We start from the raw sequence: 55,564 nt of genomic DNA, 5'->3' as shown, positions 1-55,564 counted from the left end.
AGCGTCGCGGTGGCCGCCTCGACGCCGTAACCCTTGCCCTGGGCGTCCGGATGCAGCCCCCAGCCGACCTCATTGCCCGGCCAGCCGTGCGGGCGCCACGGCCCGATCCGGCCCAGCCACAGGCCGGTGTCCTTCTCGACCACCGAGAACATCGAGATCCCCGTCAGGCTCCAGGCGCCGGCCATGGTCATGAAGCCGCGCCACGCCGTCGCCGCCGGCGTCACCCCGCCGAGGAAGCGCGACGCCTCCGGGTCGGCCATCATCTCGGCCCAGCGCGGGAAGTCCTCGAGGGCGATGGGACGCAGGATCAGACGTTCGGTGTGGAGCACAGGTCCGGTCACAGCAGATACTCCCGTTCAAGCTGGTATTGGCTGCCGTCCGAGGTCAGGACGCTGGAATACAGGCCGAACCGGTCGAACCGGATCGGCGGCGAGTGCAGCAGATTGTGGCCGGTGATCCAGGCGCCGACGCGGGCGGGGTCTGTCCGGGGCTTGAGATAGGCCAGGGTCAGGTGAGGCCGGTACTCCCGGCGCTCGATCTCGATCCGGGCCCGTTCAGCCGCCGACCGGCACCGGCCCGCCAGGACGCCCAGCCGTTCGCTGGGCGCCACCCCGGCCCAGATCGTGTGACTGCGATGGGCGTCGCCGAAGGCCCCGACGCCCTGAAGCTCGATCTCGAACGCCCCACCGGTGGCCGCCCGCTCCAGCTCGGCGGCCAGATCGTCAGCGCGGCGTTCGTCGATCTCGCCGTAGAAGGCCAGGGTGATGTGCAGATGCTCCTCCCCGCGCCATTTCGCGCCGGGCAGGCCGGTCTGGCGACGCTTCAGCGTCTCGGCCACATCGTCGGGGACGGAAAGGGCGGTGAAGAGCCGGATCATGCGACCGTTGGTAGCGGGTCCGAACCGGCTTCCCAAGCCCGCTTTTCCTTGCGGAAGGGGCAGGTGCGACCGATATTTGCTGCAAAGGCCGGGACATCGCCCGGACCAACGGAGGATCGAAACCGCGATGAGCGATTTCAGAAACGGCTATTCCATCCCGCAAACCGCCGACATGTCGGTGGATGCGGGCCTGCGCAAATTCATGCTCGGGGTCTACAACAAGCTGGCGATCGGCCTGGTTCTGGCCGGGGCCCTCGCCTGGGTGGTCGGCAACGTCCCGGCGGTCCAGCAACTGTTTTACGTCCAGACGGCGACCGGCTTCAGCATGACCCTGTTGGGCATGGGCATCCAGTTCCTGCCGCTGGTCCTGATCTTCGGCTCGATGTTCTTCATGAAGAACCCGACAGCGGCAGGCACCAACCTGCTCTACTGGGCGGTCGTCGTTTCGATGGGCGCATCGCTGGGCTGGATTTTCCTGCGCTACACCGGCGAAAGCGTCGCCTCGACCTTCTTTATCACCGCAGCGGCTTTCGGCGGCCTGAGCCTGTTCGGCTACACGACCAAGAAGGACCTGTCGGGCATCGGCAGCTTCCTCATCATGGCGATGATCGGCCTGATCATCGCGTCGGTCGTGAACCTCTTCCTCGGCTCCAGCATGCTCTACTGGATCATCACCTACGCCGGCGTCCTGATCTTTTCGGGCCTGATCGCCTATGACACCCAGCGCCTGAAGATGACCTACTACGCCCTGGGCGGCGACCAGAACGCCCTCGGCGTCGCCACCAGCTACGGCGCCCTGAGCCTGTTCATCGATTTCGTGAACCTGTTCCTGTTCCTGCTGCGCATTTTCGGCGGCAACCGGAACTAGGGCCTCAAGCAGCGAGCGACCGCGTCGCGAGCGATAGGCCAAAAAAGAAGGGCCCCGGAGCGATCCGGGGCCTTTTTCTATTCGATGACGGTGAACTTGCGGCTGTCGAAAACCCGCAGGACCTGCGGCAGCTCCCGCCCCCGCTTCAGGACCATGCCGCCCTCGCCGATGACGGCCCATTCGCCCTGCTTCAGGCGCAGGGCCGGGCGTTTCTCGATCCGGTAGACCGGTGCGTCGCCCGAGCGGCGGAAGACGGCGAACTCGGCGACGTCCTTGTGACCGATCATGGCGTAGTCGCGCCACTCGCCCGAGGCGACCATCCGGCCGTAGACTCTCAGAATCTGGTCCAGTTCACGCCGGTCGAAAAAGACCGGTCCGGACTGGGGCTGCGCGTCTGCGACGTCGTTCATGCCATCAATCTAGGCGGCCCCACGCCGGGCGCCAGTCCCCGGCCCCTCAAGGCGACCGAACATCGTGTCCGGAACATCGCAATGCGAATAAAACGTACGGAACACGAAAACGCCTCCGTTCCGCCCATCGCCCGCCCCCTTGGGGAGCGACACCGGAGACATCGGCTCGTCGGAGTTCGGAATGGTTCCGGATCCTGAACAGCCCCCCCAGCCCCCTGGAACTGTTCCATTCAAGGGCTTCGGCGGGCCGATGCTTCCTCCAAAGCGAGACGCCCGCTCCGCCACCTCCCCCCAACCGGCCGAGCGGGCGTTTTGCTGTCCGGCGTCCGGATGCGGCGTCAGGGCAGGGTGACCCGCTCCGTGTCGCCCCCGCGTTGCACCGAAAGCCGGTGTTCGCCCCGACCGTCGAGCGCGCGCGCCAGAGCCGTCAGGGTCGAGACCGAGCGGCCATTGACCGAACGCACCAGATCGCCGGCCTGCAGGCCCGCCGCCGCCGCCGGCGACCCGCCCTCGACCGCGAACACCTGGAGGCCGTCCGCGCCTTCGCGGATCGAGGCGCCGCGGCTCATGACCACCTCGGCGCCGATGGTCACCTGCCGATCAACACCGGCTTCGACCGTAACGGTCGCTCGACCCTCGTGGCCGTCACGCAGGTAGACAACCTCGACCTCGGTCCCGGGCGCGGCGATGCCGATGGTGGCCTGGACCGTGCCGGCGTTCGACACCGGGCGAGCCCCGATGCGGGTGATGACGTCGCCACGGCGCAGGCCGGCGCGGGCCGCCGACGACCCGGGAGCGACATCCTCGACCACGGCGCCACGAACGATGCCGAGGCCGAATTCACGCGAACGCTCGGCGTTCAGCGAGCCCAGGATCGCGCCGGTCACGCCCCGGCGCACCTCGCCCGTCGTGCGCAGCTGATCCACCACATACAACATGATCCGGCTGGGCACGGCGAAGGCGATGCCGTCGTTGCCGCCGCCGCCGCCCGACAGGATCGAGGTATTGATGCCGATCAGCCGCCCCCGGCTGTCCAGCAGGGGACCGCCCGAGTTGCCCGAGTTCACGGCCGCGTCCGTCTGGATATAGTCCTCGATCCGGTCGCCCATGCCCGAGCGGCCGAGCCCCGAGATGACGCCCATGGTCAGCGTCTGGTCGAGCCCCAGCGGATAGCCGACCGCGAAGGCCAGATCACCCGTGCGCAGGCGGTCCGAGCTGGCCACCTCGATCTGCGCCAGTCCCGGCGCCGTGATCTGCAGCACGGCGATGTCCGTCGCCTTGTCCGCGCCGATCAGAACGGCGTCGAAGATCCGGCCGTCGGTCAGATCAACCGTGAATTTCTGACCGCCGTCGACGACATGGTTATTGGTCACCACGATGCCCTGGGCGGCGTCGAGGATGGCGCCGGAGCCGCTGGCCATCGGGCGCGGTTCGGCTTCATCGGAGCTGGGACCGCTGGACGATCCCAGCGTCGTCACCTGGACCACCGCCGGCAGGGCGCTCTCGAGGTCGGCGGCGAAGGTGAAAACCCCACGCTCGGCGTCATAGGGGATGGGCGAGACCGGGGCCGATTGCGCCAGCGCCGGCGAGGCCGCCAGCAGCGGAGCAGCGAACGCGAGGGCCAGAACGGAAACTCCGCCCGCCCGGAAAGTGATGCGCCGCATGCTCGTGTCCTCTTCAGTCCTGACCCGACCCTAGCGCGAGAATTGCGCCGTGACGACAGCCCCCGGTCGGGCGTCATCAATCGTCATGGCCGCGCCGTGGCGTTTCAGGATCGCCCGGACAAAGGCCAGCCCCATGCCATGACTTTCCCGCCCCTCCGCGGCGGAAGCAGCGACCGTCGCCGCGAGGTCTGCGAGCGGTTCTCCCCGGAAGCCCGGCCCCTGGTCCGCGACCGACAGTCGGATGCATCCCTCCACCTGCGAGACCGTCAGGGTCACCACCCCGTTGTCCGGCGAGTATTTGACGGCATTGTCCACCAGATTGGCCAGCGCCCTCTGCAGCAGGCTGCGCACGCCGAGGACCTCCACCGGCTCGGCGACGACCCGGATGGAGACGCCCCGTTCCCCGGCCAGAGGCTCGTAGAGCTCGGCGCACTGGTGGGCCAGGACGTCCAGCCGGACCCTGTCGAAGGACCAGGCCTCGCCGTCCCTCAGGGCCATGGCTTCGTTCATGGCGCGGGTCAGGTCGCGCAGATCGGCCCTCGCCTCCTCAACGAGCCGGCGCATCGCCGGGGTCGCGGCGCTCTCGCCCAGCTGCTCCAGCCGCGCGGTCGCCCGGGCGATGGGGGTGCGGAAATCGTGGGCCAGCTGGTCGGCGGAGTCCCGCAGCCAGGCCAGCAGCTCCTCGAGCCGGTCCAAGGTCCGGTTCACGTGGCCGGACAGCTCGGTCAGCTCGGGCGCAGCGCCGGTCTCGGGCGCACGCTCGGAAAAGTCGCCGACGGCCGCCCGATCCAGGGTTCGACTGACCCGGGCCACGGCGTTGGTCAGGCGACGCCGGGCGAAGGTGGCGGCTGTCAGACCGAAAACGAGCAGGAGCACGCCCGCCCCGATGACCGCGGCCACCGCCCACCCCCAGGCGTCACCCGATCCATCGACCACGCGCCCGACGGCGATATCGAGCGCGCCGACCGACCGGCGCACCACCACCACCTCGACCGCCCGGGCGGGGCACAGCACGCCCTCGGCCAGTCGCACCACATAGACATCGTCGCCAAGGTGCGGCGACCGCTCGCCACGAGTGGTCTCCAGGTCCGGAAGGCCGGCCGGCTTGCCGACCGGAGCCCGGATGAAGCGCACGCCGACGCCGCCCCGTCCGGTTTCACAGGTCTCCTCCAGCGACCGGGCCTCCGTCTCGCGGGCCGGACCATTCTGGAAGGCGGTCAGCCAGTTCGACAGATAGACGGCATCAGCCGGCGACAGGGCGTCGCCGGTCATGCCCTCCACGCCCAGCTTGGACGCCATGGCGCCGTAATCATCGAGGGCCGCCAAAGCGGCGATCTCACGCTGGTCCATACGGACGGCTGCACCCGTGAGGGCCAGGGATCCCGTCAGGGCCATGGCCGACAGGACGGCGATCCCTGCCGCCAGCTGGGTCGTGGTGCGCCGCCCCAGCCAGACCCGGATGCGCCGGAACCGCTCACCCATGCCGGCTTCAGCCCGCCCAGGTGGAAAGGTCGCGGAACACCAGGCTCTGGCTGCGCGCCGATACGATCAGGGGATGCAGCGCCTCGCCGAGCTCCGGCGCCTGCTCCTTCAGCCGACGGCGCAGGGCGCTGATGCGGGCGTCGATGATGTTGACGAAATTGTCCGGCAGGAAGGTCCACTCGACCCAGCAGCGATCCCACAACATGGTCTTGGTCACCGGCTGTCCCCGCGCGCCCATCAACTCACTGACGATGGCGAACTCCAGCGGCGACAGATCGATCGCGCGCGCACCGGCCGGCAGTTCGAACTTCACGGTCCGGGCCCCGAAAGACAGACGGAACGGACCGTTGACCAGGTCCGCATTGACCGGCTTCGCCTGCCGGGCGGCCCGCCTGAGCTGGGCGGCGATCCGGGCCAGCAGTTCCTCGTCCCCCACCGGCTTGGCCAGATAATCGTCGGCGCCTTCCAGCAGCCCCTCGACCTTCTGCCGCTCACCACCGAGCGCGGTCAGCATGAGGGCCGGCGCGTCGGCGGAGGGGCCATCGGAGGCCCGAAGGCGCTTCAAGGTCTCCAGTCCGTCCAGGCCGGCGGTCATGCGGTCAAGGATCAGGACGTCATAGGCCCTGCCCGCCACGGCCGCGAGCGCAGCCTCACCCCGGTCGACCCGATCCACTGTCCCGAACCCGGCGCGCAGCAGACGCTCGGCGACGTGCGCCGACAGATCGGGATCGTCTTCCAGCAACAGGGCTGTCCGGCCCGCGAAGACCTCGCGCAGTTGTGCGAAGGGGTCCTCGCCCGCGACTGCCGTCTCTCCGTCCATCGACCACCCTCCCCGTCATCGGAACGATAGGCCGTTGAAGCACAATGGCAATGCTCGATGAGCCTGCGCGCATGATGCCCGCACGCGCGAAGCGGCGCCGCTGACTCTTCCTGACCGAACACCGGTTGCGGAGAGACGGGCGAATGCTACCGTTCCGGCCGGACAGGAGACGCCCCATGATCACCGCTGCCGTACTCGCCCTCGCCCTGCAGACGACGCCGCCCGGCCCGCTCGATCCCGCCTCGCCGGAGCATCAGGCGGTGCTGGCGCCGGTGAATGCGGTGTTCGACGCCCTCGCCGCCCGCAGCGCAGACGGTCTGGACGCCCATTTCGACCCGGCGGCCCAGTTGACGGTCGTGCATGAACGCGCGGGCGCCGACAGTCGGGTGTCGCACCTGACCTGGCAAGAGTTCGCCGGCGGGCTGCAGCCCGGCCCCGAACGGCTGGAGGAGGTGATGATCGAGCCCACGGTCGCCATCGACGGCGACGTCGCCATGGTCTGGGGCCCGTACGTCTTCCGCATCGACGGCCGCCTCAGCCACTGCGGCGTCGATCACTTCAGTCTGGTCCGTCAGGTCGGGGTCTGGAAGATCTCCGGCCTGACGTGGAACCAGCGCACCCAGGGCTGCGAGGCGCTGGACGCGGCGACGCGCGCGAACTGAACCCGCACCTGAGACAGCGCTCAAGCAGCGAGGCTCCGCGAGCCGAGCGTTAGCGCGGCGCGAAGCGCCTCTCTCCTAGAAAGCGCTCTCACCCGTGATCGCCCGGCCCAGGATCAGGGCGTGGACGTCGTGGGCGCCCTCGTAGGTGTTGACCGTCTCGAGGTTCATGGCGTGGCGCATGACGTGCAGTTCGCCGGTGATGCCGGCGCCGCCGTGCATGTCGCGGGCCTCGCGGGCGATGGCCAGCGCCTTGCCGCAGTTGTTGCGCTTCATCATCGAGATGGCTTCCGGGCACCAGTCGCCATTGTCCAGACGACGGCCCAGGGCCAGGGCGCCCTCGAAGCCGAGGAAGATTTCGGTCTGCATATCGGCCAGCTTCTTCTGCACCAGCTGGCGCGAGGACAGCGGGCGGCCGAACAGCATGCGCTCGGCGACATAGTCGCGGGTGGCGTGGAAGCAGAACTCGGCGGCGCCCATCGCGCCCCACGAAATGCCGTAGCGCGCCTTGTTCAGGCAGGAGAACGGCCCGCGCAGGCCCTTCACGTTCGGCAGCAGGTTCTCTTCCGGCACGAAGACGTCGTTCAGGCCGATGTCGCCGGTGATCGAGGCGCGCAGCGACAGCTTGTCGCCGATCTTGTCGGTGGTGAAGCCCTCCATGCCGCGCTCGACGATGAAGCCGCGGATGACGTCATCCAGCTTGGCCCAGACCACGGCGAGGTCCGAGATCGGCGAGTTGGTGATCCAGTATTTGGCGCCGTTCAGGCGATAGCCGCCGTCGACCTTGACCGCTCTGGTCTTCATCGAGGCCGGGTCCGAGCCGCCGTCGGCCTCGGTCAGGCCGAAGCAGCCGATCAGCTCGCCGGCCGCCATCTTCGGCAGGAAGCGCATCTTCTGTTCTTCCGAGCCGAAGGCGTAGATCGGGTACATGGCCAGCGACGACTGCACCGACATGGCCGAGCGGTAGCCCGAATCGACCGCCTCGATCTCGCGCGCGATCAGGCCGTAGGCCACGTGGCTGGCGCCCGCGCCGCCGTACTGCTCCGGCAGGGTGGCGCCGAGGAAGCCCATCTCGCCCATCTCGGTCATGATCGAGCGGTCGAAGGTCTCGTCCCGGAAGGCGGCCACCACGCGCGGCAGCAGCTTTTCGCGGGCATAGGCTCGGGCCGCGTCCTGGATCATCCGCTCGTCGTCGGTCAGGCGGCCGTCCAGATCCAGCGGGTCTTCCCAGCGGAAGGTCTTTTGGGTGGTCGAGCCGTCGGCCATGGTGGTGTTTCCTGTCTGCGCGGGGTTCAGGCGATCGTGAGCCTGCGTGACGATCAGCCCCCTGTTCTGACGCGCGGTTTAGGCCAGAATGACGCTCGCGGGTAGAGGGACGGCCCGCGACATGTCAGGGTGGGGACCATGATGCAGACCATGAAACGCCTGTTCGCCGATCACCCCCGCGAAGTGGGTGAAGGTTATTTCGAGCACATGGGGCAGGCTCTGGGCTTCTGCCTGAAGCTGGCCCGCCTGTCCGGCTGCGCCCTGGCCCACGCCGTGGTGCCCGGCGTGCACAAGACGACCGTGTCCGACGAGATCAAGCGCATGGCCCGCGACATGGGCGGTCGCGCCGAAGAAGCCCGCAACACCCGCATGCGCGACGCCGGCGTCTGGGACGTCGGCCTGTAGCGTGATTGGTGATTGGTGACTGGTGGCTAGTGCGTTGATCGGGCGGTAGAGCTAGCACTCCAGCCCGTCGCGGACGTTGATCGTGCCAATCACCAACCACCAATCACCAATCACCTCTTCCGGCCCCCTCTCCGGCGTCCGCGTCCTCGATCTCAGCCGCGTGCTGGCCGGTCCGTGGGCGACCCAGACGCTCGCCGACCTCGGGGCTGAGGTGATCAAGATCGAGCGGCCCGGCGTCGGCGACGACACCCGCCAGTGGGGTCCGCCCTTCACGACGAAAGCCGACGGATCGAAGGGGGACGCCGCCTACTTCCTGTGCGCCAACCGGGGCAAGAAGTCGGTCGAACTGGACATCGCCAGCCCCGAGGGCGCCGCCGCCGTGCGTGAGCTGGCCAGGACCTGCGACGTGGTGGTCGAGAACTTCAAGACCGGCGGGCTGCGAAAGTACGGCCTCGACTACGCCGGGCTGTCGGCGGTCAATCCGAAGCTGGTCTATTGCTCCATCACCGGCTTTGGCCAGGACGGGCCAGACGCCCATCGCGCCGGCTATGACTACATGATCCAGGCCATGGGCGGCCTCATGTCCATCACCGGCCAACCGGACGGCGCGCCGGGCGCCGAGCCGATGAAGGTCGGGGTGGCGGTCGTGGACCTGTTCACCGGCCTGTACGCCTCCAACGCCATCATGGCGGCCCTGTTGCATGCCCGGGCCGGCGGCGAGGGCCAGCACATCGACATCGCCCTGTTCGACGTTCAGGCGGCCATGCTGGCCAATCAGGCGGCCAACTGGTTCGTCTCCGGCAAGGCGCCGACGCGGATGGGCAACGCCCACCCCAATCTGGCTCCTTATCAGCCTTTCCCGTGCAGCGACGGGATGGTGGTGATCGCGGTCGGCAATGACGGCCAGTATCGGGCCCTGTGTCTGGCGCTGGGGGTGGAAAGCCTCGGCACGGACGCCCGCTTCGCCACCAACGCTCAGCGGGTGGCCCACCGCGATGAGCTGACGCCAGCCCTCTCGGCCCTGACCGGCAAGCACAGCATGAAGGCCCTGATGGCGATGCTGGAGGCCGCGGGCGTGCCCTGCGGACCGGTCAACACGATCGATCAGGTGTTCGAGGAGCCGCAGGCCGTGCACCGCGGGCTGGAGGTGCAGCAGACCCGCGCGGACCTCGACGGCCCGATCCGCACCGTCGCCTCGCCGATCCGGATGTCGAAGACGCCCGTCGCCTACGACCGGGCGCCGCCTGCGTTGGGGGCGGACACGGATGAGGTTCTGGGCGGGCTGAAGGGCTAGCCGCCGGGCTACAGGATGCAGACCCATTCCTCGTAGGGCATCGGCGCAGCCTCCCAACCCGTCAGGGTCAGGAGAATGCCCAGCCCCACGGCGACCGCGAAGAGAACCGGCCCCAGCCCACGCGGCGCGCCTGAGCGCCCGGCCGCAGCCTCCTCCGGCTCCTCCTCGATCTGCTCGTCACCGGCGCGCAGACGGTTCAGCAGGACGCGGGCGGCGGCCGCCTGATTGTCCGGCACCGAGAGCCCCACTCCGCCCAGAGCCAGCAGCGCCAGTGTGTTGGTCTTGGCGTGTTCCGCCCCGCCCAGCACGGGATCAAAGCCTTCTGCCCGAAGACGCGCGGCGGCGATCTCGGCTTCGTACACATCGGCGAAACGGGCGATCTCGGTCATGTCCATGACCTTCAGATAGTGACGGTCGCCGTTCCGGCCACCCCGATCTGCGAACAGCGCACTGCTCTGACGGCGCCGCACGCGCTGTGCGCCGACTAGGGCGGGTTCAGCAGCATCTCCGTGCCGATCGTCACCGCGGCGACGATCGCTCCGGTCAGGACCGCAGCGACCAGAATGCCTTGCCAGGACGGCGCCCGGAACCGGCGCGGCAGGGCGTTGCCCCAGAAGCCGCCGGTCGGGAAGGCCGCGACCGCCAGCAGGGTCCCCGCCACCCGGCCGCCCGTCGCCAGCGGCGGAATGTCGTCGCCCTCGTCGGTGGCGAACTCGCCCGCCCGCACCCGGGCCAACAGGCTGCGCGCCTCGGCGATGTCCGACGCGGCGGCCATCAGCCGGATCCCCAGTGCCCGCTGCATCAGGGGATCGACCGTCGTCTGGTAGCGCTCGGTCACCGACACCGTGATGCCGTGCGATTCCAGAAAGGCCGCCGCGAGGTCGGCCTCATAGACATCGTGAAAACGCGCCACTTCGAGCAGGCTCATAAGGCCAAGCTAGCACGCCCGCCGGAATTGAAAACGGCGGTCGCCCTTCGACGACCGCCGCTTCAGTTCAGTCCGGAGACCGGTCTTACAGGTCCAGCAGGGCGCGCGCCGGGTCTTCCAGCAGTTCCTTGACGCGGACCAGGAAGGTCACGGCTTCCTTGCCGTCGACGATGCGGTGGTCGTAGCTGAGGGCGATGTACATCATCGGGCGGATCTTCACCTCGCCGTTGATGGCCATCGGGCGCTGCACGATGTTGTGCATGCCCAGGATGCCCGACTGCGGCGCGTTCAGGATCGGCGTCGACATCAGCGAGCCGTAGGTCCCGCCGTTGGTGATGGTGAAGGTGCCGCCCTGCAGCTGGTCCAGGGTCAGGCTGCCGTCACGCGCGGCCTTGCCCAGCGCGCCGATGCCCTTCTCGATACCGGCCAGCGACAGGGTGTCCGCGTCGCGCAGGACCGGAACCACCAGCCCCTTGTCGGTGCCGACGGCGACGCCGATGTCGTAGTGGTTCTTGTAGATGATGTCCGTGCCGTCGATCTCGGCGTTGACCGCCGGGATCTCGTGCAGGGCCGCGACCACCGCCTTGGTGAAGAAGGACATGAAGCCCAGCTTCACGCCGTGGCGCTTCTCGAACACGTCCTTGTACTGGGCGCGCAGGGCCATGACGTTGGTCATGTCCACCTCGTTGAAGGTGGTCAGCTGGGCGGCCGTGTTCTGCGATTCCTTCAGGCGACGGGCGATGGTCTGACGCAGGCGCGTCATCTTCACCCGCTCCTCGCGCGGCTGGTCAGCGCGCGGGGCGGCCACGACCTGGCTTTGGGCGGCGGCGGGGGCCGGAGCAGCGGCGGGCGCCGGGGCGACCGAGCCGATGGCGGCCAGGGCGTCACCCTTGGTGATGTTGCCCTTCGGACCGGTGGCCGGGATGGCCTTCGGGTCGAGGTTGTTCTCGGTGACCACGCGCTGGACGGCCGGCGACAGGTGCGGCGCGTCAGTCGTGATCTGGGCCGAACCGGCGTTGGCCGAGGCGGCCGGGGCCGGAGCGGCGGCGGCGCCCGAGGCGGCGCCAGAAGCCGCAATGCTGCCGATCTGCTGGCCCGGGGTCACGGTCGCGCCGGCGTCGGCGAGGATGGTGAGCACGCCCGCGGCCGGAGCCGAGACTTCCACGGCGACCTTGTCGGTTTCGATTTCGACCAGCAGCTCGTCCTTGGCGACGGTGTCGCCCGACTTCTTCAGCCAGGTTCCCATCGAGCCTTCAGCGACGCTTTCGCCCATGGTCGGGACGTTGATGGCGACCGCGTCACCGCCCGAAGCGGCGGCAGCCGGAGCGTCAGCAGCGACCGGGGCCGGAGCGGCTTCGGCCTTCGGCGCGGCGGGAGCGGCGGCCGCTCCACCTTCCGACACCGAGCCCAGCACGGCGTTCGGGGTCACGGTCTCGCCCTCGGCGAACTTGATCTCGGCCAGCACGCCGTCAGACGGCGACACGACTTCCAGCGAGACCTTGTCGGTCTCCAGCTCCACCAGGACCTCGTCCTTCTTCACCGGATCGCCGGCCTTCTTCGTCCACTTGCCGATGGTGGCTTCGGTGACGGATTCGCCGAGGGCGGGGGTGAGGATGTCGGCCATGGTCGGGTCCGGGTCTCTTTGGGTTCAATCAGTTATCTAGGCATCATCCCGTCGGCGGGGGAACCGTCGACGGGACTTTATTCTCAGGCGAAGGCGTCAGTCAGGAAGGCGTCGAGTTCCTTCAGGTGGCGGCTCATCAGACCCGCCGCCGTCGAGGCCGAAGCCGGGCGGCCGACGTAGCGGGCGCGCTTGGACTTCACGTCCAGCTTCTCGAGCGTCAGCTCGATCCACGGATCGACGAAGGTCCATCCGCCCATGTTCTTCGGCTCTTCCTGGCACCAGACCAGTTCAGCGTTCGGGAAGCGCGACAGCTCCGTGGACAGCGACTTGATCGGCCACGGATAGAACTGCTCCAGACGCAGGATGTAGACGTCGTCCACCGGCTTGCCGTCCTGGGCGTCCTTCTCGCGGCGCTCCAGCAGGTCATAGTAGACCTTGCCCGAGCACAGGATCACGCGGCGGATGTCCTTGTCCGCCTTGATCTTGATGCCCGCGACGTCCGGACGGGTCTGGGCGTCATCGTGCAGGACGCGGTGGAAGGAGCTGCCCTCGGCCAGATCGGCCAGCGGCGACACCGCCTTCTTGTGACGCAGCAGCGACTTCGGCGTCATGATGATGAGCGGCTTGCGGAACGGCCGGTGCATCTGGCGACGCAGGATGTGGAAATAGTTGGCCGGGGTCGTGCAGTTGGCGACCTGGATGTTGTCCTCGGCGCAGGCCTGCAGGAACCGCTCAAGGCGGGCCGAGGAGTGCTCGGGACCCTGACCTTCATAGCCGTGCGGCAGCAGCATGGTCAGGCCGCTCATGCGCAGCCACTTGCGTTCGCCGGAGGTGATGAACTGGTCGATCACCACCTGGGCGCCGTTCACGAAGTCGCCGAACTGGCCTTCCCACATGACCAGGGTGTTCGGGTCGGCCAGCGAGTAGCCGTACTCGAAGCCCAGCACCGCCTCTTCCGACAGGGCCGAGTCGATGACCTCGTAATGGGCCTGCTTGTCCGACAGGTTGTTCAGCGGGGTGTAGCGCTTCTCGGTCGTCTGATCGACGATGCCCGAATGGCGTTGCGAGAAGGTGCCGCGCACCGAATCCTGACCCGACAGGCGAACCGGGAAGCCCTCTTCCAGAAGCGAGCCGAAGGCCAGGCTCTCGGCCGTGGCCCAGTCCAGGTTCTGGCCGGTCGTGATCATCTCGCGACGGCCCTCGTAGACGCGCTTCAGCGTCTTGTGCACGTCGACGGCGTTCGGGATGGTCGTCAGGCGGTGGCCCAGATCGGTCAGCTTGGCCACCGGCACCGCGGTCTCGCCGCGACGCTCGTCACCCTCCGCCAGGCCGATGCCGGTCCACTGACCGTCCAGCCAGTCGGCCTTCTTGGCCTCGAAAGCCTTGCCGGCGTCGAATTCGGCGTCGAGGAAGGCCTCGAAGCGGGCGACCTCGGCGTCAACCTCGGCCTGGGTGATCACACCATCCCGGATCAGACGCTCGGCGTAGATCTCGCGCGTCGACGGGAGGGCGCGGATCTTCGAATACATGATCGGCTGGGTGAAGGTCGGATCATCGCCTTCATTGTGCCCGAAGCGGCGGTAGCAGAACATGTCCACCACCACGTCCTTGTGGAACTTCTGGCGGAACTCGGTCGCCACCTTGGCGGCGAAGACGACCGCTTCCGGGTCATCGCCGTTCACGTGGAAGATCGGCGCCTGGACCATCAGGGCCACGTCCGACGGATACGGCGACGAGCGCGAGTTCCGCGGGCTGGTGGTGAAGCCGATCTGGTTGTTGATGACGAAATGCAGGGTGCCGCCGGTGCGGTAGCCCTTCAGGCCCATCAGGGCGAAACATTCCGCCACAACGCCCTGACCGGCGAAGGCGGCATCGCCGTGGATCAGCAGGGGCACGACCTTGGACCGGTCCAGCGCCCACTCTTCCTCGGGCTTGCCGGCGTTGGCTTCCCGGATGTCGAAGGCCTGTTTGGCGCGCGACTTGCCGAGCACCACCGGATTGACGATCTCGAGGTGGGAGGGGTTGGCGGTCAGCGACAGGTGGACGGTGTTGCCGTCGAACTGACGGTCCGACGACGCGCCCATGTGATATTTGACGTCGCCCGAACCCTCGATGTCCGACGGGACGGTCGAGCCGCCCTGGAACTCGTGGAAGATGGCGCGATAAGGCTTGCCCATGACCGCGGCCAGGGTGTTCAGGCGGCCCCGGTGGGCCATGCCGAAGACGATCTCGTCGACGCCGAGGTTGCCGCCGCGCTTGATCACCTGCTCCAGCGCCGGGACCATGGCCTCGCCGCCGTCCAGACCGAAGCGCTTGGTGCCCGGGAATCGCTTGTGCAGGAAGCGTTCGAAGCCCTCGGCCTCGATCAGCTTGTTGAGGATCGCCAGCTTGCCTTCCCTGGTGAAGGCGTTCTGTTCGAACTTGTCAGGCCCCTCGAACCGTTCCTGGAGCCAGGACTTCTCCTCCGGCTCGGCGATGTGCATGTACTGGATGCCGATATGGCCACAGTAGGTGCGCTTGAGGATTTCGAGAACCTCGCGGATCGAGCCGGTCTGCAAGCCCAGAACGCCGTCGAGGAAGATGGGACGATCCATGTCCGCTTCGGAGAAGCCGTAGAACTCCGGCGTCAGTTCCGGATTGTGGGTCGGCTGCTCGATGCCCAGCGGGTCCAGCGTCGCCTGCAGGTGCCCCCGCACGCGGTAGCTGCGGATCAGCATCAGGGCGCGGATCGAATCATGGGCGGCGGTCCGGATCTCGTCAGCCGAGGCGGCCGGCGCGGCGGCGACCGGCGCGGCGCCCGGCTTTGCGGCCGCCTTGGGATCCGGCTTCGGCGCCGGCCAGCGACCGTCGAAGACCCCGGTGGCCTCGGTCGGCTCCGTCGTGACCGAGCGACCCCAGCCACCCGCCGCACCCGCGGCCTTCACCTGGGCGGCGTTGTCACGCAACTGGTCGAAGAAGGCCCGCCATTCGGCGGAAACATTTGCAGGATTGTCGGCCCACTTTTCGTGGAGATCCTCGATAAACGAGGCATTTGAGCCATACAGGAAGCTGGTCTCGGCAAAGACCTGGTTCAGCCGACCGGCATCGTCCGCCATCGTTCTCGTCACAGTCCCTTTGGGTCGCGCGCGCACGTCTGCGCGGAGGCGACGGCGCTCATATAGGCGCTGTTTCCTTATGGGTCATGACCGAATAGCGGCGCTGGGGTCGAAATTCGCCGGAATTCCGAATTTTTCGCCCAGCCATTGTCTCGCAAACGGGACTTAACGGACCTCCGGGGTCGGATCAGCCCGGCGCCAGATCGCCCCTCCCGCACGCAAAAGGGGCTCCCCGGGAGGGAAGCCCCTTGAGCACATCAAACCTCGGACAGATCAGCCCTTGAGGACCTCGACGAGGGTCTTGCCCAGGCGCGCCGGCGACGGCGACATGCGGATACCCGCAGCCTCCATGGCCGCGATTTTCGACTCGGCGTCGCCCTTGCCGCCCGACACGACCGCGCCGGCGTGGCCCATGGTGCGGCCCTTCGGCGCAGTCCGGCCCGCGATGAAACCGGCCATCGGCTTCTTGCGGCCCTTCTTCGCCTCGTCGATCAGGAACTGGGCGGCGTCCTCTTCGGCGCCGCCGCCGATTTCGCCGATCATGATGATCGAGGTGGTTTCCTCGTCGGCCAGGAACATCTCCAGCACGTCGATGAACTCGGTGCCCTTGACCGGATCGCCGCCGATGCCGACGGCCGTGGTCTGACCCAGGCCCTCGTTGGAGGTCTGGAACACGGCTTCATAGGTCAGGGTGCCCGAACGCGACACGATGCCGACGTTGCCCTTCTTGAAGATCGAGCCCGGCATGATGCCGATCTTGCATTCTTCCGGCGTCAGGATGCCCGGGCAGTTCGGCCCCAGCAGGCGCGAGTTCGAACGGTCCAGACGGGCTTTCACACGCACCATGTCCAGCACCGGAATGCCTTCGGTGATGCAGGTGATGAAGGGGATCTCGGCCTCGATGGCCTCGATGATGGCGTCAGCCGCGCCTGCCGGCGGGACGTAGATGACGGTGGCGTCGGCGCCGGTGCGCTCCTTGCCCTCGGCGACCGAGGCGAAGATCGGCAGGCTTTCGCCGTGCGAACCGGTCCAGGTCTCGCCGCCCTTCTTCGGGTGGATGCCGCCGACCATCTGCGTGCCGTAGTAGGCCAGCGCCTGTTCGGTGTGGAAGCTGCCGGTCTTGCCGGTCAGGCCCTGGACCAGGATCTTGGTGTTCTTGTTGACCAGAATGGACATGTCTGAGCTCTGAATTCTGTGTGTCTGCTGGGCGGTGCGGCGCTTACGCGACCGCCGCGACGATCTTCTGGGCGGCGTCGTCCAGGTCGTCGGCGGCCTGGATGGTCAGGCCCGACTCGTTCAGGATTTTCTTGCCCAGCTCGGCGTTGGTGCCTTCCAGACGCACGACCAGCGGAACCTGCAGGCCGACTTCCTTCACCGCGGCGACAACGCCCTCGGCGATGACGTCACAGCGCATGATGCCGCCGAAGATGTTCACCAGAATGCCTTCGACCTTCGGGTCGGCGGTGATGATCTTGAAGGCCGCGGCGACCTTGTCCTTGCCGGCGCCGCCGCCGACGTCACAGAAGTTCGCCGGCTCCTTGCCGTACAGCTTGATGATGTCCATCGTGGCCATGGCCAGACCGGCGCCGTTGACCATGCAGCCGATGTTGCCGTCCAGGGCGACGTAGGCGAGGTCCCATTTCGAGGCCTCAATTTCCTTGGCGTCTTCCTCGGTCTCGTCGCGCAGGGCCTTGATGTCCTCGTGGCGGAACAGGGCGTTGCCGTCGAACGAGACCTTGGCGTCCAGAACGCGCAGGTGACCGTTCTCCATGACGATCAGCGGATTCACTTCCAGCATGTCCATGTCCTTCTCGACGAAGGCCTTGTACAGCGCCGGGAACAGCGACTTGCCGTCTTCAGCCGCGGCGCCGTCCAGCCCGTAGGCGGCGTTGATCGCGGCGATGTCGGCGTCGGTCACGCCCGCTTCCGGGTCGATGACGATGGTCTGGATCTTTTCCGGGGTGTCGTGGGCGACAGCCTCGATATCCATGCCGCCCTCGGTCGAGACGACGAAGGAGATGCGGCCGTAGGCGCGGTCGACCAGCAGCGAGCAGTACAGCTCACGGGCGATGTCGGCGCCGTCCTCGATGTACAGGCGGTTGACCTGCTTGCCGGCCTCGCCCGTCTGGGCGGTGACCAGGGTGTTGCCCAGCATTTCGCCGGCGTGCTTCACCACGTCCTCGATCGAGAAGGCCAGGCGCACGCCGCCCTTGGCGTCAGCCGGCAGTTCCTTGAACTTGCCCTTGCCGCGGCCGCCCGCGTGGATCTGCGACTTCACGACATAGAGCGGACCAGGCAGTTGTTTGGCGGCGGCTTCAGCCTGATCGACCGAAGTGATCGGAACGCCGGCCGCGACGGGCGCGCCGTAGCCCTTCAGAACCTGCTTGGCCTGATATTCGTGAATATTCATGGGGAGACCGCCGCCACCTGCTGGGGAAAGTTGCGGGGCTTATAGGCCCCCCGCCTTCGCAGGTGCAACCATCACGCCGCGTGAAGCGCCGAGAGGCCGGGCCGGCCGAGGGCCGCCCCGGCCGCACCCGGTCAGTCCACCCAGTCCTTCTTCAGCGTGCGCGAGGCGCCGATGAGCAGGATGGAGGCCATCACATAGAAGCCCATGCCGGTGTAGATCGCCCAACGCAGACTTTCGTCGCCGAAGCGCGGCGCCAGCAGATCGCTCATCCAGCCGAAGTAGAAGAAGCCGACGGCGATGCCGAGCAGGTTGTTCAACAGCAGGAACAGGGCCGAGGCCGTCGAGCGCATCGGAGCCGGAGCCAGATGCTGGACCGCCGCCGTCACCGGACCAAGCCAGGCGAGGTTCAGACCCGTCGGGATCAGGAAGATGACGAAGGCCACCGCCAGTTGCTGGGCCTGGCTGCCGCCGCCCGGGAAGATCAGGCCGATCAGCCAGGGCGAGTTCATCGCCAGGATGAAACAGGGCGCCGAAATCAGGAAGGCGATCGCCGGCGTCAGGGGGTAGGCCCCCTTGCCCCGCTTCGCCAGCTTATCGGCGATGGCGCCGCCGCCCCAGATGCCGAGGATGCCGCCGATCAGGGCGATGCCGGAATAGTACCAGCTGACCTGGGCCAGGCTGAGGTCGAAGCTGCGCATGAAGAAGAGCGGCAGCCAGCCCGCCACGCCATAACCGCAGACGGAGGAGGACGCCGCGCCGAGCGCCAGCAGCCAGAAGCTGGGCTTGGGCGCCAGGGCGGTGGCGGTGACCCGCGCGATCATGATGGAACCGCCGATCACGCCGGCCAGCAGGCCCGCGAAGATGAGCACCAGGGGGCTCGCGGCGATCACGCCGATCCAGGCGAGGGCGGCCAAGGCGAGCAGCCCGGCGGCCACCCCCAGCAGGCCGAGGGCGATCCGCTTGCCGATGCGGCCGTCATTGAGCGGCGCGACAGCGGCCACGGGATCCAAAACCACGGCCTTGGGCGCATCCGCGCCGCCGCGCGCGGGATCCCTGACCGTCAGACGCAGGACCGGCGCCACGACCAGCCCCAGCAGGCCGACCGCGATGAAGGCGATCTGCCAGCCCCAGGTCGCCGCCAGCAGACCGCCGACCAGCGTGCCCGCCGCGGTGCCCAGGGGAATGCCGAAGGCGAAGGCCGCCAGGGCGCGCGCCCGCTGGTGCGGCGGGAAATAGTCCGCCACCAGGGAATAGGCCGGCGCCACGCCGCCCGCCTCGCCCACGCCGACGCCCATCCGGAACAGGAAGAGCTGGGTGAACGAGCCCGCCACGCCGCACAGGGCCGTGAACCCCGACCAGATCGCCAGGGCGCCGGTCATGATCCAGACCCGGCTGAACCGGTCCGCCAGCCAGGCCAGCGGAATGGCGAGGGTGGAGTAGACTGACGCGAAGGCGATGCCGCCCAGCAGGCCGAACTGGGTGTCCGACATGCCGAAATGTTCTTTCAGCGGCGCGGCGAGGATGCCGATGATCTGCCGGTCGAGGAAGTTCAACATGTAGATGAGGATCAGGATCGCCAGGACGTAGAAGCGATACCCGGGGCGATCCGTCGGCTGTCCGGGGACCGGAGCGTCCGTTGCGGTCATGGCGTTTCCCTCGACTGTACTTTTTCTTTGATCGAACCGTAGCGGCGTCCGGGCCGGATGCCAGAAGAAAAGGGCGGCGGCTCGATGGAACCGCCGCCCTTGATCAGAACCGATCAGGCTTCAGGAGATCAGAACTTGAACTGGACCGTCGCGGTCACGGTCTGCGGCGGACCGTAGTAGGCGATCAGCGAGTCGTTGAAGGCCGCGCCGGCGAAGTTGTAGCCGCCGACCTTGTACTCCTCGTCGGTCAGGTTCTTGCCGTACAGACCCAGGGTCCAGCGATCGCTCGGATCGGTCCAGACGATCGACAGATCGACCAGGGTGTAGGCCTGCTGGTCGAGGACCGGGTTCGGGAACTCGAACTGGCTGTAGTCGCCACGGTACGAAACCGACGGCGTCACCGCCAGTTCGCCGCCCGCGACATTGCCGATCCAGGTCAGACCCAGATAGCCCGTCCATTCCGGCGCATTCTGCAGGACCACCTGATCCGAGATGTCCTCGTAGGACATGGTGGTCAGATTGTAGCGCAGGAACTCCTCAAAGTCGGAATGCAGGTAGCCGACGGCGAAGTTCGCCGACAGGCTGTCGAGGATCTGCAGACGTCCCTCGAACTCGGCGCCGTAGAAGGTCGAGGAGCCGACGTTATCGACGAACGAGGCGATGCCGGCCACGGCCGGAACCTGGGTCGTGACCTGCTGGTCGCTGTATTCGTTGTAGAAGATCGACGAGGCGAACGAGAACCGGCTCAGGGCGCCCTTCAGGCCGATCTCGTAGGAGTCGACCGTCTCCGGATCATAGCCGTTGACCGTCGAAGGGGTCAGCACCGCGTCGCCCCGCATGTCGAAACCGCCCGACTTGAAGCCGCGCGAATACGAGGCGTAGGTCGTCAGGTCATCGGTCAGGTCGTAGGACAGCGAAATCTTCGGCGTGAACTGATCGAAGTCCTTGCTGCGGACGTAGTCCGTACGGACCAGGGTCGGCGTGCGCGGCGTACCGCCCAGCAGCGGGCTGCGCGTGGCGCCGGCGTAGTTGGCGCGGAACACGCGGCCGGTCTTTTCGTCCAGCGTGTAGCGCATGCCCAGGCCGAGGTGCAGGCGGTCGGTCAGATCGAGGTTCACGTCACCGAACAGCGCATAGCTGGTGGTGTCGACCGACCCGGCGGTGCCGATCACCAGCCCCAGGTTCCCGGCGATCGTGTCGAACGCGCCCTCCGCGTGGCCGTCCAGGTAGAACAGGCCGACGACGCCCTGGATCCGGTCGTAGTCGAACAGGAACTGGAATTCCTGCGTGATCTGGTCGTCGGAGTAGTAGGCGGGAATGTCGAGCGTCGGCGCCGGCGTGTTGTCGAAGTCGATCAGGGTGTCGGTGTCGCCCTCGCGCCAGGCGGTGATCGACTTGAAGGTCCAGTTGTCGTTCAGGTCGATCTGGACGGTGGCCGACAGGCCCTGGTTCATGACCGAGTTGTCGTCACCCAGCCCCGCATAGGTGTCATAGACGCTGTCCGGAACACCCGCGCCCGGCCCGACGCCGGCGACTTCACGGTGACCGTGGCGGGGGTTCGAGTTGTCCTCGGTACGGTCGTAGGCCAGGCGGACCTGCACACCGTCCTGCGGCTCCCATTCCGCGCTGACCCGGCCGGCCAGGATGTCCTTGTTGTAGTGCTCGGCGCCGGTGTTCAGGTTGGTCCCGTAGCCGTCACGGGTATAGCTGGCGATCGCACCGCCGATGCGGAAATTGTCGGCCAGGGGCATGCTGCCGGAGGCCAGCAGATCGACCTGGTTGTAGCTGCCGTAGGACCCGCGCAGGGTCAGTTCCGGATCGACCGACAGACGCGAGGTCACGTATTTCACCGCGCCACCCACGGTGTTGCGGCCGTACAGCGAGCCCTGCGGACCGCGCAGAACCTCGATCCGCGAGACGTCATAAACGTCCAGGACCGCGCCCTGCGGACGGGCGATGTAGACGTCGTCGACATACAGGCCGACGCCGGGCTCGAAGCCCCACAGCGGGTCCTGCTGGCCGATGCCGCGAATGAAGGAGATGAGGGTCGAGTTCGACCCGCGGGCGACCTGGACCGTGGCGTTCGGCGTCTGTTGCTGCAGGGCGGTGATGTCGGCGACGCCGGTCTGCTCCAGCCGCTCCTCGCCGAGCGCCGAAACCGAGATCGGCACGTCCTTCAGCGCTTCATCGCGGCGGCGGGCGGTGACGACGACGTCACCGAGGTCCGAGGCGCCGTCCTGCGGTCCGGCGTCCTGCGCCAAGGCGAAGGTCGACATGGCGCTCCAGGCGGCGCCCGCGAGCAAGGCGGATTTCACGAGTCTGTTCATGGTAGCCCTATTCCCTGATGTTTCCGGTCTTGACGCTTTTATTCAGCGTTCAATGATTTTCGCGGACCGTACCTGTTTTCCGGTCCCTGTCAAACCGTGGCGCTTCCGTGGCGTAAACACGACCTGAGGGCTGTGGCGCCGTTGCACAGTCGGGCCGCGGGGGCCTAGCTTGCCGCCATGAGCGAAACCGACGCACCCGCCCCCCAGGACGACGCCCGCCCGGCGCGCCGCGGCCGACCCCCGAAAGCCCGGAGCAGCGGGACTGCGGACACGCGCGAATCAATTCTCGACGCCGCCGAGGATCTGTTCTCCAAACACGGCTTCTACGGCGTCACCATCCGCGAGGTTTCGCGGGAGGCCGGCGTCGATACGGCGCTGGTGCACTACTATTTCGGCGCCAAGCGCGGGCTGTTTGACGCGGTCTTCCTGCGTCGCGCCGAGGTCTGGAACAACGAGCGGGTCGACGCCATCAACCGCTATGCCCGGGACAACGGGGACGCGATGACTCTGGAAGGGGTGCTGGAAGCCTTTCTCAGGCCGCCGTTCCAGTGGTCGCTCAAGGGCGGGCCGGGCTGGAAGCACTATTCCGCCCTGGTGGCCCAGACCAACGCCAACCCGGCCTTCGGCGGGGAGACCATGGCCCGCTATTTCGATCCCGCCATCCGCCGCCTGATCGAGCTGATCAAGGCGGTCCTGCCGGACGCCCGGGAGGTCGACCTCTACTGGGCCTACCACAACCTCTCCGGCGCCCTGACCCTGACGCTGGGCGAGACCGGACGTCTGGATCGCCTGTCCGGCGGTCTGTGTCGTTCGGGGGATCTGGAGACAGCGGGGGACTACATGGTCCGCTTCGCGGCCGCCGGGTTCCGCGCAGTCTGCACCGGTCCTGGCGGGAAGGCCGGATGAGCAGGGCCGAGCGTCCCGCCCAGACCCTGAGCCTGACGATCGATCGCAGCCTGGTCAGGGGCCTGCTGATCGCCGAGGGCGCCGCGGTCGTCCTGGCCCTGACCGGCGCGTTCGGGATGGATGGCGCGCCCCTTTGGCTGCGGCTGGTCTACTGGTGTCCGATGATGCTGGTCGGCGCGCTCTGGGGCGTTCTCGCTTCCCGGCTGGTCGAGACACATATCGATCTGGACCGGCAACCCTGGCTGATGTCAGCCGCACTGACCGCCCTGATCTCCGGTCCCACCGCCGTCTCGGTCTGGGCCGTGACCAGCCTGGTCTTCAACGGCGATCGCACCCTGCACCTTGCAAATCTTCCGAACTATCTGGCGCCGGTGGTGATCGTGACCGGGACCCTGTCGCTGCTCAACGTCTTCCTCGCCCGCACGCCGGTCCAGACCCATGCGGCGTCCCCGGATGCGCCGCCCGCCCGTTTCCCGGACCGGCTTCCCCCGCGGCTGCGCGGGGCGACGATCCACGCGGTTGAGTCGGAAGATCATTATCTTCGCGTCCATACGGACCGGGGCTCCGACCTGATCCTGATGCGGCTGTCCGACGCCCTGATCGAGCTGGAGGGGCTGGAAGGGGCCCAGACTCACCGGAGCTGGTGGGTCTCAAGGGACGCTGTCCGTGAGGTGGTTCGTGGAGAGGGACGAGCCACGTTCACGCTCGAGGGCGGGATCGAAGCCCCTGTCAGCCGCCGCTACGCCAGGGCGCTGCGGGACGCCGGCTGGTACTAGCCCGGGACTCAGTCCGCCCAGATCCCGTGGAAGCCCGCCGGCAGGGCCACATCCGCGCGCCAGCTGACCACCGGGCCGTCAGACACCCGCGCCGCGTCGAAGACGTGCAGTTCCGTGACGCCCTCGCGGAGATTGATCGCGGGCGCCACCAGCCAGGCGTCCGTCTCGCCGGATCGGCCCGGCTTCGGAACCCAGTTGGCCTCTTCCACGATCACGTCGTCACCGAAGGAGAAGGCGTCCGAGCGCCCGGTCTCCCAGTCGTGGACCGCCAGCCCGTCCGGCAGGGGACGGCCGCCGCGCTCGCCCGCGGTGTGCACCGTCCGGCGCCGGACCCGCCCCGCCCGGCGCGGGTCGCATTTCGGAAACTCCCCCGCGATGCCCGACGACACCATCTCGGCCCGTCCGTCCGGATACAGGGTGACCAGCGACAGCTCCGACGGTGAACCCGGAACGGTCCCGCGCCCCTCAACCAGCACCCGCGCGCCCTCGACCACGAAGGTGATGTCCTTGCCCGCCGCCACGTCGAAACGGATCGCCCCCGATGCGTCTTCCCAGGCGTCGCCCAGATGGAAATAGCTGAAGGCCGGAAGTTCGAAGATGCGGGTCCGGCTCAGGTCCGCCTTGTCCACCACCATCACCTGCGTGCCCAGTTCGGGCTTCCAGGCGAACTGGCTGGTCATGGGCATGCCCGGACGCTCGAACACCCACGGCTGCATCACGATCACCAGATGCCGGGCCGTGGCGGTGAAGTCGTGCATGTAGCTGGCGCGGGGCAGTTCAACGATCCCGACGGTGTTCAGGCTGCGGTCGGCGTTCAGCCGCCAGACGATCATCCGGTCGCCGTGCAGGCCGACGTTCCAGATCGTACCGTCCGGATCGTATCTGGGATGGGCCTGGAAGGGCATGCCCTTGAGGTCGTCCCGCAGGGTGACAAACCGTTTCGTCGACAGGTCCGCGCGGTCCATGGCCAGCGGCGACCCGCCCTCCCACAGCGCCCAGACCTCGTCGCCCGCGACCATCACAGCGGTGTTGGCGGTGTTGGCGTCGTCGTTCGAGCCGAGGCGGGCGCGGCGATCGCCGGCTGTGCCGAAGCCTGGCGTGACCACAGCGTCAATCTCGCTTTCCCAACGCCGCTTGGGCGTGTCGGCGAAGCGCGCCTCCAGGGTGGCCTGGCCGTCGCGGACGCGGAAAGCCCGCATCAGACCGTCCCCGTCGAACCAGTGGGTGGCCGAGCCGCCCGGCCGCCGGAACTTGGCCGGCCCGTTGCGGAACAGCGCCCCCTCCAGCGCCGCCGGGGCGCGGCCGTGCACCCGCCGCATCGTCCGGCGCGCAATGTCGCCCTCAAGATCGGCGGTCGCGAGCGACCAGTCGGCGGAGGCCTGCATGGCCGCCATAGCCCGGACCGTCTCGGGCGTGACGACCGCGGCAGACAGGGCGGCGGCGCCCATCAGGAAGCTACGACGGGAGGCGAGCATGGAAATCTCCGACAACGTGGAGCGGAATTTGAAGGTTGAAAGGGCCGGACGTTCGGGGGCTCAAGCCGCGCGAAGCGCGATGGCCCCAGGGCAGGACTTCAGCGAATGCTGATCGTCTGCGTGGTCTCGCCGGAGACCGTAAAGCGGGCCTGATCCCAGGCGGCAGGCCCCATCATGCCGACGGCGTTGTTCGAGAAGGCGTAGGGCTCGACCGGCATGCCGAAGGGATTGGTGTTCATCCGCCCGTCGCCGTTCACATCGTGGAAGGCGCGCACCGCATAGTCGCCGGCCGGCAGGTTGTTGAATACGGCCACCGCCGTCTCACCCGAGGCGTCGGCTTCGGCCGAGGCCACCGGCTGACCGCCCTTGTAGGCGTCTTCCGAGTTGAACAGGGCGATCTTGACCGTGCCGGTGTGGGCGCCGGTCTCGAAGGTCAGGGTCAGGGTGTCCCCCTCGGCATGGGCCGGGACAGCGGTCAGGCCCAGCAGGGCGGCGGCGGCGAGAGTGGCGATGCGGATCATGTCGAGGTCCTCGGGAGGGAGCCCGACCACCGGGCCTCCGATGACCTGACCGTGGCGGCGACCATCGTCGGCCGCCACGCCGTTTGCAGGAAGGGACGCCCTGCCTTCGCCAATCGCCACGTGTGTTCATTCGCGAAACGCGAACGGACACCTTCCCGTGCGGCCGAGGACCATCGGCCGCTTCGTCTCCCGGAGCCGAAGCGGCCCGGGATGAAATTCAGCGCGGCGCGCGCTTGGCCAGAATGCGCTGCAGGGTCCGGCGGTGCATGCCGAGGCGGCGGGCCGTCTCGGAGACATTGTGGTCGCACAGCTCATAGACCCGCTGGATATGCTCCCAGCGGACACGGTCGGCGCTCATCGGGTTGTCCGGCGGCTCCGGGGCCTCGCCGGTCATCAGCAAGGCCTTCACCACATCGTCGGCGTCCGCCGGCTTCTGGAGGTAGTCAACCGCGCCGGCCTTCACCGCCGCCACGGCCGTCGCGATGGCGCCGTAGCCGGTCAGCATGACGATGCGGCTGTCCGCCCGACGGTCGCGGATCATCTCCACCACCTTCAGGCCGTTGCCGTCTTCCAGACGCATGTCCAGGACGGCGAAGGCCGGAACCGAGGTCCTCAAGGCGTCATTCGCCTCGGCCACCGACCCGGCCGTGGTCACCTCGAACCCCCGGGTCTCGAGGGCCCGCCCCAGACGGGTGCGCAGGGCATTGTCGTCATCGAGCAGCAGGAGGGTCTTGTCCTCCAGGGCGGCGATGCGGGCTTCAGTCTCGGGCATCTTCGTCAGTTCCATCCGGTCCAAGTCGGTAACGGCGGTCCCCCGGTCAAGGTTCAGACAGGGGGTGCGACACCAAGGCTCAGGTCGCAACCTCCAGCGCCGGGCGGGCCCAGCGCACGGACACACGTGCGCCGCGCGGCTGGCCCCGACCGCCGTCTCCCGCGCCGACGCTGACCTTCCCGCCTGTGCGCTCCAGCAAGGTCCGCGCGATGAAGAAGCCCAGGCCCATACCGCCCTGGCTGGGCGCGATGGTCTCGGGTTCGGGCTCCGGCCTGCGGGACCGGCGCCCCGGCGCCGCGGCGGCCACGGAGGCGGCGATCTGGGCCGCAAGAGCCCGCCGCGCCTTGCCCTGGGGGCGGCTGGTCACATAGGGCTCGCCCAGCCGCGGCAGGATGTCAGGGGGGAAGCCCGGGCCGTCATCGACCACCTCGATCTCGATGAAGCCGGCGTCCACCAGCGCCCGCACGCGCACCCGCGAGCCGGCGAAGTCGGCGGCGTTCTCGACCAGGGTCGACAGGCCGTGGATCACCTCCGGCAGACGTCGGACGCGCGGGGGCTTCTCCCCGGACGCCGTGCGGACGGAGACCTCGAAATCCAGGTCGAAACCGCGGTGCGGCTCGACCACCTCTTCCAGCAGCGCCTTCAGGCCGACCTCGGCGAAGGCGATGCCGCCCTCCTCCTCCGGCTGCTGGGACAGGCGCTTCAGGATGTCCCGGCAGCGTTCCGCCTGCTGGAGGATCAGGGCGGCGTCCTCGGCCGCCGGGCCGCCCTTGGCGGAGGCGCGAAGCAGTTCCTTCGCCACCACCTGGATGGTCGCCAGCGGCGTGCCCAATTCGTGCGCGGCCGCCGCCGCCAGCCCGCCGAGAGCCGCCAGCCGTTGCTCGCGCTGCAGCACGTCCTGCGTTGTCGCCAGCGCCAGCTCCAGCTTCTCGGCGTCCGCCGCCACCCGCCAGGCGTAGGCCGAGGTGAAGACCACCCCCGTGGTCAGGGCCATCCCGACCCCGATCTTGTAGAGCGGCGGCAGGTTCAGTTCGGTCCCCGCCTGCCAGGGCAGCGGCAGGGCGACGAAGAAGAGGCAGATCGTCGCCAGCAGGACCAGCAGCCCCATCAGCACCGCCTGCCGGGCCGGCAACGAGGCCGCCGCGACCGTGACCGGGGCCACAAGCAGAAGGCAGAACGGATTCTGCAGCCCGCCGGTCAGCCCCAGCAGGACTGAAATCTGCAGAATATCGAACCCCAGATGGGCGGCGGTCAGGGTGCCGTCCGTGGTCGAGCCCTCGCTGCGCTTCAGCCGGGCCATGCCGTCGAGGTTGACCAGAACGCTCACGGCGATGACCGCGAGACAGATCCACAGCGGCAGATCGAAATGGAACCAGGCAGTGGCGACGAAAACAGTCGCGCTCTGCCCGAAGATCGTCAGCCAGCGCACGATCACCAGCGTGCGCAGCGAGAGCCCCCGATTGCGCCGCGGCAGGTTTCTCCAGCCCGCGAAGGGGCCGGCGACTTCCGCGGGTTCAGCCGGCTGCGGCGTCGGATGTTCTTCAGTTGCGTTCACAGGTCTTCTATAGGCCGGTTTCGGACCACTGTGAGAGAGCCGTAATGCCGCGCCGTTCCATCCTCATCTTCGCCGGCGCCTGCATCGCCATCGCCGCGGCCCTGGTGGTCGTGACCCTGGTGGTGGTCGGTCGCCAGCCGTCGGTCCGGCCGGGCGGTGAGGTGATCTCGACCGGCCAGCCCCAGGTCGGCGGCCCCTTCCAGCTGGTCAACGAGGACGGACAGGCCGTCGACCAGACCCTGCTGAACGGCAAATGGTCTTTGGTCTTCTTCGGCTTCACCTACTGCCCGGACTTCTGTCCCGCCACGCTCGGCATGCTGGAGGCGACCAAGCAGCAGCTGGGGGCCGAGGGCGAGGACCTGCAGCTGGTCTTCATCTCGATCGATCCGGAACGGGACACCCCCAAGGCGATGAAGGACTATCTGTCGACCTATCCGATGGATGTGATCGGTCTGACCGGTACGCCGGATCAGGTGCGGGACGCGGCCGACGCCTATCGGGCCGTCTATGAGAAGGTCGGCGACGGCGACAACTACACCATGAACCACTCCCTCACGATCTATCTGATGGGGCCGGACGGACAGTTCCGGGCGCCGTTGGGTCACGACATCGGTCCAGCCCGCGCCGCCGACATCATCCGGCGGAACATGGCGCGGGGCTAAGGCGCGGCCCGGACCCCCGTTCACGATTTCAGTGATCGGGGATAATCTTTTTGCAGTGCGATACGTTCTATGGTGCCCTGCCGCACTCTCGGCGGGGGCCGTGTCAGGATACGCATGCTGTATACGCTTCACGAGCTGGCCTACGCTTCGGCCGCTCCGTTCCGGATCGGGGCCCAGATGGCCCGGGATTTCTGGACGTCACCGCTCAACCCGGCCGCCGAAACCGCCATCGGACGGACAGCCTTCGCCTCGGCCGAACTGTTCGAGAGCATCACCCGCCGCTACGGAAAGCCGGCGTGGGGACTGGATGTCGTCACCATCGACAACAAGCCCGTCCGGACGACCGAGCAGGTCATCTGGTCCTCGCCCTGGTGCCGTCTGGTGCGCTTCGCCCGCCACGTCGGCGACCTGAAGCGGGCCGGCAAGCCGACCTCCGCTCCGGCCGTGATGATCGTCGCTCCCCTGTCGGGTCACTATGCGACCCTGCTGCGTGGCACGGTCGAGGGTTTCCTCCAGGACCACGACGTCTACGTCACCGACTGGTCGAACGCCCGTCAGGTGCCGATGCTGGAAGGCCGGTTCGACTTCTTCGACTACATTGACCACGTCCGCACCATGCTGGCCCAGATCGGCCCGCGCGCCCACGTCGTCGGTGTCTGCCAGCCCGGACCGCCGGTGCTGGCCGCCTGCGCCCTGATGGCCGCGGACGAGGACCCGAACCGCCCGGCCTCCATGACCTTCATGGGCTCGCCCATCGACGCCCGGTTGTCACCGACCGTGACCAACCAGCTGGCGGAGGAAAAACCCTTCACCTGGTTCAAGTCGAACATGATCCACACCGTGCCCTGGCCCTATCCCGGGTTCGGCCGCCGCGTGTATCCGGGCTTCGTCCAGCTCTACAGCTTCATGTCGATGAACGAGGACAAGCACATCGACGCCCATCGCCGCTACTTCGAGAGCCTGGTCGACGGAGACGGCGACGGGGCCCAGAAGCACGAGGAGTTCTACGACGAGTACCTGTCGGTGCTGGACCTGTCGGAAGAGTTCTATCTCCAGACCATCGACATCGTCTTCCAGCAGCACCTGCTGCCGCGCGGCCTGCTGGAGCATCACGGTCGCAAGGTTGACCTCTCGGCCATCACAGACATCGGCCTGATGACCGTGGAGGGCGAGAAGGACGATATCTCCGGCGTCGGCCAGACCCAGGCCGCCCACATTCTGACCCCCAATATTCCGGATGAGCGCCGCGCGCTCTACGTCCAGCCGGAAGTCGGCCACTACGGCGTCTTCAACGGCCGACGCTTCCGGGACGAAATCTATCCGCGCGTCCGCGACTTCATCGCGGCCAACGAGGCCATTTGTGCAGTACCGGAACGGCCAGCGACTGCCGCCTGAAACGCTCGGCGTTCCGGTCAGGCTATCGGTCAATCCGCGTGCGCGACGCCTGTCGATCCGCATTGACGCCCGGGCCGGCGAGGCGGTGCTCGTCGCGCCGTCCGAGCGCAAGCTGGGCGAGGTCGTCGCCTTCGCCCGCACCAAGGCCGAATGGATGCGCGAGCGGCTGGCCGAGCGGCCGGACAGCGCGCCGCTGGAGCCCGGCGCCGTCGTACCTCTCTACGGCCGCCCGACCCTGCTGGTGTCGACCGGCGGGGCGGGAGCCGCGCGCCTGATCGACACGGCCGACGGTCCCGTCATCCAGTCCGGCGGCGATGGCGAAGCCTTTTCACGTCGTGTCGAGAACCTGTTCAAACGGCTGGCCCGGCAGGTGCTGGTCGAGCGCACGGAACATCATCTGCGAACCCTCGGCCAGCGCCCGGTCACAGTCTCCATCGCCGACACCCGGTCCCGCTGGGGTTCGTGCAGCCCGCACAACCGGTCGATCCGCTACAGTTGGCGGGTCATCCTGGCGCCGCCCGCCGTGGCCGACTATCTGGCCGCGCACGAGGTCGCCCACCTGGTCCATGCGGACCATAGCCCGGCCTACTGGTCCGTCGTCCATGCGCTGGTCGGCGACCACCGCCCCTACCGCAAATGGCTGCGCGAGCACGGACCCGCACTGCACGCGGTCGGCCGCTGACGCCTCGCCCCCTCAACCGGGGGCGGCGTCTAGAAGAACAGCGGGTCCGATTTCTTCTCGGGCTGGGGCGTCGGTTCCGGGCGCGGCTCCTCGCGGCGCGGCGGCTGGGGTTGGGTCGGGCGCACCACCGGAGTCTCGGGACGGTTCGGCGCGATGGGCCGCTGGGCGGGCTGCGGCTCGATGAGCCGCTCATCCAGCGGATCCTTGGCCGCGTCGCCCGGCGGGTTGTCGCCGAACAGGTCGCCGATCTGCCCGATCAGGCTTTCAACCGGACTGGGCGGCGTCCACCCTTCGGGCATGGCGGGGCCGGCGGGAATATCCGGCGCATTCAATCGCGGCAGGGCGGCCTGCATGAAGCCTTTCCAGATCGCGGCCGGCGACGAGCCGCCGGTAACGCCGCGCATGGGCGTGTTGTCGTCCTTGCCGACCCAGACCGCCGTCACGAAGCCGCCCGTGTAGCCGACGAACCAGGCGTCCTTGTAGTCGGAGGTGGTGCCGGTCTTGCCAGCCAGGTCCCGACCGCTGATCGCGGCGCCCCGCCCCGACCCCGAGGTCACCACGCCGCGGAGCATCTGGTTCATATAGTAGAGGTAGGGATTGCTGATCGCCTGGACCGGTCCGTCCGCGCGGCTGGCCCGCTGGTAGATCACCCGGCCTTGCGGCGTGCGGATGCGGCTGATGCCATAGGCCTCGACCCGGCGTCCGCCATTGGCGAAGGCGTCATAGGCCTGGGCCATCTCGATCGGCGACACTTCCACGGCGCCGAGCGCCATGGCGGGCTCCAGACCGATCCGGCTGGTCACACCCAGACGCCGCGCGGTGCGGGCGACGTTATCCCGTCCGATCTGGTCGGCGATGCCGGCGGCGACCGTATTGGTCGACTGGGCCACGGCATTGGCCAGGCTCATTTCACCGGCGAAGGTTCCGGAATAGTTGCGGGGCGACCAGTTGCCGATACGGATCGGCGCGTCGTTCACCCGGGTCTCCGGCGTGTAGCCGCTCTCGACGGCGGTCAGATAGACGAAGGGCTTGAACGCCGAGCCGGCCTGACGGCGGGCGTCCGTGGCGCGGTTGAACTGGCTGTCGGCATAGGAACTGCCGCCGATCATGGCGCGCACCCGGCCCTCACCGTCCAGGGCCACGAGCGCGGCCTGTTCGACGCCGCGCGACTTGTCCCGCTCCAGAATCCGACGCACCGAGCGCTCGGCCTGGGTCTGCAGGGTCAGGTCCAGGGTGGTCTCCACCACCATGTCCTCGGTCGGCTCGCCAACCAGTTCCCGGATCTGCTTGTCCAGCCAGTCGATGAAATACTGGGCATGCTGGGTCGCGAGGGTGCGCGACACCCGCACCGGCTCGGTTACGGCCTGGGCGCGCTGCTCGGCCGTGATGACGCCCGCATCGACCATCTCGTTGAGCACAACCGTGGCGCGGTTGGCCGCCCGCTCGCTTTCCGAAACCGGAGAGTAGCGCGACGGGGCTTTCAGCAGTCCCGCCAGCAGAGCGGCCTCGCCAACAGTCAGCTGTTTCGCGCTCTTGTCGAAATAGCGCTGGGAGGCCGCCTCGATGCCGTAGGCGCCGGCGCCGAAATAGACCCGGTTCAGATAGAGGGCGAGAATTTCCTTCTTGGAGAATTTCATCTCCAGCCAGACCGCCAGCATCAGTTCCTGAACCTTGCGCTTCAGGTTCTGGTCCGGGCTCAGGAACAGGTTCTTGGCCAACTGCTGGGTCAGGGTCGAGCCGCCCTGGACCACGCGGCCGGCGCGCATGTTCGACACCGCAGCCCGGCTCATGCCGACCGGGTCGAAGCCGGGGTGGTGATAGAAGCGTCGGTCCTCAATGGCGATGAAGGCCGCCGGAACATAGTCCGGCAGCGCGTCCAGGTCCGCGGGCGGAGCCTGTTGGGTGCCGCGCACGGCGATCAGGGCCCCGTTGCGATCCAGATAGGTGATCGAGGGCTGGCGATCGATGTTGTAGAGGGTGGAGGTGTCCGGCAGGTCCCGCGCGAAGACCGCGAAGAAGACCACGAGGAAGATGGCCCCCCACACGCCGACGACGGCGCCCCAATAGAGCACCCGTTGCAACGGCGTCCGCGCCGGCTTCTCACCACCGCTGCCGCGCCTGAAGCTGAACCCACCGGCCATTCAAAACCTCACCCAACCCGTCCTTCGGCCATAGCCGATCAGACGGTGCACGGAAATCGCCATCCTGTCTTCACAGGAGCGTGAAGGCGATTTCCGCCGAAAGGATGACCGTATCGACGCCTATTCTAAAAACGCGTTCACCTCGGCGGCGAACACCGCCGGCTGGTCCAGCATGATGAAGTGGGCGCTGTCGTCGATCCGCTTGAGCTGCACGCCGCCCAGGCCCTGATAGGACATCCGGTAGATGGCGTCGGTGATCTCGGGCGTCATGCGGGCGTCGTTGAACTTCACGTACAGGACTTCCGTCGGCGCGGTGATCCGCGAAAGCTCGGGCCGCAGGTCGGTGGCGATCAGCTCACGGAAGGACGAGGCGGCGACCTGCTGGTCGCTGGTCTCCATGTCGCGGATCGGCCCCGCGCGCAGGGACTCGGTGTTGATCATGCCGTTGATCGAGGCCGTGGCCTGGGCGTTGTAGGCCTCGCGGGAGATGGTCGACATGCCGGCGTAGACCTGGTCGGCGATCGGCGCGACGCTTTCGGCCGTGGTTCCCGGAGGGCCGAACATCACGCCCATGAACGGCACCATGTCGACGACCATCAGCTTGCCGACGCTGTCGGGGTGCCGGGCCGCCAGCATCAGGCTGATGGTCCCGCCCATGGAGTGACCGATCACGACCGGCTTGTTCAGATTCTGCTCGGCGATATAGCGCGCCAGGTCCTCGGCCACCGGCGCGGCGACCGGCCCCGTGGCGTTGTCTTCCGCAGGCGCGCCGGCGAAGCCCTGCACGTGGACGCGGTGCACCCGGTAGCGGCCCTTCAGCTGATCGGTCAGCCCGTCCCAGATTTCCGGCGAGGAGGTCAGACCAGGGATCAGGATGATGTCGCCGACCGGATGTTCAGGCCCGTCGACCCGGACGTGGAAGCGGCCCGACTCGAAATCGGCGTGATGGTGCCCATGATCCGCGGCCTGCCCATGGGCGGCGTGCGAGCCATGTTCCTGGGCAAGGACGGGCGAGGCCAGCCCCAGCGAGACGCAGGCGGCGACCGCGGTAGCGGCGGTGATGGCTTTCATATCGGTTCCCCATTGGACGGACACATGGCCCGCTTCTGTCCGTAAGTCGTCGCAGGGGGCGCGATTGGATGCGCCCGGTCAAGACTTCCCGGTCACGCAGCGCTAAAGAGGGCGCATGACCCTCGAAATTCCCGCTCCGGCTTCATCCAGCGCGCCCGAAGCCAAGGCCCCGCCGGCCGCTTTCGGCAAGGGCTTCGTCCTGGACACCTGGTATTTCGTCGCCCTGTCGCGGGACGTGAAGCCGGAATCCCTGAAGCGGTACGAGCTCCTGAACGAGCCCGTGCTGATCGGCCGGACGAAGGCAGGTCAGGTTTTCGCCATGCGCGACATCTGCCCTCACCGCGCCGCCCCCCTGTCCGCGGGACGGGTCGTGAACAAGCCGGGCGAGGGCGAAACGGTGGAATGCCCCTATCACGGCTGGCGCTTCCGCCCGGACGGCGTCTGCGCCAGCATTCCCTCGCTGGTCGAGGATCAGGCGTTCGAGGCGAACCGCATCAAGGTGCGGTCCTATCCGGTGCGCGAAAGCCAGGGGATGGTGTTTGTCTGGATCGGTTCTGACGCCCGCAATGGCGGCGAACCGGATCACGAACCGCCCGTTTTCCCCGGCGCAGCCGGCGAGGCGAAGCTGGTCGAGTGGATGGATTTCGACAGCCACATCGATCACGCCGTCGTCGGTCTGATGGACCCCGCTCACGGGCCTTTCGTCCATCAGCAATGGTGGTGGCGCTCCGAACACTCGATGCATGAGAAGGCCAAGGCGTTCGAACCGCGCGAGCTGGGCTTCTCGATGGTTCGACACGCCCCCTCGTCGAACAGCCGTCTTTACAAAATTCTGGGCGGCGCGCCCGCGACCGAGATCACCTTCCGACTGCCGGGCTATCGCTGGGAACACATCCAGGTCGGGCCAAAACAGGTTCTGGCCCTGACCTGCCTGACCCCTGTCACGGAGACAAGGACCCGCATCACCCAGATTTTCTGGTCCGATCACTGGGTGTTCGACCTGGCCAAGCCCTTCCTGCGTATGGGTGTGGTCGCCTTCCTCAAACAGGACGGCGGCATGGTGAATTTGCAGAACGAAGGCCTCCGCTACGACCCCGCCCTGATCTGGATCGACGACGCCGACAAACAGGCCAAGTGGTACCAGCAGCTGAAGCGCGAATGGGCGAAGAGCCGGGCCGAAGGTCGACCGTTCGAAAACCCCGTGAAGCCCACGACTCTCCGTTGGAAGAGCTGAGGCTCTTCGGAGCGCTATCGCTCGCGACGCGGTCGCTCGCTGCTTGAGCGCCGACCGAGACTCCGGAAAAGACAAAGGCCGCGGCTCCCGCCGCGGCCTTCAATCTACAGGACGTGCGCGAAGCCTCGGGCCCGGCCGCGTCGGGAGATCCCGAAGGGCCGACGGTCCGCGGCCCTCGCTTACTGGCGCGACAGCGCGCCGGCGAGGATGACGTCGATCTGCTTGCCGATCTGCGCGGTCAGTTGCTCGATCCCCCAACCGTCGTAGGCGGCGTGGCGGTAGTTGGCGACATAGGCGCCGTAGACCAGTTCGCCCAGCAGGCGGACGTCGGCGTCCTGCCCCAGTTCGCCTTCGGAGACCGCCGTCTGCAGGATGTCGGCGACGATGCCGGTGACCGGACGCAGGGCGGCGCGGCTGCGCATCTCGGCGGCGACCGGCTGGAACCAGGAGCGCGACACCACGGCCTGAACCAACGGCAGATGCTCCAGCTGGGCGTGGTAGGCGGCGCTTAGGGCGGCCAGAAGGCGTCCACGCACCGAGTTCTCGGCGGCGACCGCCGCCTTCAGCGCGTCGGCCAGCCGGGCCATGTCCTCGGCGAGAACCGCCTCGAACAGCTCGGCCTTGTCCTGGAAGTTCGCGAACACGGCGCCGGTCGACATGCCGGCGCCCTTGGCGATGTCGCGAATGGTGGCGGGTTCGTAGCCGCGCTCCGCGAAGAGGGCGCGGGCGGCGTCCAGGACCTTCTGGCGGGTCCGGACCTTGGCGGCTTGGCGGCGATTGAGGCGGGGGGCTTCAGCCTCGGTGTCGGAGGCGGTCTGGACGGAGCTCAGGGCGATATCTCGCATGAAAAACGGTTACTCGACTAAGCAGCGGGCAAAGACCGCCGGCACGAATGAACGCCTTTTGGGCGGGTTACAGGACGCGGGAGGACCGCCCCGTCAGCCCGCCACATCCGGCGAAGGGGGCACTCATCACGCAACGATGACCAAATTGGGGTCCACAGATTAACAGAGCCGATCGTTGCTGGGTTAACGGCTCAGCTTTGCTGCTCCGTCGCACCCTGACGACGATTTGTTGACCTGAGGGCCCGGGGGAGGCGTTCACCTTTACTGTCCGGCATGGCGTCCTGAAACAGTTTTCTGAACCGGTCCCGGCGTTCGTGAATGGACGCCAGAACCTTCCCCATGGGCACTCCGAGGTCGACCAGGGTGTTTTCCGCCAGCTGAAGACTGGCCTCGGTGGTTTCAGGAACCGCGTCGGTGACTCCCAGTCTGTACAATCTTTCCGCGTGCCTCGAATCCCGGGCGCGGGCGATGAGGATGAGGTCCGGTCGGAGCGACCGCGCCGCCGACACGACCTCATCAACCTTTGCGGGAGAATCCATTGTAACCACCATGGCGCGGGCCTTTCCGACACCACAGCGTTGCAGCATGTCGATGTTGCCCGCATCGCCGTAGAAGACATCGGATCCCTCCGCCCGCCCCTTGGCTACGGTCGAGGCGTTGGCGTCGACGGCGATGAATTTTTGTCCGTGTTCGTCCAACAATTCGCCGACCAGACGACCGACGCGGCCGAACCCGACGACCAGGACCCGGTCCTCCACCGACGGAACCTGCATGGCTTCGGCGGGAAGATCCGGTTGAGTTGGCGCGACGCGGTTCGCAAGACGATCCGCAAACATCGCCATCAGAGGAACAGTAAATATACTTATCGTCGCCGCCAGCATCACCGTGCCGGTGAACCCCGGGGAGGCGATGCCCTCGACCAGTCCTGCGCCGAGAATAACAAACGCGAACTCTCCCGCCGGCCCCAGAACCAGAGCGGTTTCGATGGCTGTCCGGTTCTTCACGCCCCAGAACCGCGCCACGCCGTAGATGAGCGCAGCCTTGAGCAACGTCAGAAGAAGCGCGAGCCCGAAGACCGAGACCGGATCGGCGGCGACCGCATCAAGGTCGAGGCCGATCCCGACCCCCACGAAAAAGACGCCCAGCAGCAAGCCCTTGAAGGGTTCGATCGACACCTCGATCGCCCGGCGGAACTCCGTTTCGGCCAGAAGCAATCCCGCCACCAGGGCGCCGAGACTCATCGACAGCCCCGCCGCCTGCGCGGCCAGCCCCGCCCCGACGACCACCAGCAGGCAGGCGGCGACGAACATTTCCTGCCCCTGTCCGTCGGCCCGCGCCTTCGCCACCGACCGGAACAGCGGACGTAACACCAACCGTCCAAGGATCACCAGCAACCCCAGACCGATGGCGGCCGGAACCAGGGTGAACAAGGCCGGACGCAGGACCGCCGGATCAAACTCCCCGCCGGCGGTCACGCCGGTCTCGGCCAGCGCCGCCATGACCGTCACCGTGATCAGGATGGGGGCGACGGCGAGATCCTGCGCCAGAAGGACGGAGAAGGTCGTCCGCCCCGAGGCGCTGCCCAACCGGCCACGCTCGGCCAGAACCGGCATGACCACGGCCGTCGAGGACAGGGCCAGTCCCATTCCCAGCACCGCGGCCGAGACCAGCGGCTGCCCCATGACCATGAAAACAACGGCCAGGCCGACGGCGCAGGCCACGACCTGGCTGAGGCCAAGGCCGAACACCAGCCGCCGCATGGCCTTCAGCCGCTCCCAGGACAACTCCAGCCCGATCATGAACAGGAGGAAGGCCACGCCCAGTTCGGACAGCGACCTGAGTTGGCTGGCGTCGGAAATGGTCAGCCAGCCCAGCCACGGCACGGTATCGGAGAACCGGGCCAGACCGTCGGGGCCGAGGAAAACCCCTGCGGCGAGGAAGCCGAGAACCGGGCTGATCTTCAGCCGGTTAAACAGCGGCACGACCACGCCCGCCGCCGCAAGGAAGACCAGAAGGTCCTTATATTCGCCGCCGCCGCCGTGATGAGTCATTCGCCCTCCGTACGGTTCAGCCTACAGGCTGAAACGCCGCTGCGTCCGGCTTTCCGTCGATTCATGACAAAAATTTCAGGCGACAGCCCCTGTTGCGGGCGTAGGGTCCGGCCGCCCCGTTCAGGTTGGTGAAAAGAAGTCCGGAAACTACGCATGAAGAAGCTGCTCATCGGCGCCGCAGTCGGCGCCCTGCTCCTGCCCGCCGCCGCCCAGGCCCAATCCTGGACCGACAACGACGATCACGCCTGCATCGATGAGGCGTGCACCGTCTTCGAACTCTTCCAGACGCCGCCTGCCGGCGGCGCGGTCCAAGGTTACCAGGGCACGGTCGCCCCCAAGTACGGCGCCTGGGGTTTCGACCTGAACGGTCGCGACACCTCGGTCGACCCGGGCGAAAGCTTCTTCCGCTACGCCAACGGTTCGGCCCTCGACCGTCTGCAGATTCCGTCGGACCGCACCTCCTACGGCTCGTTCAACCTGCTGCGCGAACTGTCCGACAACCGCGTCAAGGAAATGATCGAGGGCCTGGTGGCCCGCACCGATCTGTCCGCCGGCTCTGACGAACAGAAGATCGCCGACGCCTACCGCTCCTACATGGATGTGGCGCGCATCGAGGCGCTCGACGACCAGCCGCTGCAACCCTATCTGGCCGCCATCCGCGCCGCCGACACCCATGACAAGATGGCTGTCTACATGGGGCAGAGCCAGGGCCGCATCGGCGCCTCGATCTTCGGCACGGGCATCACGATCGACCAGAAGGCGCCGACCCGCTACGTCGTCTCGACCGGCCAGTCGGGCATCGGCCTGCCGAACCGCGACTACTATCTGGAAACGCGTTGGGCCGAGAAGAAGGTGCTGTACCAGGCCTATGTCGCGCGCATGCTGGGCATGATCGGCTGGGAGAACCCCGAACAGGCCGCCGCGGACATCGTCGCCTTCGAAACCCGGATCGCCGAGGCCCACTGGACCCCGATCCAGAACCGGAACCGCGACGAGACCTACAACGAGTACACCATCAGCCAACTGGCCTCCGAAGCCCCCGGCTTCCCCTGGCAGGCCTACTACAACGCTGTCGGTGTGGGCGAGGTGCCTCGCCTGATCGTCCGTCAGGACACGGCCATGCCGAAGATCGCCGCCATCTACGCCGAGACGCCGATGTCGGTGGTCCAGGCCTGGCAGGCCTTCCATACGGTCGATGACGCCGCCGGCCGCCTGTCGCAGCGGTTCTCGGACGCCCAATGGGAGTTCCGGTCGCGCGACCTGAACGGTCAACCGATGCAGCGTCCGCGCGACAAGCGCGGCATCAGCTTCGCCGAAGGCATGCTCGGTGAGGCCGTCGGCCGCCAGTATGTCGCGGAGTATTTCCCGGCTGAATCCAAGGCCAAGATGGAAGAACTGGTCGCCAACCTGCGTCTGGCCCTGTCGCACCGGATCGACAACCTGACCTGGATGAGCGCCGAAACCCGCGCCGCCGCCCAGGACAAGCTGGCCAAATTCACCGTCAAGATCGGCTATCCGAACAAATGGCGCGACTACTCCGCCCTCGAAATCCGCCCGGACGACCTGTTCGGCAATGGTGAGCGCGCGGGCCTGTTCCAGTGGAACTATCAGCTCAGCCGCCTGAACCAGCCGGTCGACAAGGACGAATGGGGCATGACCCCGCAGACCGTGAACGCCTACTACAACTCGGCCAACAACGAGATCGTCTTCCCGGCCGCCATCCTGCAGCCGCCCTTCTTCGATCCGGACGCGGACCCGGCCGTCAACTACGGCGGTATCGGGGGCGTGATCGGCCACGAGATCGGCCACGGCTTCGACGACCAGGGCTCCAAGTCCGACGGCGACGGCGTGCTGCGCAACTGGTGGACCCCGGAGGACAAGTCGAACTTCGAGGCCCTGACCGCCCGCCTGGGCGCCCAGTACGACCAGTTCGAGCCGATCCCGGGCTTCCACGTCCAGGGCGGACTGACCATGGGCGAGAACATCGGAGACGCCGCCGGCGTGGCCGTCGGTCTGGAGGCCTATCACCTGTCCCTGAACGGCCAGCCGGCTCCGGTTCTGGACGGCACGACCGGCGACCAGCGCTTCTTCTACGGCTGGGCCCAGGTCTGGCAATCGAAGTACCGCGACGACGCCCTGCGCAACCAGATCGCCACCGACCCGCACAGCCCGGCCGAGTTCCGCGTCATCGGCCCGGTGCGCAACGTCGATGCCTGGTACGACGCCTTCGGCGTCCAGCCCGGGTCGAAATACTATCTCGCGCCCGAAGACCGCGTCCGCATCTGGTAAGCGGACCGTCCTGAGAGACAGAAGGGCCGGAGCGGCGACGCTCCGGCCTTTTTTCTTCGGCCGCGGATCGTCGGCCCCTTCGGGGACCTCCCGATCCGACGCGGCCTGGCGCTTCGCGCAGGCTGATCGTCAGACGGCGGTGATCGCGAGCGCGCTCAGGCAGCGAGCCGCCGCGCGGCGAGCGATAGCGCCAGAATAATGGGCAATAAAAAAGCCCGCCGCGGGGGATACATCGCGGCGGGCTTTCTTTCGCTCTTATCGAGCGGACGTTTCCTCCCCGAAACGCCTCCGGGCTGCAGCTGCGTCGAAACGCTGCGCTTCCCGAGTGCGTCAGAAAGACGACAATTCCCGCGCCAAGTCAATCAAGACCCTGACGCTGACGGGGATTTTTCCTTTGTTATCAGCGATAACTCACACAGTCGTGCGTCAGGAACCGACGATACCCCGGACGGTCGTCACCAGGTCGGCGCGCGGAACGACCTGCTGACCCGGACGCTCGGCCTTCCAGGCTTCGTTGTCAGCCACGCCGGCGGCGGCCGCGCGGCCTGCATCCAGGTCCTTGATGGTCACGGTTCCCGCGGCGATCTCATCCCCGCCCAGGATGACGGCGGCAGGCGCGCCCCGCCGGTCCGCGTACTTCATCTGGGCCTTCATGCCGGCCTTGCCGAGGTAAAGCTCCGCGGCGATCCCCGCATTGCGCAGTTCGGAAACCGCATCGAGGTAGTGCTGCATATCGGCCTCCGAGAAGACGATCACCACCACCGGGCCGCGCACCGCATCCTCGTCCGTCCGGCCCGCCGCGCGCAGCGCCGAGGCCAGACGCGAGACCCCGAACGAGAAGCCCGTCGACGGCAGGCGCTCGCCGGTGAAACGGGCCACCAGATCATCATAGCGGCCGCCGCCGCCGATGGAGCCGAAGCGCACGGCGCGGCCCTTGTCGTCGGTCGTCTCCAGGAGCAGCTCGGCCTCGAACACGGCCCCGGTGTAGTACTCCAGCCCGCGCACGATGGTCGGGTCAAAGCGGACGGCGTCCTGACTGACCTTCATGGCGTTCAGGGCCCGATCGATCGCCGCCAGCTCCTCCAGGGCGGCCTCCCCGACAGAGCCCAGTCCGCCGGCGCGCGCCACGGCCTCCAGCGTCTCCGCCCGGCTCAGGGCGGCGTCACCGGCCGAGGCGAGGAAGGCCTCGATGGTCGCGGCTACCGCCAGCGGGAGTTGCGCCCCCTTGGTGTAGTCGCCGGAGTCATCCAGCCGCCCCTCGCCCAGCAGGGCGGCGACGCCCTCCCAGCCCAGACGATCGAACTTGTCGATGGCGCGCAGGGCGGTCAGCTTCTGGGCCGGATCGGTCACGCCGCCGGCCTCAAAGAGCCCGTCGAACAGCTTGCGGTTCGAGACGCGGATCACCGCCTGGCCCGGCGCCAGACCGGCGGCCTGAAGGCCTTCGCAGGCCATGGCGATGATTTCCGCGTCCGCCTCGGGACGGTCCGAGCCGACCGTGTCGGCGTCACACTGGACGAACTCCCGGAAGCGTCCCGGGCCGGGCTTCTCATTGCGCCAGACCGGCCCGAAGGCGTACCGACGGAACGGCTTGGGCAGGGTTTCCCAGTTCTGGGCGGCGAAACGGGCCAGCGGCGCGGTCAGGTCATAGCGCAGGGCCATCCACTGATCGTCGTCGTCCTGCAGCGCCAGAACCCCCTCGTTGGGGCGGTCGGTGTCCGGCAGGAACTTGCCCAGGGCGTCGACGTACTCGAAGGCCGGCGTCTCCAGCGGCTCAAAGCCCCAGCGCTCATAAACCTCCGACACCCGATGCACGAGGCGGCGCTCGGCGACGAGGTCGCGACCCCGACGATCGGCGAACCCCCGGGGGTTGCGGGCTTCAGGGCGGATGGGCGCATTGTCGGTCATGCCGCGCGCTTAAGCCAAAGGCCGCGCGCGGGCAACGATCAGGCGGTCTCGCGCTTCAAAAGAGGCACGGGCCGGCCGTAGGTCAGACAGCGCCAGAGCCATTCGAAAGGCCCCATGCTGAACGCCGAAAGCCACAGCGGGGACCAGATCAACTGGGCGATCCAGACGCCGCCGACGACCAGCCAGAGTTGGGCCGGAGCCAGGGTTCCGAACCAGTGCGGCCCCCACGGCATATAGAACAGGGTCGTCATGATCAGGGTCTGGGTCAGGTAGTTGGTGAAGGCCATCCGCCCCACCGGCGCCAGGACGGCCGTGATCGCCTTCAGGCCGAAGCGGGTCATCAGGATGAGCAGGCTTGCGTAGGCAAGGGTGATCAGGGGGGCAAAGCTGCCCATCACGCCGGCCATGCCGGCGGTCGGGTCAGGCGCTCCGGGGAGAGCGCTGTAAAACGCCCAGTCATACCAGGCGAGCGCCGCCAGGTTGGCGCCCCCCAGCAGCAGCAGCAGGACGTAGATCCAGGTCGGGGACCGGCCGCTCAGGAATCCCGCCTTGAACAGACCCATGCCCAGAAGCATCAGGGCGGCGGTGATCGGAATCAGCGTCAGGCTCATGAGCTGCAGGAAAACGGCGGCCTTCAGGTTCTCGACCTGCGCGCCCGGCCAGCCCGCCTGGTAGGCGTCGATGATCGCCGCCAGCTGCTCCGGCGTCGTCGCGAAGGGATTGCCCCCCTGCGCCGCCTGGGGATCGCCGGCCATCATCCCGGCAAACAGCGCCATGGCCGCCGAAAGCCCCGCGAACACGCCGTTCAGGAGCGCGCCGGTCCAGATCAGCCGCCTGGCCGACCACGACCGGGCGATCATCACCAGAAGACCGGTATAGGCGTAGTGGAGCAGGATGTCCCCGAACCACAGGGCGAAGCCGTGGAGGAGGCCGAACAGGCCCAGCCAGAGAAGGCGGCGCGTCAGCAAGGGACCACGGGCCTCGTCATATCTCTGGCCGCCGATGAGGAAAATCGACACGCCGAACAACATCGAGAACAGCGACCGGAACTTGTCCTGGAAGAAGACGTCCTTGACCCACTCGGCGACAATGTTGGCGTGGTCATGCGCCCAGGGCGCCGTCAGGGTCGGGTCAGTCTCCAGGGCGATCGGCCAGGCGAACGCCATGGCGTTGACCCCCAGAATGCCGAGGATGGCCCACCCCCGAAGCATGTCCAGGGTGAAGATGCGGTCCTTCAACGCGATCGGCGCGAGACGCGAATCTACGGTGTCCGTGGCGGTCATGGCAGGCTCCCCCGAGTAGCGGGGACGACCGTCGCCGCCCGCGACGGACAGGTCAAACCAATTCGCGGTAAGGTTTCAGCCCGCGCCGCCGCGGCCCATGACCCCAAGGCGGTCGCGCACCTCAGGCTGGGGCGTGAAGGCGATGAAGGCCACGCACAGTCCGGCCCACAGGGCATAGGCGACGCCGATCACCGCAGCGAAGGGCATGCCCGCCACGCCGTAGATCAGCAGGGTGGTCTCGCTGCTGCCGACGCCTTCCCCGACATTGGCCGCGTTCGTCCACTGAAGGATCAACTGCCAGAACGCGAACAGGGCGGCGAGGATAACGGCCAGAAGACCGCCGTAGAACATGAAGCGCCAGACCACGCCCAGCCGGGTCGCCGGACGTCCCGTCCGCTGGCGCTCCTGCGCCAGGAGCCAGAGAATGGCCGGCACGCCCAGCAGGCCCAGGCCGAACAGCTGCAGCCGCCAGTCCATCTCCAGCCCGGGCACCCAGTTGTGCGGCCGCCAGATGGCCAGGGTGATCCACAGAGGCGGCCAGAAGACGCCGAGAAGCACCGCCAGCACGGTGTGCTGCGGCTCCTTGCGCCAGACCACCCGCTGCTGGCCCGGGAAGTCCTCGGGCTTCTCGAGACGGCGGATCATCGGGTGGGGACCGGCGTCTCGCCGGAATAGTCATAGAAGCCCCGGCCCGACTTGCGGCCCAGCCAGCCCGCCTCGACGTATTTCACCAGCAAGGGACATGGCCGGTATTTGCTGTCGGCGAGACCGTCGTAAAGCACGTTCATGATGGCCAACACCACATCCAGCCCCATGAAGTCGGCCAGCTCCAGCGGCCCCATCGGGTGGTTGGCGCCCAGCTTCAGCGCCTTGTCGATCGAAGCGACGTTCCCGACCCCTTCGTAAAGGGTGTAGATCGCCTCATTGATCATCGGGACCAGAATGCGGTTCACGATGAAGGCGGGGAAGTCCTCGGAGTTGGTCGTCGTCTTGCCCAGCGACTCGGCGAAGGCGACCGCGGCCTCATAGGTTTCGGCCGAGGTGGCGATGCCGCGCACGATCTCGACCAGCTTCATCACCGGAGCCGGCTTCATGAAGTGCAGGCCGATGAAGCGTTCGGGCCGATCCGTGGCCGAGGCCAGACGGGTGATGGAGATCGAGGAAGTGTTCGAGGCCAGCAGCGTCGACCCGCCGAGGTGCGGCAACAGCTCCGTCAGGATCGCCTTCTTGACCGCTTCGTCCTCGACGGCGGCCTCGATCACGAGATCCGCCTTCGCGGCCTCGGGCAGGGCGGCGACAGCGCTGATCCGGGACAGGGCGGCGTCGCCCTCCGCCTGGCTCATCAGCCCGCGCGCGATCTGGCGCGACAGGCTGGCGGCGATCGCGCCCAGCGCCTGGGGCACGCGATCACCCGCGGCGTCATAGAGTTTCACGTCATAGCCGCCGGTCGCCACCGTCTGGGCGATCCCTGCACCCATCTGGCCCGCGCCGATGATGGCGACTGTCTTGATCGTGGTCATGTAGTCCGGTCGTGTCTCAGGCCAGCGGCCCCGTGGGCGGGCACCTTAGGACGGTCGCCGAACGGTGCAAGCACGGAAGATCGACTCGCTCCCGGAACCCCGGCGGCGTGACCTCCGCGCCGCGCCCGTCAGCCGAACACCCCGATCAGGAAGGGCGCGCTCATGCGATTGAACAGAATCCCGAGGAACTGAAGGGTCAGGATCGCCACGACCGGGGAAATATCGATCCCGCCCAGCGGCGGAATAACCCGACGGAACGGAGCGAGGATCGGTCCGGTCACGGCATCAAGGAACATGGCGAGCTGGGCCACGAACCGGTTGCGGTTGTTGATGACGTCGAACGCGAACAGCCAGCTCAGGATGGCGGACAGGATGATCGCCCATGTCATGAGCGACAGGACGGTATTAACCAGCCAGACGATGGCGTAACCCAAGGGGTGTCTCCTGCATTGGAAGCCCTGCCTTTAGCGCGTTAGGGGTCGCTGTCCAAGGATTCGCGTCTATCCGCGACGATCCGCGCCGCGAGCGGTTGACACCACCGGTCCGGCGCTCGTATGTCGCGCGCTCGCCTGCACCTGACGATCCCGTCGGGTCTGGGGGGCCGTAGCTCAGTTGGTAGAGCGCGTCGTTCGCAATGACGAGGTCAGGGGTTCGACTCCCCTCGGCTCCACCATCCCTCCGGGATGGAAGACAGGACAGGACCGACGGTCCCGATCGCCCATGACGCACCCAGTCCGCATCGCCGCCCTCTATCGGTTCGCGCGCATCAATGACCGCGAAGCTGTTCAGGCGAGACTGCGCGCCCTGTGCGAACCGGACGTGCGCGGCATCCTGCTGGTGGCGCATGAGGGCCTGAACGGCACCATCGCCGGCCCGCCCGAAGCCATCGAACGCGTGCTGGACGGAATTCGCGCCCTCCCGGGTTTCGATACGCTGGAGGTCAAATTCGCCTCTGCCGGGGTCATGCCCTTCTACCGGATGAAGGTGCGCATCAAGGCCGAGATCGTCACCATGGGCGAGCCGGACCTTGATCCCTCCGGCAAGGCCGGAACCTATGTCTCGCCGGCGGACTGGAACGCCCTGATCGCCGATCCCGACACCTTGGTGATCGACACCCGCAACGACTACGAGGGACAGGTCGGGGCGTTCGAGGGCGCGATCCAGCCCAATACGCGAAGCTTCCGGGACTTCCCGGAGTGGTTCCGCACAGAGGGCCGCGCCTTGCTGAAGCACGCCGGGACGGGGCCGAAGCCGCCGAGGGTCGCCATGTACTGCACCGGCGGCATCCGCTGCGAGAAGTCGACCGCCTTCCTCAGGGCCGAGGGGATCGAGGACGTCTTTCATCTCGAGGGCGGCATCCTGAAATACCTCGAAACGGTGCCCGAGCCGGAGAGTCTGTGGCGAGGCGAGTGCTTCGTCTTCGACGAGCGGGTCGCGGTCGGCCACGGCCTGTCCGAGGGCACACACACCCTGTGCCGGGGCTGCCGCATGCCGGTCAGCACCGAGGGCCGGGCCTCACCGCATTATGTCGAGGGCGTCAGCTGCGCGCATTGTCACGAGACGCGTTCGGAGGCGCAGAAGGCCGGGGCCCGCGAGCGGGCGCGGCAGATGAAGATCGCGGACAAGCGGGGCGTGGCGCACGTGGGCGCGATCCTGCCGCGTGCCGAAGACCTCTGACCTTCTGGACCTACTGGTCCTCGTCGAACTTGCGGTTCACCAGATCTGAGAGGGCCTCGACCGCCTCGGCGGCGTCAGGGCCTTCGGCCTCGACATGAACCTCGCAGCCGTTGCCGGCGCCCAGCATCAGCAATCCCATGATCGAGAGGGCGTTGACGGTAACGCCGTCGCGGGTGACCCGGATGTCGCTCTCGAAGCTGGACGCCAGCTTGACGAATTTGGCCGAGGCGCGGGCATGCAGGCCGCGCTGGTTGCAGATCCCCAGGGTGGCGGCGACGGTCTCGCTCATTTTTCGCCCTGCAGCACCCAGCTGGCCACCGAGATATATTTGCGCCCGGCGTCCTGGGCGTGGGCGACACAGGACTCCAGCGGCTCCCGGCCGCGGACGCTGGCCAGCTTGATCAGCATCGGGAGGTTCAGGCCGGCGATGACCTCGGCATGGGTTTCCTCCATCACCGAGATGGCGAGGTTGGACGGGGTGCCGCCGAACATATCGGTCAGCAGGATAACGCCGTCGCCGTCGTTCACCGCGCGGGCGGCGTCGACGATGTCGCGCCGGCGGCGCTCCATATCGTCCTCAGGGCCGATGCAAATGGCCGCGACCCCGCGCTGCGGGCCCACGACATGCTCCATCGCCGACAGGAATTCGGAGGCCAACCCTCCGTGGGTGACGATCACCAGCCCGATCATGAAGGCTTCACCAAGACTCTCGCCCCCGCGTGACGGCGGTCCTTTGAACCGGCCGCAAGCCGCGCGGAATAGCCCAACTCCGCGTCAGGTTAAAGCCGGGCCATCATCGCCGCGACCTTTTCACCCGCCGACGCCCCCCGGGGGTCCAGCCTGAGAACGGGCAAGCTGACGCCCGAAATCACCATCGTTTCCGGCTCCGGCAGCCGCTCGACCGGCTCATGCGTCAGGACCACCGCCAGCAGGACCGGGGCAATTTCCAGCTCTCTTGCAGGCAGAATTCCCACACCCCGGACCTCGATCCGTCCCCGGATCGCATCCGGCGCGCGCGCGAAAAGGCGGCCGCCGGAAGCAAAGACGTGGGCGTAGTCGTCCGCCACCAGCCGCCATCCCCGATCCATGAGCCGAAGCGCCAGATCACTTTTGCCGGCGCCGGAACGCCCCTGGAGGGCGGCCGCCCGCCAGCCGCGCCCCGGGGCCCATTTTGCGACGACCGTCAGGTGGACCGGGGTCAGCGACGGCTCACTCACGGTCGGCGCACGGGCGGCGCGACCGGCAGGGCGACCTCGAAGCGCGCGCCGGCCACGCCCGTATCGCTCGGCCGGTTTTCGGCCTGGACGGCGCCGCCGTGCGCCTCGACGATCTGCCGGACAATCGAAAGACCGAGCCCCGAATTGGCTCCGAAAGCCGTGCCGCGCGGACGCGAGGTGTAGAAGCGCTCGAACACCGTTTCGAGGTTTTCGGGCGGGATGCCGGGCCCATCATCCTCGACCAGCACCCGGATCGGGCGCGCGTCCAGATCATCCCGCTTGAGCGTCAGGCGCACTTCGCCGTCAGGAGGACTGAAGGACCGCGCATTGTCGATCAGATTGCGGAACACCTGCCCCAGAGGGCCGTCGCGCCCGACGATGAAGGCGTTCTCCCCCGCAGGCGGCGTGAAGACCACCCGGGCCTCGCCCGGTTTTCGGCCGGCCTCGTAGATCCCGACGATGTCGGTCAGCAGGGTCGTCAGATTGACGACGCGCGGCCGATCCCGGTTCAACTCGGCATCGAGCCTCGACGCATTGGAGATGTCGGTGATCAGCCGGTCCAGACGCCGTACGTCCTGCTGCAGCAAGGCGGTCAGCTTCTCGCGCTGGGCCTCTGTCTTGACCAGGGGCAGGGTTTCCAGCGCCGAGCGGATCGAGGTCAGGGGGTTTTTGATCTCGTGACTGACGTCGGCGGCGAAAGCCTCGATTGCGTCCATCCGGGCCGAAAGGGTCTCGGTCATCGACTCCAGCGAACGCGCCAGATCGCCGATTTCGTCCTTTCGGCCTTCCAGATCGGGCAGGGAAATGGCGCGCGCGCGCTGCAGCCGCACCTCATCAGCCGCTGCCGACAACCGCATCACCGGACGCGCGACGAACAGATGCAGCAGCAGGGAGCCGAGCAGGTTCACCGCGAGGGCGACCAGGGCGAACGGCATCAGGGCGCGCCGCTGGGCGCCGACGGTCTCGTCGACATCGCCGGCCTCGAGGGTCAGCACGCCCAGAACCTGCTGGACATGGCGCACGGGGATCGAGACCGACACCACGCGATCGCCGGTCTCGGACATCCGCACCTGCGCCTGGGCTTGCCCCTCCAGCGCGCCCTCGACCTCGGCGGCGAGCGCCAGACGGGCCTGTTCGAGTTTGCGGCTGGCGCCCGCGATCACCGCGGCGTCCGGTTCGGCGTCCGGGGTCCCGGCGGGACGGGCCGGCGGCAGGGGACTGCCCGGGATAGCCTCCGTCACCTCATAGCTGTCCGCGACCGGAATGCCGTCGACGTCGAACAGACGGGCCCGCTGCCCGCGCGGGATGAAGTTGTCGCGTAACCAGCGGCTGGCCTCGATGGAATCCAGATAGGGGGTCGGGGAGCCGCGCGTGACGCCGATCTGCGGCTCGCCGAGCACCCGAACCAGCATCTCGGCCTGGGCCTTCAGGGTTTCCTGCCGCGCCTCGATGAGACCGCGCTGCCATTCGTTCAGCGCCAGGGCGCCGACGAAGAGGATCAGCAAGCTCAGCAGATTGAGCGCGAGAATCAGGCCGCCCAGCCGCGACCCGCCGAACCAGCGGGTACGGCGGGGACGAGGCCCGGTCGCCGCCTCCGGCTCAGCTCTCGCGGTAACGGTATCCGACGCCATACAGGGTCTCGATCGCGTCGAACTCGGGATCGACGACCCGGAACTTCTTGCGCATGCGCTTCACGTGGCTGTCGATGGTGCGGTCATCGACATAGACCTGATCGTCGTAGGCGGCGTCCATCAGATTGTCGCGGCTCTTCACGAAGCCCGGGCGCTGGGCCAGGGCCTGCAGAAGAAGGAACTCGGTGACCGTCAGCTTGACCGGCTTGCCGTCCCACATGCTCTCGTGGCGCGCCGGATCCATGGTCAGTTTGCCGCGCTTGATGGCCTTGTTGGAATTCTCGCCCGACGGCTCGGCTTCGCCTCCGTCGACCCCGGTCCGCCGCAGAAGGGCCTTCACCCGCTCGATCAGCAGGCGCTGGCTGAACGGCTTGTGGATGTAGTCGTCCGCGCCGAGGTTGAACCCCAGGATTTCGTCGATCTCCTCATCCTTGGAGGTCAGCATGATCACCGGGATCTGCGAGGTCTGCCGCAGGCGACGCAGGACCTCCATCCCGTCCATGCGCGGCATCTTCACATCAAGGATCGCCAGGTCCGGCGGCGAGGTCTCGAGGGCCTCGAGGCCCGAGGCGCCGTCGTGATAGGCCGTGATCTTGTGGCCATGGCTCTCGAGCGCCAGCGAAACCGACGCCACGATGTTTTCGTCGTCATCCACCAGGGTGATGTTGGCCAAGTCGGCTTCTCCTTGCAGTCCGGTCGTCCGCGCCTTCAACGCACGGCAAGCGTAACCGTTCTATGTCATCGCGGTTAGATTACGGCGCAAAAGATGGGCCGCGCCGCCGGAATCCGCAACGAAACCCGCCTTTAAAGTCTCCGGGAGCAGGATGCGGGCAAATTGCGCGAGCGTCCAATGGCCGGCCCCATCCACTATGAAGTCTATATCCGACGCACCGCGCCGTCGTCGTGGACCCTCGAGATCGCAACGGAACACCGGGGACACGCGATCGATACGGCCGAGGATCTGTTGCGCGACGGCTATGCCGCCGCCGTTCGGGTGACCAAGGAAACGCTGGATCCCGACACGATGGAGTTCAACAGCCTCACCCTGATGACCAAGGGGGTTCCGGAGGTTCAGACCCGAAGGGTCACGGCGGAGGAAGACGCCGGCCCGCGCTGCGCAACGCCCTACGACCTCTACGCCCCCGCCGCCCGCGAGGTGATCGGGCGGGTGCTGGAGGACTGGCTGCAGCGCCAGGGCGTCACCGCCTTCGAACTTCTGCACCGCCCCGATCTGGCCGAACGTCTGGATGCGACGGGCGTCGAGCTGCAACACGCGATCCAGAAGGTGGCGGTGCCCGAGGCGCAGGCGGACGGGAAGCCGGTCCACGATCTGGTCCGGCACTATCAACGCCTGGCGGATGTCGCGATCGAGCGGCTGGTGACGAGCGGCCGGAAAGGTCGATTCCCCGGCCTGGACGATCACTCGCTCGCCGACCTGGCGCACCGGCTGGAGGGACAGACTGATCGCGCCTTCATCATGGGCGGCGTCATCGCCGCAGCCCTGGAAGCCCACAAGGATGGACGGTCGCGGCTCGCGCGCCTGATGGATCTGGCCGACCGGGCGCCGATGGACGGACAGCCGCGGGCGATGGTGCTGGTGCCGATCGAACAGATCCTGTGCGAGATGCTGGGATCCCGTGGCGGGCTCGGCGATATTCTTGGTCCCTCGCTCGATCAGGGCGCCGCGATGGCCGCGGTCGTTCGCCTGGTGGCTCCCCGCGAGGTGGACATCCTGATCCGGCACGACCCGCGCATCGCGCTGCAGATCCCTGCGGTCGAGGGCCCGGCCGCCCGGCTCGGAGAGCGGATCCAGGGTGGGGAGTTCCCCCTGCTGTCCGCCGCCCTGGCGCGAATGGTCCTGCGTGAACTGATGAGCCCGCGACGACTGCGTCCCAGCGACGCCTCCGGCGAAATCGACATCCTTCGGGCGCTGGCGACCGGCCTGACCGCCACGGCCGGTCGGCTGTTGACGCTGGAAGAGGTCCAGAACGCCTTCAATGAGCGGTCCAAGGCCATGGTGACGGCGGATTTCGTCGCCGCCTTCGTCAAGACCTGCAAAACGGTGCTGTGCGAGGCCGAATCCCTCGCCCGCCTGTGCGAAAACATCACCGGCGTCGCCAACAAGCGGGCCGCCGCCCGCTGGCTTTCCGCCTGCGTCGGCTCGTTGCGGTTCGAGACAGAGATGCGGCAGGCCACAACGCAGACCGCCGCCCAGAAGCTCGGCACCCTGGCGGCCCTGCAGAAGTCGGCGCGGGCCTGCGGCCTGTCGGACAAGGATGAGGGCGACATCACCGCGGCGATCGGCGCCGTCGGCGGCACGGTCGAGGCGGAAGCCCGGATCGTGAGCCTCTTGACCCGTTCCCCCGCGCCGCCCGTCCAGAAGCTGGCGGTCCTGCTCCGGATGGCTGCGGGAGAGACCGCGCCGTTGGGGCCGGCGGCGGACCGCGCCAAGACCGAGGCGATCAAGCTGTTCCGGACGCCCGAAACCCGCGCCGCTCTCGCGGCTTCGCCGGAGTCGCTCGGCCCGTTGAAAGTCCTGATGAAAGCCACCGGCCTCGCGGCCTGAGGCGGCCGACGGGCGGGGTCAGTCAAAGATATCGAAGATGCTGTCGCGCTTCTTTTTCTTGTAGCGGTACTCGTCATCCCGATGGCGCCGGTCGTCGCGATAGCCGCCCGACTGACCCCACGGCTGCTGGTACTGCGGAGGATAGGGGGCCTGCTGGGGCGCGGGCGCGGCCTGTGGCGCCGACGCCCGCCCCTCGGCCGTCGCCGACTCCATGAGCTTTTCCAGTTCGCCCCGGTCCAGCCAGACTCCCCGGCACGTCGGGCACATATCGAACTGGACCCCGCCTCTCTCCAGGGTCTGCATCGCGGCGTTGTCGTTCGGGCACATCAGAAGGGGCATGCGGGTCTCCTCGCGTTCCGATGAGAGCTAGGCTGCGGAGCCTCGGCCCGGAAGCCCCTCGCGGCGATCCGCCGCGTGCTTGCGGCGACCGGCGACACCCCCCAGACTCTCCGCATGAGCGACCTTCCCCGAACAACCGCCGAGGCCATGGGCAAGATGCCTGGCCGGGACCTCCTGCAAGCCGTCATTGACGGCCGCATTCCGCCCGCCACGATCGGCCAGACGATGAGTTTCGACCTTGTCCGGATCGACGATGGGGTGGCGGTCTTCGAAGGCCGTACCGGGCCGCACATCCTGAACCCGCAAGGCATGGTGCATGGCGGCTGGGCCCTGACCCTGATCGACAGCGCGACAGGCTGCGCGGCTCACACCACCCTGCCCGCCGGCGTCGGCTACACCTCGGTCTCGACCCAGACCAACTTCACCCGCCCGATCACGGCGGACACCGGCACGGTCGTCTGTGAAGGTCGGGTGATCAACGCCGGACGCCAGATCATCACCGCGGAAGCAACGATCCGTGACGGCGCGGGTCGACTTCTGGCTCACGGCCAGTCGACCCTGATGGTCCTGCAGCCGCGAGCCGCCTAGTCGACAGCCGGCGGCGCAGGCATCAGATCGCCGAACGGCGCGGCGTCTTCCAGAGCCCTCACAAAGGATGGGCGGGCCATCAGACGCGCATGCCAGGCCTTCTCGCCGAACGGGACCAGACGCCGGGCGTAGGTCATCAGGGGCGCGGCGCCGCAGTCGGCCAGGGTGAATGTCTCGCCGGCACCCCAGGTTCGTCCGTCCTCCAGCCGCCCCTCCAGCATGTCCCAGGCCGTCTGCAGTTCCGCTGCATCCTGCGCCATGGCGGTCTCGTTGGGCGTCCCCGCCCGGCCAAGACGGTTGAACACGATGCGATTCATGTTGCCGCCCACATAGACGTCGAGAATGCGATCGATCAGCCGGGTCTCAAGCGCTGCATCAGGGTCCGCAGGGATCAGCCGGCCGCCCCCGGCGCGTCGGTCAAGGTGCTCGATGACGATGCTGGACTCGATCACCGTCCTGTTCGCCTCCGTGTCGATCAGGGCGGGCATCTTGGCGAACGGAGACACCGCAAGAAAGCCTTCCATCACCCCGGCCGAGCCGTCGACCAGCTTCAGTTCAAACGGCAGCCCGAGTTCGTAGAGCGCGATCGCCGTCTTCTGGCCGTAGGCGGAATAGGGATGGGACCAGAGAACAAACGCCATCAGGCCGCCTCCCCCAGATTACGCGCCAGATTTTCGAGCATGGCGGCACAGCCTTCCTCGCGCAGCGGAATATGGGCGGCGCCATCCGCGCCGAAATAGGCGCCCTGTTCTGTATAGATCAGTTGCGTGCCGGGACCGTCAGGCTCCAGCTCAATGGTCGCCAGCGAGGCCGAGAAGCGCGCGCGCTCGCCTCCCGCCTCGGTCCCCATGACATAGCTCAGGATGATCCGGCGGTTCTCGATGATGTCCAGAAACAGGGTGTCATTGAAGCCCGTGTCGGCGTCTTCGCCCCCGAACCGGTACCGGCCGCCGCCTCTGCCGCCGATGCGGAAATCGTGGAGCCAGTCGTGAACCGTCGCCCCCGGGGCCTCAACGAACCAGCGACGGAAGGTGACCGGGTCGGCCCAGGCGCGGAAAACCCGCCCGGGCGCGGCGTCATAGCGTCGCTTGAGCACAAACGTGCCGTGCGCGACTTTCGGAATCTCAACGGACATCGTCACTCCCCTTCAGGTTTCGTTGCGTCCAGAAACACGCCCAGCCGGTCGAGACCGCGCTCTACAGATCGCCGGCGGGCGTTGAGCCAGTGCTCAGCCGCCGTCAGGGCGCCGGGCTCGACCCGGCAGGTGCGAACCCGTCCGACCTTTTCCGAACGCACCAGGCCGGCCGCCTCCAGGACCTTGAGATGCTGCATCACCGCCGACAGCGACATGGGCAGAGGGCCGGCGAGGTCGCTGACAGACATCGGCCCCGCGGACAGCCGCTCGACCAGTCTCCTCCGGGTCGAATCCGACAGGGCCTGGAAAGCGTGGTCGAGCGGATCTTGATGCTGAAGCATTCACTTAAGTATCTCACCCGATCAAGGACCGCAACCCCCCGTTAATCGACGCGGCGCAACCTCCAGGAACAATCGTGTTGGGAGAGGCGCGATGTCGACCATGCAGACCGGCAACTACCGTCGGCAAAGGGATCATTTCGAACCGCAGGACATCGATCCGCAGGAACAGCGAAGGCTGCGCGGCCTGCTGGAACAGATCGACTACGCCGCCTTCATCGCCAACCGCGAGGTGCTGGGCCACATGGTCCCGGCCCTTGATCCCGCCGTGTTCCAACGCCTTGCCGTGATGACCGCGACGGCGCGGGGAAAATGGGTGTCCGAAGGCCTCCGGCAGTCGGAATCCGGCACCCCCGCGACCGTGGACCAGATTGCCCGCCTGACCGCAGCCCGGGCCGCCTACGAAGAGCTGGCCGAGGTCTATGAGGGCCTGCGCCGTATGGTGGAGCGGGGCTACATCACCCTGCGCTGACGTCGGGATACACTTCTAGTCCAGGGACTGCGGGCGGGTGGCGATCGGTGCATCGGGATCCTCCGGCGGCCGCGTCGCGGCAGTCGGCGGCGGACCCGCCGGTTCGCTGGCGATCGGCGGAGCCGTCACCACCACGGCAGGAGGCGGTACGGGGGTCGGGGCCGCAGCCGGAGCCTGACCCGGGCGAACGGGCGTGATCGACGGACTGACCGCGGCCGGAGCCGGGATCGCCGCCGCCGGGGGCGCCGACCTCGCCGGTGTTGCGGGCGTTTCGGACCCGGACGGCGACGCCTCCGCGACCGGCCCGGCCGAACTCCCGACACTTGCGGCCTCGACCGGCTGTTCGTCAGCCGCGACCGGGGCGCCGGACATGGCCGGAGCAGGGATCGCTGACGCCGCGGGCGCCTCGACCGACGCCGGGGCCGAACGGCCCAGCCACCACCAGCCTGCAAGGCCGAGCGCCAGCACTGCGACAGCCGCGCCCGCATAGACCGGCAGGCGGTTCGAGGTCCCGCGATAACCGCCCGTCGGATCCTCCCGGCGCGGCGCAGTCACAACAATGTCAGGCAGCTCGACGATTTCCGGCCGCGTCGCCCGGGACGCCTCGACCACGGGCGCCGGCTCGGGCTCAGGCGCAGGCTCCGGAAGGGCGCGCACCTGAAGATCGGCCGCACCGGCGAGGGGAGCCGGATCCGGCCTCACGAACCGCGGCGCCTCAGGATCCGGCGAGACCTCGGGAACCG

Annotated in this window: 53 protein-coding genes and 1 tRNA gene (2 of these 54 only partly in view); 16 read left to right on the top strand and 38 right to left on the bottom strand. The window is 67.7% G+C overall.

Annotated features, from left to right (window positions below; translation table 11 throughout):
- Together ACLQ7T_RS02305 and thpR are read right to left on the bottom strand one after the other, a co-directional pair.
- Positions 1-341 carry the 5' portion of a GNAT family N-acetyltransferase gene (locus ACLQ7T_RS02305; RefSeq protein ID WP_420477945.1) on the bottom strand. 199 nt of this gene lie to the left of the window's left edge, so the window shows 341 of its 540 coding nt (coding positions 1-341); the start codon lies at positions 339-341; the stop codon falls past the left edge of the window.
- Positions 338-877 carry an RNA 2',3'-cyclic phosphodiesterase gene (gene thpR, locus ACLQ7T_RS02300; protein WP_420477944.1) on the bottom strand — a complete coding sequence of 180 codons (540 nt, stop codon included), beginning with the start codon at positions 875-877 and terminating at the stop codon, positions 338-340. Before thpR ends, ACLQ7T_RS02305 begins: the two co-directional genes overlap by 4 nt.
- 127 nt (positions 878-1,004) lie before the next feature.
- On the opposite strand from thpR, the gene ACLQ7T_RS02295 reads away from it, so the two are divergent.
- Positions 1,005-1,745 (top strand): Bax inhibitor-1/YccA family protein, encoded by a 741-nt coding sequence (locus ACLQ7T_RS02295; protein ID WP_420470412.1) that lies wholly within the window; start codon positions 1,005-1,007, stop codon positions 1,743-1,745.
- Positions 1,746-1,822: 77 nt separating this feature from the next.
- Here the strand turns inward: ACLQ7T_RS02295 and ACLQ7T_RS02290 are convergent, their stop codons facing one another.
- From ACLQ7T_RS02290 to ACLQ7T_RS02275, 4 genes are all read right to left on the bottom strand, one after another.
- On the bottom strand, positions 1,823-2,155 hold the full coding sequence (locus ACLQ7T_RS02290; RefSeq protein ID WP_420477943.1) for a DUF2794 domain-containing protein: 333 nt from the start codon (positions 2,153-2,155) through the stop codon (positions 1,823-1,825).
- 338 nt (positions 2,156-2,493) lie between these two features.
- The gene (locus ACLQ7T_RS02285) at positions 2,494-3,819 is read right to left on the bottom strand and encodes a trypsin-like peptidase domain-containing protein (protein ID WP_420477942.1); all 1,326 of its coding nucleotides are present in this window, start codon (positions 3,817-3,819) and stop codon (positions 2,494-2,496) included.
- Between the two features lie 30 nt (positions 3,820-3,849).
- The gene (locus tag ACLQ7T_RS02280) at positions 3,850-5,301 is read right to left on the bottom strand and encodes a sensor histidine kinase (RefSeq protein ID WP_420477941.1); all 1,452 of its coding nucleotides are present in this window, start codon (positions 5,299-5,301) and stop codon (positions 3,850-3,852) included.
- Positions 5,302-5,308: 7 nt separating this feature from the next.
- Positions 5,309-6,121, bottom strand: coding sequence for a response regulator transcription factor (locus ACLQ7T_RS02275; protein WP_420477940.1), 813 nt, complete (start codon positions 6,119-6,121; stop codon positions 5,309-5,311).
- Between the two features lie 176 nt (positions 6,122-6,297).
- Here ACLQ7T_RS02275 and ACLQ7T_RS02270 point away from each other — a divergent pair, with 176 nt between their 5' ends.
- Positions 6,298-6,783 (top strand): nuclear transport factor 2 family protein, encoded by a 486-nt coding sequence (locus ACLQ7T_RS02270; protein WP_420477939.1) that lies wholly within the window; start codon positions 6,298-6,300, stop codon positions 6,781-6,783.
- Positions 6,784-6,858: 75 nt separating this feature from the next.
- Here the strand turns inward: ACLQ7T_RS02270 and ACLQ7T_RS02265 are convergent, their stop codons facing one another.
- The gene (locus ACLQ7T_RS02265) at positions 6,859-8,046 is read right to left on the bottom strand and encodes an acyl-CoA dehydrogenase (protein ID WP_420477938.1); all 1,188 of its coding nucleotides are present in this window, start codon (positions 8,044-8,046) and stop codon (positions 6,859-6,861) included.
- Positions 8,047-8,184: 138 nt separating this feature from the next.
- Here ACLQ7T_RS02265 and ACLQ7T_RS02260 point away from each other — a divergent pair, with 138 nt between their 5' ends.
- On the top strand, positions 8,185-8,451 hold the full coding sequence (locus ACLQ7T_RS02260; protein ID WP_420477937.1) for a DUF6356 family protein: 267 nt from the start codon (positions 8,185-8,187) through the stop codon (positions 8,449-8,451).
- Between the two features lie 82 nt (positions 8,452-8,533).
- Positions 8,534-9,745, top strand: coding sequence for a CaiB/BaiF CoA transferase family protein (locus ACLQ7T_RS02255; protein WP_420477936.1), 1,212 nt, complete (start codon positions 8,534-8,536; stop codon positions 9,743-9,745).
- An 8-nt stretch (positions 9,746-9,753) separates the two neighbouring features.
- On the opposite strand, the gene ACLQ7T_RS02250 is transcribed toward ACLQ7T_RS02255, so the two are convergent.
- From ACLQ7T_RS02250 to ACLQ7T_RS02215, 8 genes are all read right to left on the bottom strand, one after another.
- Positions 9,754-10,134 (bottom strand): hypothetical protein, encoded by a 381-nt coding sequence (locus ACLQ7T_RS02250; protein ID WP_420477935.1) that lies wholly within the window; start codon positions 10,132-10,134, stop codon positions 9,754-9,756.
- A gap of 95 nt (positions 10,135-10,229) precedes the next feature.
- Positions 10,230-10,673 carry a putative signal transducing protein gene (locus ACLQ7T_RS02245; RefSeq protein ID WP_420477934.1) on the bottom strand — a complete coding sequence of 148 codons (444 nt, stop codon included), beginning with the start codon at positions 10,671-10,673 and terminating at the stop codon, positions 10,230-10,232.
- A gap of 85 nt (positions 10,674-10,758) precedes the next feature.
- The gene (odhB, locus tag ACLQ7T_RS02240; protein WP_420477933.1) at positions 10,759-12,297 is read right to left on the bottom strand and encodes a 2-oxoglutarate dehydrogenase complex dihydrolipoyllysine-residue succinyltransferase; all 1,539 of its coding nucleotides are present in this window, start codon (positions 12,295-12,297) and stop codon (positions 10,759-10,761) included.
- An 83-nt stretch (positions 12,298-12,380) separates the two neighbouring features.
- Positions 12,381-15,392, bottom strand: coding sequence for a 2-oxoglutarate dehydrogenase E1 component (locus tag ACLQ7T_RS02235; protein WP_420477932.1), 3,012 nt, complete (start codon positions 15,390-15,392; stop codon positions 12,381-12,383).
- A gap of 273 nt (positions 15,393-15,665) precedes the next feature.
- Positions 15,666-16,568, bottom strand: coding sequence for a succinate--CoA ligase subunit alpha (gene sucD / locus ACLQ7T_RS02230; RefSeq protein WP_420470426.1), 903 nt, complete (start codon positions 16,566-16,568; stop codon positions 15,666-15,668).
- A gap of 43 nt (positions 16,569-16,611) precedes the next feature.
- A complete protein-coding gene (sucC, locus tag ACLQ7T_RS02225; RefSeq protein WP_420477931.1) occupies positions 16,612-17,802 on the bottom strand; it encodes an ADP-forming succinate--CoA ligase subunit beta in 1,191 nt (396 codons plus the stop codon).
- A gap of 131 nt (positions 17,803-17,933) precedes the next feature.
- Positions 17,934-19,448: a spinster family MFS transporter gene (locus ACLQ7T_RS02220; protein WP_420477930.1), complete on the bottom strand. Its 1,515-nt coding sequence runs from the start codon at positions 19,446-19,448 to the stop codon at positions 17,934-17,936.
- A gap of 128 nt (positions 19,449-19,576) precedes the next feature.
- Positions 19,577-21,775, bottom strand: a complete 2,199-nt coding sequence (locus ACLQ7T_RS02215) for a TonB-dependent receptor (RefSeq protein ID WP_420477929.1) — start codon at positions 21,773-21,775, stop codon at positions 19,577-19,579.
- Positions 21,776-21,952: 177 nt separating this feature from the next.
- Between ACLQ7T_RS02215 and ACLQ7T_RS02210 the strand changes: the two genes are divergently transcribed.
- Together ACLQ7T_RS02210 and ACLQ7T_RS02205 are read left to right on the top strand one after the other, a co-directional pair.
- A complete protein-coding gene (locus ACLQ7T_RS02210; protein WP_420477928.1) occupies positions 21,953-22,681 on the top strand; it encodes a TetR/AcrR family transcriptional regulator in 729 nt (242 codons plus the stop codon).
- Positions 22,678-23,457 (top strand): LytTR family DNA-binding domain-containing protein, encoded by a 780-nt coding sequence (locus ACLQ7T_RS02205; protein WP_420477927.1) that lies wholly within the window; start codon positions 22,678-22,680, stop codon positions 23,455-23,457. The genes ACLQ7T_RS02210 and ACLQ7T_RS02205 overlap by 4 nt, the downstream gene beginning before the upstream one ends.
- Before the next feature lie 8 nt (positions 23,458-23,465).
- On the opposite strand, the gene ACLQ7T_RS02200 is transcribed toward ACLQ7T_RS02205, so the two are convergent.
- The 4 genes from ACLQ7T_RS02200 to ACLQ7T_RS02185 form a co-directional block, all read right to left on the bottom strand.
- Entirely contained in the window at positions 23,466-24,932 is a 1,467-nt protein-coding gene (locus ACLQ7T_RS02200) for a carotenoid oxygenase family protein (protein ID WP_420477926.1), read from the bottom strand.
- A gap of 98 nt (positions 24,933-25,030) precedes the next feature.
- A complete protein-coding gene (locus tag ACLQ7T_RS02195) occupies positions 25,031-25,531 on the bottom strand; it encodes a DUF2141 domain-containing protein (protein WP_420477925.1) in 501 nt (166 codons plus the stop codon).
- A gap of 139 nt (positions 25,532-25,670) precedes the next feature.
- Positions 25,671-26,225, bottom strand: a complete 555-nt coding sequence (locus ACLQ7T_RS02190; protein WP_420478004.1) for an ActR/PrrA/RegA family redox response regulator transcription factor — start codon at positions 26,223-26,225, stop codon at positions 25,671-25,673.
- A gap of 79 nt (positions 26,226-26,304) precedes the next feature.
- Positions 26,305-27,780 (bottom strand): ActS/PrrB/RegB family redox-sensitive histidine kinase, encoded by a 1,476-nt coding sequence (locus tag ACLQ7T_RS02185; RefSeq protein WP_420477924.1) that lies wholly within the window; start codon positions 27,778-27,780, stop codon positions 26,305-26,307.
- 44 nt (positions 27,781-27,824) lie between these two features.
- On the opposite strand from ACLQ7T_RS02185, the gene ACLQ7T_RS02180 reads away from it, so the two are divergent.
- The 3 genes from ACLQ7T_RS02180 to ACLQ7T_RS02170 all read left to right on the top strand — a co-directional run bounded on the left by ACLQ7T_RS02180 (position 27,825) and on the right by ACLQ7T_RS02170 (position 30,519).
- Positions 27,825-28,442, top strand: coding sequence for an SCO family protein (locus tag ACLQ7T_RS02180; RefSeq protein ID WP_420477923.1), 618 nt, complete (start codon positions 27,825-27,827; stop codon positions 28,440-28,442).
- Positions 28,443-28,556: 114 nt separating this feature from the next.
- A complete protein-coding gene (locus ACLQ7T_RS02175; protein WP_420477922.1) occupies positions 28,557-29,837 on the top strand; it encodes a polyhydroxyalkanoate depolymerase in 1,281 nt (426 codons plus the stop codon).
- A complete protein-coding gene (locus ACLQ7T_RS02170; RefSeq protein WP_420477921.1) occupies positions 29,803-30,519 on the top strand; it encodes a M48 family metallopeptidase in 717 nt (238 codons plus the stop codon). Before ACLQ7T_RS02175 ends, ACLQ7T_RS02170 begins: the two co-directional genes overlap by 35 nt.
- A 29-nt stretch (positions 30,520-30,548) precedes the next feature.
- Here ACLQ7T_RS02170 and ACLQ7T_RS02165 read toward each other — a convergent pair whose 3' ends face one another.
- Positions 30,549-32,660, bottom strand: a complete 2,112-nt coding sequence (locus ACLQ7T_RS02165; protein WP_420477920.1) for a transglycosylase domain-containing protein — start codon at positions 32,658-32,660, stop codon at positions 30,549-30,551.
- A 120-nt stretch (positions 32,661-32,780) separates the two neighbouring features.
- Positions 32,781-33,731, bottom strand: coding sequence for an alpha/beta fold hydrolase (locus ACLQ7T_RS02160; protein WP_420477919.1), 951 nt, complete (start codon positions 33,729-33,731; stop codon positions 32,781-32,783).
- 115 nt (positions 33,732-33,846) lie between these two features.
- On the opposite strand from ACLQ7T_RS02160, the gene ACLQ7T_RS02155 reads away from it, so the two are divergent.
- Positions 33,847-34,965 carry a Rieske 2Fe-2S domain-containing protein gene (locus tag ACLQ7T_RS02155; RefSeq protein ID WP_420477918.1) on the top strand — a complete coding sequence of 373 codons (1,119 nt, stop codon included), beginning with the start codon at positions 33,847-33,849 and terminating at the stop codon, positions 34,963-34,965.
- A 179-nt stretch (positions 34,966-35,144) separates the two neighbouring features.
- Here ACLQ7T_RS02155 and ACLQ7T_RS02150 read toward each other — a convergent pair whose 3' ends face one another.
- Positions 35,145-35,810 carry a TetR family transcriptional regulator gene (locus ACLQ7T_RS02150; protein WP_420477917.1) on the bottom strand — a complete coding sequence of 222 codons (666 nt, stop codon included), beginning with the start codon at positions 35,808-35,810 and terminating at the stop codon, positions 35,145-35,147.
- A 191-nt stretch (positions 35,811-36,001) separates the two neighbouring features.
- Entirely contained in the window at positions 36,002-37,861 is a 1,860-nt protein-coding gene (locus ACLQ7T_RS02145; protein WP_420477916.1) for a cation:proton antiporter domain-containing protein, read from the bottom strand.
- Between the two features lie 153 nt (positions 37,862-38,014).
- On the opposite strand from ACLQ7T_RS02145, the gene ACLQ7T_RS02140 reads away from it, so the two are divergent.
- Positions 38,015-40,150 carry a M13 family metallopeptidase gene (locus ACLQ7T_RS02140; RefSeq protein WP_420477915.1) on the top strand — a complete coding sequence of 712 codons (2,136 nt, stop codon included), beginning with the start codon at positions 38,015-38,017 and terminating at the stop codon, positions 40,148-40,150.
- Positions 40,151-40,576: 426 nt separating this feature from the next.
- Here the strand turns inward: ACLQ7T_RS02140 and hisS are convergent, their stop codons facing one another.
- From hisS to ACLQ7T_RS02115, 5 genes are all read right to left on the bottom strand, one after another.
- Positions 40,577-42,055 (bottom strand): histidine--tRNA ligase, encoded by a 1,479-nt coding sequence (gene hisS / locus ACLQ7T_RS02135; protein WP_420477914.1) that lies wholly within the window; start codon positions 42,053-42,055, stop codon positions 40,577-40,579.
- 38 nt (positions 42,056-42,093) lie between these two features.
- Entirely contained in the window at positions 42,094-43,338 is a 1,245-nt protein-coding gene (locus ACLQ7T_RS02130; protein ID WP_420477913.1) for a DUF418 domain-containing protein, read from the bottom strand.
- A 75-nt stretch (positions 43,339-43,413) separates the two neighbouring features.
- Entirely contained in the window at positions 43,414-43,983 is a 570-nt protein-coding gene (locus tag ACLQ7T_RS02125; RefSeq protein ID WP_420477912.1) for a phthalate transporter, read from the bottom strand.
- Complete coding sequence (locus ACLQ7T_RS02120) at positions 43,980-44,858, bottom strand: 3-hydroxybutyryl-CoA dehydrogenase (RefSeq protein WP_420477911.1); 879 nt, start codon at positions 44,856-44,858, stop codon at positions 43,980-43,982. The genes ACLQ7T_RS02125 and ACLQ7T_RS02120 overlap by 4 nt, the downstream gene beginning before the upstream one ends.
- 128 nt (positions 44,859-44,986) lie before the next feature.
- Positions 44,987-45,292, bottom strand: a complete 306-nt coding sequence (locus tag ACLQ7T_RS02115; protein ID WP_420477910.1) for a YggT family protein — start codon at positions 45,290-45,292, stop codon at positions 44,987-44,989.
- Positions 45,293-45,455: 163 nt separating this feature from the next.
- Between ACLQ7T_RS02115 and ACLQ7T_RS02110 the strand changes: the two genes are divergently transcribed.
- A tRNA-Ala gene (locus ACLQ7T_RS02110) sits at positions 45,456-45,531 on the top strand.
- 47 nt (positions 45,532-45,578) lie between these two features.
- Positions 45,579-46,535, top strand: coding sequence for an oxygen-dependent tRNA uridine(34) hydroxylase TrhO (gene trhO, locus ACLQ7T_RS02105; protein WP_420477909.1), 957 nt, complete (start codon positions 45,579-45,581; stop codon positions 46,533-46,535).
- Between the two features lie 10 nt (positions 46,536-46,545).
- Here trhO and ACLQ7T_RS02100 read toward each other — a convergent pair whose 3' ends face one another.
- The 5 genes from ACLQ7T_RS02100 to chvI all read right to left on the bottom strand — a co-directional run bounded on the left by ACLQ7T_RS02100 (position 46,546) and on the right by chvI (position 50,056).
- Positions 46,546-46,824 carry an HPr family phosphocarrier protein gene (locus ACLQ7T_RS02100; RefSeq protein WP_420477908.1) on the bottom strand — a complete coding sequence of 93 codons (279 nt, stop codon included), beginning with the start codon at positions 46,822-46,824 and terminating at the stop codon, positions 46,546-46,548.
- Positions 46,821-47,225 carry a PTS sugar transporter subunit IIA gene (locus ACLQ7T_RS02095; protein ID WP_420470453.1) on the bottom strand — a complete coding sequence of 135 codons (405 nt, stop codon included), beginning with the start codon at positions 47,223-47,225 and terminating at the stop codon, positions 46,821-46,823. Before ACLQ7T_RS02095 ends, ACLQ7T_RS02100 begins: the two co-directional genes overlap by 4 nt.
- An 89-nt stretch (positions 47,226-47,314) precedes the next feature.
- Entirely contained in the window at positions 47,315-47,752 is a 438-nt protein-coding gene (locus ACLQ7T_RS02090) for an HPr kinase/phosphorylase (protein ID WP_420477907.1), read from the bottom strand.
- Positions 47,749-49,383, bottom strand: a complete 1,635-nt coding sequence (chvG, locus tag ACLQ7T_RS02085) for a two-component sensor histidine kinase ChvG (protein WP_420477906.1) — start codon at positions 49,381-49,383, stop codon at positions 47,749-47,751. The genes ACLQ7T_RS02090 and chvG overlap by 4 nt, the downstream gene beginning before the upstream one ends.
- Entirely contained in the window at positions 49,352-50,056 is a 705-nt protein-coding gene (gene chvI, locus ACLQ7T_RS02080) for a two-component response regulator ChvI (RefSeq protein ID WP_420470456.1), read from the bottom strand. Before chvI ends, chvG begins: the two co-directional genes overlap by 32 nt.
- Before the next feature lie 177 nt (positions 50,057-50,233).
- On the opposite strand from chvI, the gene ACLQ7T_RS02075 reads away from it, so the two are divergent.
- Positions 50,234-51,949 carry a hypothetical protein gene (locus tag ACLQ7T_RS02075; protein WP_420477905.1) on the top strand — a complete coding sequence of 572 codons (1,716 nt, stop codon included), beginning with the start codon at positions 50,234-50,236 and terminating at the stop codon, positions 51,947-51,949.
- A gap of 18 nt (positions 51,950-51,967) precedes the next feature.
- Here ACLQ7T_RS02075 and ACLQ7T_RS02070 read toward each other — a convergent pair whose 3' ends face one another.
- Complete coding sequence (locus ACLQ7T_RS02070) at positions 51,968-52,288, bottom strand: TFIIB-type zinc ribbon-containing protein (protein WP_420477904.1); 321 nt, start codon at positions 52,286-52,288, stop codon at positions 51,968-51,970.
- 114 nt (positions 52,289-52,402) lie between these two features.
- Between ACLQ7T_RS02070 and ACLQ7T_RS02065 the strand changes: the two genes are divergently transcribed.
- On the top strand, positions 52,403-52,876 hold the full coding sequence (locus ACLQ7T_RS02065) for a PaaI family thioesterase (RefSeq protein WP_420477903.1): 474 nt from the start codon (positions 52,403-52,405) through the stop codon (positions 52,874-52,876).
- On the opposite strand, the gene ACLQ7T_RS02060 is transcribed toward ACLQ7T_RS02065, so the two are convergent.
- From ACLQ7T_RS02060 to ACLQ7T_RS02050, 3 genes are read right to left on the bottom strand one after another with little or no spacing between them, the layout of a single operon-like run.
- Positions 52,873-53,517: a glutathione S-transferase family protein gene (locus tag ACLQ7T_RS02060; RefSeq protein ID WP_420477902.1), complete on the bottom strand. Its 645-nt coding sequence runs from the start codon at positions 53,515-53,517 to the stop codon at positions 52,873-52,875. The genes ACLQ7T_RS02065 and ACLQ7T_RS02060 overlap by 4 nt on opposite strands.
- On the bottom strand, positions 53,517-54,011 hold the full coding sequence (locus ACLQ7T_RS02055; protein WP_420477901.1) for an SRPBCC domain-containing protein: 495 nt from the start codon (positions 54,009-54,011) through the stop codon (positions 53,517-53,519). The genes ACLQ7T_RS02060 and ACLQ7T_RS02055 overlap by 1 nt, the downstream gene beginning before the upstream one ends.
- Before the next feature lie 2 nt (positions 54,012-54,013).
- Positions 54,014-54,352, bottom strand: coding sequence for an ArsR/SmtB family transcription factor (locus tag ACLQ7T_RS02050; protein ID WP_420477900.1), 339 nt, complete (start codon positions 54,350-54,352; stop codon positions 54,014-54,016).
- A gap of 91 nt (positions 54,353-54,443) precedes the next feature.
- Between ACLQ7T_RS02050 and ACLQ7T_RS02045 the strand changes: the two genes are divergently transcribed.
- Positions 54,444-54,821, top strand: a complete 378-nt coding sequence (locus ACLQ7T_RS02045) for a hypothetical protein (protein ID WP_420470460.1) — start codon at positions 54,444-54,446, stop codon at positions 54,819-54,821.
- A gap of 15 nt (positions 54,822-54,836) precedes the next feature.
- Here ACLQ7T_RS02045 and ACLQ7T_RS02040 read toward each other — a convergent pair whose 3' ends face one another.
- Positions 54,837-55,564 carry the 3' portion of a hypothetical protein gene (locus tag ACLQ7T_RS02040; RefSeq protein ID WP_420477899.1) on the bottom strand. Its footprint extends 307 nt past the window's final position, so the window shows 728 of its 1,035 coding nt (coding positions 308-1,035); its start codon lies off the right edge, out of view; it ends in the stop codon at positions 54,837-54,839.

The sequence above is a fragment of the Brevundimonas sediminis genome (assembly GCF_048799765.1).
GTDB lineage: Bacteria > Pseudomonadota > Alphaproteobacteria > Caulobacterales > Caulobacteraceae > Brevundimonas.
This window is presented reverse-complemented; position numbering and strand designations above follow the sequence as displayed.

Coding starts and splice junctions, on each gene's coding strand:
- thpR (WP_420477944.1), bottom strand. CDS start 877: ATGATCCGGCTCTTCACCGCCCTTTCCGTCCCCGACGATGTGGCCGAG.
- ACLQ7T_RS02295 (WP_420470412.1), top strand. CDS start 1,005: ATGAGCGATTTCAGAAACGGCTATTCCATCCCGCAAACCGCCGACATG.
- ACLQ7T_RS02290 (WP_420477943.1), bottom strand. CDS start 2,155: ATGAACGACGTCGCAGACGCGCAGCCCCAGTCCGGACCGGTCTTTTTC.
- ACLQ7T_RS02285 (WP_420477942.1), bottom strand. CDS start 3,819: ATGCGGCGCATCACTTTCCGGGCGGGCGGAGTTTCCGTTCTGGCCCTC.
- ACLQ7T_RS02280 (WP_420477941.1), bottom strand. CDS start 5,301: ATGGGTGAGCGGTTCCGGCGCATCCGGGTCTGGCTGGGGCGGCGCACC.
- ACLQ7T_RS02275 (WP_420477940.1), bottom strand. CDS start 6,121: ATGGACGGAGAGACGGCAGTCGCGGGCGAGGACCCCTTCGCACAACTG.
- ACLQ7T_RS02270 (WP_420477939.1), top strand. CDS start 6,298: ATGATCACCGCTGCCGTACTCGCCCTCGCCCTGCAGACGACGCCGCCC.
- ACLQ7T_RS02265 (WP_420477938.1), bottom strand. CDS start 8,046: ATGGCCGACGGCTCGACCACCCAAAAGACCTTCCGCTGGGAAGACCCG.
- ACLQ7T_RS02260 (WP_420477937.1), top strand. CDS start 8,185: ATGATGCAGACCATGAAACGCCTGTTCGCCGATCACCCCCGCGAAGTG.
- ACLQ7T_RS02250 (WP_420477935.1), bottom strand. CDS start 10,134: ATGACCGAGATCGCCCGTTTCGCCGATGTGTACGAAGCCGAGATCGCC.
- ACLQ7T_RS02245 (WP_420477934.1), bottom strand. CDS start 10,673: ATGAGCCTGCTCGAAGTGGCGCGTTTTCACGATGTCTATGAGGCCGAC.
- odhB (WP_420477933.1), bottom strand. CDS start 12,297: ATGGCCGACATCCTCACCCCCGCCCTCGGCGAATCCGTCACCGAAGCC.
- ACLQ7T_RS02235 (WP_420477932.1), bottom strand. CDS start 15,392: ATGGCGGACGATGCCGGTCGGCTGAACCAGGTCTTTGCCGAGACCAGC.
- sucD (WP_420470426.1), bottom strand. CDS start 16,568: ATGTCCATTCTGGTCAACAAGAACACCAAGATCCTGGTCCAGGGCCTG.
- sucC (WP_420477931.1), bottom strand. CDS start 17,802: ATGAATATTCACGAATATCAGGCCAAGCAGGTTCTGAAGGGCTACGGC.
- ACLQ7T_RS02220 (WP_420477930.1), bottom strand. CDS start 19,448: ATGACCGCAACGGACGCTCCGGTCCCCGGACAGCCGACGGATCGCCCC.
- ACLQ7T_RS02215 (WP_420477929.1), bottom strand. CDS start 21,775: ATGAACAGACTCGTGAAATCCGCCTTGCTCGCGGGCGCCGCCTGGAGC.
- ACLQ7T_RS02210 (WP_420477928.1), top strand. CDS start 21,953: ATGAGCGAAACCGACGCACCCGCCCCCCAGGACGACGCCCGCCCGGCG.
- ACLQ7T_RS02205 (WP_420477927.1), top strand. CDS start 22,678: ATGAGCAGGGCCGAGCGTCCCGCCCAGACCCTGAGCCTGACGATCGAT.
- ACLQ7T_RS02200 (WP_420477926.1), bottom strand. CDS start 24,932: ATGCTCGCCTCCCGTCGTAGCTTCCTGATGGGCGCCGCCGCCCTGTCT.
- ACLQ7T_RS02190 (WP_420478004.1), bottom strand. CDS start 26,225: ATGCCCGAGACTGAAGCCCGCATCGCCGCCCTGGAGGACAAGACCCTC.
- ACLQ7T_RS02180 (WP_420477923.1), top strand. CDS start 27,825: ATGCCGCGCCGTTCCATCCTCATCTTCGCCGGCGCCTGCATCGCCATC.
- ACLQ7T_RS02175 (WP_420477922.1), top strand. CDS start 28,557: ATGCTGTATACGCTTCACGAGCTGGCCTACGCTTCGGCCGCTCCGTTC.
- ACLQ7T_RS02165 (WP_420477920.1), bottom strand. CDS start 32,660: ATGGCCGGTGGGTTCAGCTTCAGGCGCGGCAGCGGTGGTGAGAAGCCG.
- ACLQ7T_RS02160 (WP_420477919.1), bottom strand. CDS start 33,731: ATGAAAGCCATCACCGCCGCTACCGCGGTCGCCGCCTGCGTCTCGCTG.
- ACLQ7T_RS02155 (WP_420477918.1), top strand. CDS start 33,847: ATGACCCTCGAAATTCCCGCTCCGGCTTCATCCAGCGCGCCCGAAGCC.
- ACLQ7T_RS02150 (WP_420477917.1), bottom strand. CDS start 35,810: ATGCGAGATATCGCCCTGAGCTCCGTCCAGACCGCCTCCGACACCGAG.
- ACLQ7T_RS02145 (WP_420477916.1), bottom strand. CDS start 37,861: ATGACTCATCACGGCGGCGGCGGCGAATATAAGGACCTTCTGGTCTTC.
- ACLQ7T_RS02140 (WP_420477915.1), top strand. CDS start 38,015: ATGAAGAAGCTGCTCATCGGCGCCGCAGTCGGCGCCCTGCTCCTGCCC.
- hisS (WP_420477914.1), bottom strand. CDS start 42,055: ATGACCGACAATGCGCCCATCCGCCCTGAAGCCCGCAACCCCCGGGGG.
- ACLQ7T_RS02130 (WP_420477913.1), bottom strand. CDS start 43,338: ATGACCGCCACGGACACCGTAGATTCGCGTCTCGCGCCGATCGCGTTG.
- ACLQ7T_RS02125 (WP_420477912.1), bottom strand. CDS start 43,983: ATGATCCGCCGTCTCGAGAAGCCCGAGGACTTCCCGGGCCAGCAGCGG.
- ACLQ7T_RS02120 (WP_420477911.1), bottom strand. CDS start 44,858: ATGACCACGATCAAGACAGTCGCCATCATCGGCGCGGGCCAGATGGGT.
- trhO (WP_420477909.1), top strand. CDS start 45,579: ATGACGCACCCAGTCCGCATCGCCGCCCTCTATCGGTTCGCGCGCATC.
- ACLQ7T_RS02100 (WP_420477908.1), bottom strand. CDS start 46,824: ATGAGCGAGACCGTCGCCGCCACCCTGGGGATCTGCAACCAGCGCGGC.
- ACLQ7T_RS02095 (WP_420470453.1), bottom strand. CDS start 47,225: ATGATCGGGCTGGTGATCGTCACCCACGGAGGGTTGGCCTCCGAATTC.
- chvG (WP_420477906.1), bottom strand. CDS start 49,383: ATGGCGTCGGATACCGTTACCGCGAGAGCTGAGCCGGAGGCGGCGACC.
- ACLQ7T_RS02075 (WP_420477905.1), top strand. CDS start 50,234: ATGGCCGGCCCCATCCACTATGAAGTCTATATCCGACGCACCGCGCCG.
- ACLQ7T_RS02070 (WP_420477904.1), bottom strand. CDS start 52,288: ATGCCCCTTCTGATGTGCCCGAACGACAACGCCGCGATGCAGACCCTG.
- ACLQ7T_RS02065 (WP_420477903.1), top strand. CDS start 52,403: ATGAGCGACCTTCCCCGAACAACCGCCGAGGCCATGGGCAAGATGCCT.
- ACLQ7T_RS02060 (WP_420477902.1), bottom strand. CDS start 53,517: ATGGCGTTTGTTCTCTGGTCCCATCCCTATTCCGCCTACGGCCAGAAG.
- ACLQ7T_RS02055 (WP_420477901.1), bottom strand. CDS start 54,011: ATGTCCGTTGAGATTCCGAAAGTCGCGCACGGCACGTTTGTGCTCAAG.
- ACLQ7T_RS02050 (WP_420477900.1), bottom strand. CDS start 54,352: ATGCTTCAGCATCAAGATCCGCTCGACCACGCTTTCCAGGCCCTGTCG.
- ACLQ7T_RS02045 (WP_420470460.1), top strand. CDS start 54,444: ATGTCGACCATGCAGACCGGCAACTACCGTCGGCAAAGGGATCATTTC.